The sequence below is a fragment of the Novosphingobium sp. TCA1 genome (assembly GCF_009811895.1).
In the GTDB taxonomy this organism is placed as follows: domain Bacteria; phylum Pseudomonadota; class Alphaproteobacteria; order Sphingomonadales; family Sphingomonadaceae; genus Novosphingobium; species Novosphingobium panipatense_A.
Genome location: NZ_BLJH01000027.1, coordinates 1 through 53,529 on the forward strand (window position 1 = coordinate 1; position 53,529 = coordinate 53,529).

The 53,529-nt window shown below is 65.8% G+C and carries 41 protein-coding genes; 20 read left to right on the forward strand and 21 right to left on the reverse strand.

All coding sequences use genetic code 11. The annotated features are described in order from the left end of the window. Nucleotides 1–116 precede the first annotated feature (116 nt). The 4 genes from NTCA1_RS22430 (at nt 117) to egtD (ending at nt 4,323) form a co-directional block, all read left to right on the forward strand. Nucleotides 117–953: an alpha/beta fold hydrolase gene (locus NTCA1_RS22430; protein ID WP_159831896.1), complete on the forward strand. Its 837-nt coding sequence runs from the start codon at nt 117–119 to the stop codon at nt 951–953. A gap of 211 nt (nt 954–1,164) precedes the next feature. Next, a complete protein-coding gene (locus NTCA1_RS22435) occupies nt 1,165–1,863 on the forward strand; it encodes a YoaK family protein (RefSeq protein WP_159831897.1) in 699 nt (232 codons plus the stop codon). A 140-nt stretch (nt 1,864–2,003) separates the two neighbouring features. Further along, a complete protein-coding gene (egtB, locus tag NTCA1_RS22440) occupies nt 2,004–3,320 on the forward strand; it encodes an ergothioneine biosynthesis protein EgtB (protein WP_159831898.1) in 1,317 nt (438 codons plus the stop codon). Nucleotide 3,321: 1 nt separating this feature from the next. Further along, entirely contained in the window at nt 3,322–4,323 is a 1,002-nt protein-coding gene (gene egtD, locus NTCA1_RS22445) for an L-histidine N(alpha)-methyltransferase (RefSeq protein ID WP_086493759.1), read from the forward strand. A gap of 391 nt (nt 4,324–4,714) precedes the next feature. On the opposite strand, the gene NTCA1_RS22450 is transcribed toward egtD, so the two are convergent. Continuing rightward, the gene (locus tag NTCA1_RS22450) at nt 4,715–6,055 is read right to left on the reverse strand and encodes an ATP-binding protein (RefSeq protein ID WP_086493760.1); all 1,341 of its coding nucleotides are present in this window, start codon (nt 6,053–6,055) and stop codon (nt 4,715–4,717) included. After that, entirely contained in the window at nt 6,055–6,759 is a 705-nt protein-coding gene (locus NTCA1_RS22455) for a response regulator transcription factor (protein ID WP_236549523.1), read from the reverse strand. Before NTCA1_RS22455 ends, NTCA1_RS22450 begins: the two co-directional genes overlap by 1 nt. Before the next feature lie 184 nt (nt 6,760–6,943). Here NTCA1_RS22455 and NTCA1_RS22460 point away from each other — a divergent pair, with 184 nt between their 5' ends. The 5 genes from NTCA1_RS22460 (at nt 6,944) to NTCA1_RS22480 (ending at nt 10,723) form a co-directional block, all read left to right on the forward strand. After that, nucleotides 6,944–8,248, forward strand: a complete 1,305-nt coding sequence (locus tag NTCA1_RS22460) for a glycosyltransferase family 1 protein (protein WP_159831899.1) — start codon at nt 6,944–6,946, stop codon at nt 8,246–8,248. A 7-nt stretch (nt 8,249–8,255) separates the two neighbouring features. After that, a complete protein-coding gene (locus tag NTCA1_RS22465) occupies nt 8,256–8,888 on the forward strand; it encodes a DedA family protein (protein ID WP_159831900.1) in 633 nt (210 codons plus the stop codon). Between the two features lie 49 nt (nt 8,889–8,937). After that, nucleotides 8,938–9,630 carry a hypothetical protein gene (locus NTCA1_RS22470; RefSeq protein ID WP_159831901.1) on the forward strand — a complete coding sequence of 231 codons (693 nt, stop codon included), beginning with the start codon at nt 8,938–8,940 and terminating at the stop codon, nt 9,628–9,630. A 164-nt stretch (nt 9,631–9,794) separates the two neighbouring features. Further along, entirely contained in the window at nt 9,795–10,112 is a 318-nt protein-coding gene (locus NTCA1_RS22475; RefSeq protein ID WP_159831902.1) for a hypothetical protein, read from the forward strand. A gap of 44 nt (nt 10,113–10,156) precedes the next feature. Further along, nucleotides 10,157–10,723, forward strand: coding sequence for a DedA family protein (locus tag NTCA1_RS22480; protein ID WP_159831903.1), 567 nt, complete (start codon nt 10,157–10,159; stop codon nt 10,721–10,723). 122 nt (nt 10,724–10,845) lie between these two features. On the opposite strand, the gene NTCA1_RS22485 is transcribed toward NTCA1_RS22480, so the two are convergent. The 3 genes from NTCA1_RS22485 to NTCA1_RS22495 all read right to left on the reverse strand — a co-directional run bounded on the left by NTCA1_RS22485 (nt 10,846) and on the right by NTCA1_RS22495 (nt 15,033). After that, a complete protein-coding gene (locus NTCA1_RS22485; protein ID WP_159831904.1) occupies nt 10,846–13,200 on the reverse strand; it encodes an adenosylcobalamin-dependent ribonucleoside-diphosphate reductase in 2,355 nt (784 codons plus the stop codon). A gap of 372 nt (nt 13,201–13,572) precedes the next feature. Next, a complete protein-coding gene (locus NTCA1_RS22490; RefSeq protein ID WP_159831905.1) occupies nt 13,573–14,142 on the reverse strand; it encodes a TetR/AcrR family transcriptional regulator in 570 nt (189 codons plus the stop codon). A gap of 141 nt (nt 14,143–14,283) precedes the next feature. Beyond that, nucleotides 14,284–15,033, reverse strand: a complete 750-nt coding sequence (locus tag NTCA1_RS22495; protein WP_086493769.1) for a siderophore-interacting protein — start codon at nt 15,031–15,033, stop codon at nt 14,284–14,286. 175 nt (nt 15,034–15,208) lie between these two features. On the opposite strand from NTCA1_RS22495, the gene NTCA1_RS22500 reads away from it, so the two are divergent. The 4 genes from NTCA1_RS22500 to NTCA1_RS22515 all read left to right on the forward strand — a co-directional run bounded on the left by NTCA1_RS22500 (nt 15,209) and on the right by NTCA1_RS22515 (nt 17,930). Then, nucleotides 15,209–15,586, forward strand: a complete 378-nt coding sequence (locus NTCA1_RS22500; RefSeq protein WP_159831906.1) for a DUF1622 domain-containing protein — start codon at nt 15,209–15,211, stop codon at nt 15,584–15,586. A gap of 6 nt (nt 15,587–15,592) precedes the next feature. Continuing rightward, nucleotides 15,593–15,985 (forward strand): YidH family protein, encoded by a 393-nt coding sequence (locus NTCA1_RS22505; RefSeq protein WP_086493771.1) that lies wholly within the window; start codon nt 15,593–15,595, stop codon nt 15,983–15,985. Between the two features lie 50 nt (nt 15,986–16,035). Beyond that, nucleotides 16,036–16,926, forward strand: coding sequence for a hypothetical protein (locus NTCA1_RS22510; protein WP_159831907.1), 891 nt, complete (start codon nt 16,036–16,038; stop codon nt 16,924–16,926). Between the two features lie 161 nt (nt 16,927–17,087). Beyond that, nucleotides 17,088–17,930, forward strand: coding sequence for an outer membrane beta-barrel protein (locus NTCA1_RS22515; protein WP_159831908.1), 843 nt, complete (start codon nt 17,088–17,090; stop codon nt 17,928–17,930). An 8-nt stretch (nt 17,931–17,938) separates the two neighbouring features. On the opposite strand, the gene NTCA1_RS22520 is transcribed toward NTCA1_RS22515, so the two are convergent. From NTCA1_RS22520 to NTCA1_RS22535, 4 genes are all read right to left on the reverse strand, one after another. Then, on the reverse strand, nt 17,939–18,268 hold the full coding sequence (locus tag NTCA1_RS22520; protein ID WP_159831909.1) for an SMR family transporter: 330 nt from the start codon (nt 18,266–18,268) through the stop codon (nt 17,939–17,941). 241 nt (nt 18,269–18,509) lie between these two features. Then, complete coding sequence (locus NTCA1_RS22525) at nt 18,510–19,097, reverse strand: hypothetical protein (protein ID WP_159831910.1); 588 nt, start codon at nt 19,095–19,097, stop codon at nt 18,510–18,512. Then, a complete protein-coding gene (locus NTCA1_RS22530) occupies nt 19,094–19,906 on the reverse strand; it encodes a DUF2092 domain-containing protein (RefSeq protein ID WP_201282570.1) in 813 nt (270 codons plus the stop codon). The genes NTCA1_RS22525 and NTCA1_RS22530 overlap by 4 nt, the downstream gene beginning before the upstream one ends. A 116-nt stretch (nt 19,907–20,022) precedes the next feature. Continuing rightward, entirely contained in the window at nt 20,023–20,868 is an 846-nt protein-coding gene (locus NTCA1_RS22535) for a hypothetical protein (protein WP_159831911.1), read from the reverse strand. A gap of 404 nt (nt 20,869–21,272) precedes the next feature. Between NTCA1_RS22535 and NTCA1_RS22540 the strand changes: the two genes are divergently transcribed. Further along, complete coding sequence (locus NTCA1_RS22540; protein ID WP_159831912.1) at nt 21,273–23,594, forward strand: arylsulfatase; 2,322 nt, start codon at nt 21,273–21,275, stop codon at nt 23,592–23,594. A gap of 112 nt (nt 23,595–23,706) precedes the next feature. On the opposite strand, the gene NTCA1_RS22545 is transcribed toward NTCA1_RS22540, so the two are convergent. The 8 genes from NTCA1_RS22545 to NTCA1_RS22580 all read right to left on the reverse strand — a co-directional run bounded on the left by NTCA1_RS22545 (nt 23,707) and on the right by NTCA1_RS22580 (nt 41,425). Continuing rightward, entirely contained in the window at nt 23,707–24,900 is a 1,194-nt protein-coding gene (locus tag NTCA1_RS22545; protein ID WP_159831913.1) for a BamA/TamA family outer membrane protein, read from the reverse strand. A gap of 109 nt (nt 24,901–25,009) precedes the next feature. After that, complete coding sequence (locus NTCA1_RS22550; protein ID WP_159831914.1) at nt 25,010–26,758, reverse strand: ShlB/FhaC/HecB family hemolysin secretion/activation protein; 1,749 nt, start codon at nt 26,756–26,758, stop codon at nt 25,010–25,012. After that, on the reverse strand, nt 26,758–37,317 hold the full coding sequence (locus NTCA1_RS22555; protein ID WP_159831915.1) for a YDG domain-containing protein: 10,560 nt from the start codon (nt 37,315–37,317) through the stop codon (nt 26,758–26,760). Before NTCA1_RS22555 ends, NTCA1_RS22550 begins: the two co-directional genes overlap by 1 nt. A 118-nt stretch (nt 37,318–37,435) precedes the next feature. After that, on the reverse strand, nt 37,436–38,323 hold the full coding sequence (locus NTCA1_RS22560; RefSeq protein ID WP_159831916.1) for a copper resistance protein B: 888 nt from the start codon (nt 38,321–38,323) through the stop codon (nt 37,436–37,438). Further along, the gene (locus NTCA1_RS22565) at nt 38,323–40,095 is read right to left on the reverse strand and encodes a copper resistance system multicopper oxidase (protein ID WP_159831917.1); all 1,773 of its coding nucleotides are present in this window, start codon (nt 40,093–40,095) and stop codon (nt 38,323–38,325) included. The genes NTCA1_RS22560 and NTCA1_RS22565 overlap by 1 nt, the downstream gene beginning before the upstream one ends. A gap of 25 nt (nt 40,096–40,120) precedes the next feature. Next, nucleotides 40,121–40,678: an RNA polymerase sigma factor gene (locus tag NTCA1_RS22570; protein ID WP_159831918.1), complete on the reverse strand. Its 558-nt coding sequence runs from the start codon at nt 40,676–40,678 to the stop codon at nt 40,121–40,123. A gap of 6 nt (nt 40,679–40,684) precedes the next feature. Further along, entirely contained in the window at nt 40,685–41,122 is a 438-nt protein-coding gene (locus NTCA1_RS22575) for a periplasmic heavy metal sensor (RefSeq protein WP_086493670.1), read from the reverse strand. 3 nt (nt 41,123–41,125) lie between these two features. After that, a complete protein-coding gene (locus NTCA1_RS22580) occupies nt 41,126–41,425 on the reverse strand; it encodes a hypothetical protein (RefSeq protein ID WP_086493669.1) in 300 nt (99 codons plus the stop codon). Nucleotides 41,426–41,626: 201 nt separating this feature from the next. Between NTCA1_RS22580 and NTCA1_RS22585 the strand changes: the two genes are divergently transcribed. Further along, nucleotides 41,627–42,016 carry a copper resistance protein CopC gene (locus NTCA1_RS22585; protein WP_159831919.1) on the forward strand — a complete coding sequence of 130 codons (390 nt, stop codon included), beginning with the start codon at nt 41,627–41,629 and terminating at the stop codon, nt 42,014–42,016. 113 nt (nt 42,017–42,129) lie between these two features. After that, nucleotides 42,130–43,284, forward strand: coding sequence for a MarR family transcriptional regulator (locus tag NTCA1_RS22590; RefSeq protein WP_159831920.1), 1,155 nt, complete (start codon nt 42,130–42,132; stop codon nt 43,282–43,284). 1,226 nt (nt 43,285–44,510) lie between these two features. Here NTCA1_RS22590 and NTCA1_RS22595 read toward each other — a convergent pair. From NTCA1_RS22595 to NTCA1_RS22610, 4 genes are all read right to left on the reverse strand, one after another. Then, nucleotides 44,511–45,878, reverse strand: a complete 1,368-nt coding sequence (locus tag NTCA1_RS22595; protein ID WP_159831921.1) for a replication initiator protein A — start codon at nt 45,876–45,878, stop codon at nt 44,511–44,513. Between the two features lie 410 nt (nt 45,879–46,288). After that, nucleotides 46,289–47,380, reverse strand: coding sequence for a ParB/RepB/Spo0J family partition protein (locus NTCA1_RS22600; protein WP_159831922.1), 1,092 nt, complete (start codon nt 47,378–47,380; stop codon nt 46,289–46,291). A gap of 94 nt (nt 47,381–47,474) precedes the next feature. After that, complete coding sequence (locus tag NTCA1_RS22605) at nt 47,475–48,668, reverse strand: AAA family ATPase (protein ID WP_086493664.1); 1,194 nt, start codon at nt 48,666–48,668, stop codon at nt 47,475–47,477. Between the two features lie 187 nt (nt 48,669–48,855). Next, nucleotides 48,856–49,977 carry a GGDEF domain-containing protein gene (locus NTCA1_RS22610; protein WP_236549524.1) on the reverse strand — a complete coding sequence of 374 codons (1,122 nt, stop codon included), beginning with the start codon at nt 49,975–49,977 and terminating at the stop codon, nt 48,856–48,858. Between the two features lie 298 nt (nt 49,978–50,275). Here NTCA1_RS22610 and NTCA1_RS22615 point away from each other — a divergent pair, with 298 nt between their 5' ends. The 4 genes from NTCA1_RS22615 to NTCA1_RS22630 all read left to right on the forward strand — a co-directional run bounded on the left by NTCA1_RS22615 (nt 50,276) and on the right by NTCA1_RS22630 (nt 53,481). Then, nucleotides 50,276–50,563 carry a hypothetical protein gene (locus NTCA1_RS22615; RefSeq protein ID WP_133085362.1) on the forward strand — a complete coding sequence of 96 codons (288 nt, stop codon included), beginning with the start codon at nt 50,276–50,278 and terminating at the stop codon, nt 50,561–50,563. Nucleotides 50,564–50,572: 9 nt separating this feature from the next. Then, nucleotides 50,573–52,297 carry a ShlB/FhaC/HecB family hemolysin secretion/activation protein gene (locus NTCA1_RS22620; protein ID WP_159831923.1) on the forward strand — a complete coding sequence of 575 codons (1,725 nt, stop codon included), beginning with the start codon at nt 50,573–50,575 and terminating at the stop codon, nt 52,295–52,297. A gap of 59 nt (nt 52,298–52,356) precedes the next feature. Continuing rightward, complete coding sequence (locus NTCA1_RS22625; RefSeq protein ID WP_086493661.1) at nt 52,357–52,917, forward strand: 2OG-Fe(II) oxygenase; 561 nt, start codon at nt 52,357–52,359, stop codon at nt 52,915–52,917. 141 nt (nt 52,918–53,058) lie between these two features. Beyond that, nucleotides 53,059–53,481, forward strand: coding sequence for a ParB/RepB/Spo0J family partition protein (locus NTCA1_RS22630; RefSeq protein ID WP_236549525.1), 423 nt, complete (start codon nt 53,059–53,061; stop codon nt 53,479–53,481). The last annotated feature ends 48 nt before the right edge of the window (nt 53,482–53,529 follow it).

Here is a 53,529-nt window from a genome sequence, read left to right on the forward strand (position 1 = left end):
TACGGTATCGGCATCAATTACGCCAAGACCATGTTTGGCGCATCCGAGGGCGGTCACTGAGTTCAGTCGAAGCCTCCAAAGAATACCAACCCAACTCTCGATCAAGGATCAGCATCATGGCATATGTAACCACCAAGGACGGCGTCGAAATCTTCTACAAGGACTGGGGCCCGAAGGATGCCCAGCCCATCGTCTTCCACCATGGCTGGCCGCTCTCGTCGGACGACTGGGACGCGCAGATGCTGTTCTTCCTTTCCAAGGGCTACCGCGTCGTCGCCCATGACCGCCGCGGCCACGGCCGTTCGGAACAGGTCAGCGACGGCCATGACATGGATCACTACGCAGCCGATGCCTCGGCGGTGATGGAACATCTCGACCTCAGGAACGCGGTCCATATCGGCCACTCGACCGGCGGCGGCCAGGTTGCCGCCTATGTCGCCCGCTACGGCATCCCCCAGGGCCGCGTCGCCAAGGCCGTGCTGGTCAGCGCCGTGCCGCCGATCATGATCTCGACCGATCGCTACCCGGACGGCCTTTCAGTGGAAGTGTTCGACGGTTTTCGCGCCGCTCTGGCCGCCAATCGCGCCCAGTTCTTCCGCGACGTCGCCGCCGGGCCGTTCTACGGCTACAACCGCGAGGGTGCCGAAGTCTCCGTGCCGGTGATCGACAACTGGTGGCGCCAGGGCATGATGGGCAGCGCCAAGGCGCACTACGAAGGCATCAAGGCCTTCTCCGAAACCGACCAGACCGACGATCTCAAGGCGATCACCGTGCCCACGCTGGTCCTGCACGGCGATGACGATCAGGTCGTGCCCTACAAGCACGCCGGCGTGCTCCAGGCGGAGATCCTGCCGAATGCCACCCTCAAGATCTACGAGGGCTATCCCCACGGCATGCTGACCACCCACGCCGATGTCCTCAATCCCGACCTGCTCGCCTTCGTGCAGGCCTGACCCATACCCGCTTTCGCCGCGCTCCTCACCCGATACGAGCGCGGCGAAAGCCACGGGCCTCGCACAAAAGGCCCACCAGCGCCGATGCCCGGCGCCGCTTTTCCCAAGACCCAGCCCTGTCCTGAACCCGGTTCGGGATTTCCCAGATCAAGCTGGCCGCGCCGGGTTGCCCCGCCGCGCGGATCGGCCTTCCCGAATACCGGAGTTCGACATGACGCCCCCCACCTCTTCCGCCCGCTCCACCCTGCCGCAATTGCTGCTGCTGCTCTCCGCCACGACCGGCCTGGTCGATGCCGCCTCGGTACTCGGCCTCGGCAAGGTCTTCACCGCCAACATGACCGGAAACGTCGTGTTCCTGGGCTTCGCGGCAGCGGGAACACCCGGTTTCAAGGTGCTTCCCGCCGTGCTGGCGCTGCTGGCCTTCATGGTCGGCGCCTGGGGCGCGGGCGGCCTGGCCCGGCGCCATGTCGATCGCCCGCTGCGCCGCTGGCTGATCTGGGCTGCGGTGATCGAGGCCGGATTGCTGTGGATCGCCGCCGCCATCTCCACCCGGATCGACGTCGCCGCGCAGGCCCCCGAGCTGGCGGTGCTTTCGGTCATCGTCCTGACCGGCTTCGCCATGGGCCTGCGCAATGCCACGGTCCGCTCGCTGAAAGTGCCCGACCTCACCACCACCGTGCTGACCCTGACCATCACCGGCATCGCCGCCGACATGACCGGCCGGGTTTCGCCCAACTTCGCGCGCCGCCTGGGCGCCGTGCTCTCGATCTTCCTCGGCGCCGCGCTGGGAGCCACCCTGCTGCTCCATGTCGGACTCGCCGTGCCGCTGATCCTGGCCGGAGCCATGGTGCTGGGCGCAACCCTGCTGTTTGCTCGCGATCCCGCCTCCGCCGCACCACATCGGGTCTGAGAGGCGTTTTCTGGAAATTCCGCCCCGGACGGAACCTCCCGGCCTCCCGAGCACTACCTAGCCATGCCTCCTCGGTTTTGCAGCAATTCTGCAGGCGAGGAGGTTCCGGCGTGCCCACGCGGGCAGCGGAAGGAGAGCGCATGAAGCCCCAGTCGATCCCTGCGGACCTGCACCCCGCCCCTCATGCCACCCCTCACGCCCCCCCTGACGCCCTCGGCATCGCCGAGCGGTTCCGGCGCACCCGCCGCCTCAGCCGCGAACTGGTGCAGAACCTCAACGAGGCCGACGCCGCCGTCCAGTCCATGCCCGATGCCTCGCCCGCAAAGTGGCATCTCGCGCATACGACATGGTTCTTCGAGACGTTCCTGCTGCGCGATCACACCCCCGGCTACCGCCTCCACGACGCTCGCTGGCCCTTCCTATTCAACAGCTATTACGAGGCCGAAGGCCCCCGCCTCGCCCGGCCCGAACGAGGGCTGCTGACCCGCCCCACTCTCGCGGAAGTGCTGGCCTATCGCGACCATGTGGACGCCGCCATGCTGGAGGCCCTGCCCGCGCTGCTCGAACATCACGGCGAACTGGTGGAACTGGGCATCCAGCACGAGCAGCAGCATCAGGAACTGCTGCTTACCGATATCAAGCACTTGTTCTCCCGCAATCCGCTGGGGCCTGCCTATGCGCCCGCCCCCGAGGCACCGCGCACAAGCCCCGGCCCCTTGCGCTGGATCGAGGGCGCGCAGGGGCCGGTGGAGATCGGCGCCGAGTCCGAGGCCAGGGCCGATGCCCGCTTTGCCTTCGACAACGAACTGCCGCGCCATCCCACATGGCTGGCGCCCCATGCCCTGGCCAGCCGCCCGGTGACGAACGGCGAATGGATCGAATTCCTGGCCGACGGCGGATACCGCACAGCCTCGCTCTGGCTGTCCGACGGTTGGGACTGGATACAGCGCGAAAGCGTGGCGGCACCGCTCTATTGGCACGGTGAGGAGCAGTTCACGCTCTCCGGTTGGCGCGAGGTCGATCGCGACGCGCCGGTGACGCATATCTCGTTCTACGAGGCCGACGCTTTCGCAACCTGGGCAGGCGCCCGCCTGCCGACCGAGCAGGAATGGGAAAGCGCCGCCTTCGCGCATGATGCACTGGGCGGCATGCAACTGGACCGCGCCGACCCCGTACAACCCCGCGCCGAACAGGAAGCCGCCGTTTCGGGCGGGTTCACCTCGCTCTACGGCAATGTCTGGGAATGGACCGGCTCGGCCTATCGCCCCTGGCCCGGCTACCGCCCGGCGGCGGGCGCGGTGGGCGAATACAACGGCAAGTTCATGTCCGGCCAGTTCGTGCTCAAGGGCGGCAGCTGCGCCACCCCGCGCGGACATGCCCGCGCATCCTACCGCAATTTCTTCCATCCCCATCAACGCTGGCAGTTCACCGGCCTTCGCCTCGCAAGGAGCCTCTGACATGTATTTCACGGCCCCCCGGATCGACGAAAATCCGCCTGCCGCAAATGCCCTCCGGGCGGATCCCGCGTTCCGGGCCGACGTGCTGCAAGGGCTGGCGCAGCCCCGCAAGGCGATTCCGGCGCGCTGGTTCTACGACATGCGCGGATCGCAGCTTTTCGAGGCGATCACCCAGGTGCCCGAATACTACCCCACCCGCACCGAAACGGCTTTGCTGAAGGCGCATTCCGGCGAAGTGGCCGAAAGGGTCGGGGCCGATGCGACGGTGGTGGAATTCGGCTCGGGCAGCTCGATCAAGACCCGGATCCTGCTGGGCGCCATGCCGCGCGCCACTTACGTGCCGATCGACATCTGCGGCGAGTTCCTGGAGGAAGCCTGCACGGCGCTCCAGCGGCTGTTCCCGGCCTTGCGCATCATGCCGGTCGAAGCGAACTTCATGAACCCGGTACAATTGCCGCTTCGACCTGACGAAGCCCCGCGCGCCATGCTGGGCTTCTTCCCCGGCTCGACGATCGGCAACCTCACCCCCGAGGCCGCCGTGGACCTGCTGCGTTCCATGCGCGAAACGCTGGGCGAAAGCGCGCACCTGCTAATCGGGATCGACCGGGTCAAGGAACCGCGCCGCCTCGTCTCCGCCTACGACGATGCGCAAGGGGTGACGGCGCTGTTCAACCTCAACCTGCTCCAGCGCATCAACCGCGAACTGGGCGGCTCGATCCCCGTGGGCGAATTCCGCCATGTCGCCCGCTGGAACCCCACGGCGAGCCGGATCGAGATGCACCTCGAAGCGCGCCGCGCGATCCGCTTCGAAGTGGACGGCCATGCTTTCCGCATGGAAGGCGGGGAGACCATCCACACCGAAAACTGCCACAAGTACCGCCCCGGCGAGATGCGCCTGTTGCTCGCTGCCGGCGGTTGGCGCGAACTGGAGCACTGGACCGACCCGCAAGGCGATTTCTCGCTGATCCTGGCGCAGGCGGACGGGGCGCAGCGGGAACCGTAAGGGTTTCGCGCGGCCCCTTCCGCTCCTTTCATACTTTCCTTCGCCCTGCCCACCCCACTCATGCTGAGCTTGTCGAAGCATGGAGGGCAGGGCGCCACGCCTCGGGGCCTTCGACAGGCTCAGGCTGAGCGGGATTGAGAGGGCTGAGCAGGGCGGAAGGACTGGGCAGGGCGGAAGGAAGGACTGGCCGGGGCGGGAGCCGCAAGGGCCAATCACGGCCACCCCTCCCGCTCCCCTCATACTTTCCCTCGCCCCGCCCACCCCGCTCATGCTGAGCTTGTCGAAGCATGTAGGCATGGCGCCACGCCTCGGGGCCTTCGACAAGCTCAGGCTGAGCGGGGTTGAGAAGGTAGGATTGAGAGGCGCGATTGAGAGGACAGGTCCTCCCCCATCACGCCTCCGGCGCAGGGTGGAAACGCATGCGGAACAGCGCCCCGCGCGGGGTGTTGGCGCCGGCTTCCAGAACTCCGCCGCTGCGCGCCATGAGTTCGCTGGCGATGGCGAGCCCCAGGCCCGAGCTGCGCTTCAGGTCGCGCCGGGCCGAGGCGAAGCGGGCGAAGAGTTCCTCGCCGCTTTCCATCGGCGGCAGGCCCGGCCCGTCATCGGCAACGCGGATCTCGGCGGCGGGATCGACGGTCACGCTGACATGGGTGCCCGCCGGGGTATGCTTCATCGCATTCTCCAGCAGGGAATCGAGCGCCCGCGCGGCCAGGTGGTGCGATGCGAAGACGGGCACGCGCTCGGCGCCGAGGATCTCGATATCCTGCCCGCGCGCGATGAACAGCGGGGCGATGGCGGCCACCCGCTCCTCGGCCACGGCGCGCAAGTCCGCCACTTCGCCGGGATCGCAGGCCATGGCGTCCACTTCGGCCAGCAGGAGCAGGCGCTCGACGATGGCTTCCAGCGCATCGATCTGGCGTTGCAGGCGCGGCTGCGCTTCCGCCGATCCTTCCTGCGCCACCAGCAGGCGCAGGATCGACAGCGGCGTGCGCAATTCGTGCGCCGCATCGGCCGCGAAGTCCCGCTCGATACGATAGGCCTGTTCCACCCGGTCCAGCGCGGCATTGATCGCGGCCAGCAGCGGCAGGACTTCCTCCGGCATTCCGCCGGTATCGACGCGCTGCTGTAGCTGGTAGGGCGAAACCTGCCCCACCTCGCGCGAGGCGCGCTTGAGCGGCGCCAGCGACTGGCGCACGATATAGGCGTCAACCGCCAGCAGGCCGATCAGGAAAACTGCCAGAAGCCCCCCGCCCACCAGCGCGATATCCGTGCGCAGATCGTCGAAGATGACGTCGGGATGGTCGAGGTTCTGGACGATCACCAGCCAGCTCCCCGGCTCGCCGACCAGCGGCATGGAGACGCCCGAATAGATCCGCGGCCCGCGCACTCGCTTGAAATAGGCCGCGCCCTTACGGGTGGGCACCGAAAGCGAAGGGTCCGACCGCAAGTTCTCGATAGCGACGCGGCGGCCCTGATCCTCGATCCAGAAGCTGAAGCTGGAACCGCCGCCGCGCAGTGCCGAGGCGGACTCTTCCGAGATCGACCATCCCCCCGCGCGGCGATGGAGGCCGCCCTGCATCTTGCCCGCATATTCGTTCAGGATCTGGCGCTGCAGCCGGTCCCCGGTGCTGTCGATCAGCAGCATCGCCCCCCAGGCCGCCAGCACCGCCGTCACCAGCGTGGCCGCGGCATGGAGCAGCAGGATCCGCCGCAGGATCGAATGGCTGGCCATCAGGGCGCGGCGCGCAGGAGGTAGCCGAGCCCGCGCACGGTGACGATCTCCACCCCGGCGCCCAGCGACTGGAGCCTTCGGCGCAGGCGATGCACGCTGACTTCCGCCGCATTGGAGGAAAATTCCTCGCCCAGCCCGAAGAACACGGATTCGATCTGCGTCTTGCGCACCACCTTGTCGCGGTGGCGCATCAGCAGATCCAGCAATTGCACCTCGCGCGGGGCCAGGACGATGCTGGCATCGTCCACCCGCACCGTCTGCGTGGCGATATCGTAGCGCAGCCGCCCGCAGGCGATCTCGCCGCCGTTCTCGCCCATGGCGCGGCGCAGCAGGGCGGCGACGCGGGCGATCAGCTCCTCGGCGGCGAAAGGCTTGGGTAGATAGTCGTCGGCCCCGGCGTTTAGCCCGGCCACCCGGTCGGCAATGGCCGAGCGCGCGGTGAGCACCAGCACCGGCAGGAAATACCCTGCGGCGCGCAGCGAGCGCAGCAGTTCGATACCATCCTGATCGGGCAGGCCAAGGTCGAGCAGCAGCGCCGAATGATTGCCCGCCTCCACCAGGATGCGCGCTTCCTCGGCCGTGGCGACGATGTCGTTGCCGAAGCCCGCCTCGCGCAAATGGGTGCCGATCAGTTCGGCCAGATCGGGATTGTCCTCGACGATCAGCAGGCGCATCGGACGCAGGGAGCCGTTTTCATGCCCCATCTATCGCGGCGATGCCGGCCCGGCGCAACCTTACCTTCCTTGCCCTCTTTCCCAGCCCGGCACGGCATCCCAAAGAGGCGCCTGCTTGTAAGGTTGCCGTAAGCGAAGCCGGAATAGCGCGGGTCCCGAGCACCATGCGGGCCCCTGCCCGGATGATCGAAGCCCGCAAGATCGAATTCTGGACATGAAGCCGCTAGCCGAAACCGCGCGCGCCCCGCGCCGCAACGACGCGTCACCCGCGCCCCTTTCCTCCCGTCGGCCCCGCGTCGCGCTGTTCTCCGGCAACTACAATTACGTGCGAGACGGCGCGAACCAGGCGCTCAACCGCCTTGTCGGCTATCTCGAACGGCGCGGCTGCACGGTGCGGGTCTATTCGCCCACCTCCCCCACGCCCGCCTTCGCCCCGGAAGGCACGCTGGTCTCGGTCCCCTCGGTGGCGATCCCCGGGCGCGGAGACTACCGCTTCGGCCTGGGCCTGCCCCGCAGCATCCGCGCCGATCTGACGGACTTCGCACCGGAAATCGTGCATGTCTCCGCCCCGGACTGGACCGGAACCGCCGCCCAGCGCATGGCCCGCCGGATCGGCATTCCGGTCGTCACCAGCCTGCACACCCGCTTCGAGAAATATGCCGCCTTCTACGGCGCCAGCCTCGTCCGCCCCGCGATGGAGCGCCATCTTGCGCGCTTCTACCGCAATTCCGACCGCATCCTGGTGCCAACCCCCGCCATAGCCGAGGAATTTGCCGAGGCCGGACTGGCCGATCGCACCCGGCTCTGGGGACGCGGCGTGGACCGCGCCCAGTTCACCCCGCTGGCGCGCGACCCGGCCTGGCGCCGCGCCCTGGGCATTGCCGACGGCGAAGTGGCCGTGCTCCATTTCGGCCGCCTCGTGCGCGAAAAGGGCCTCGCCGCTTTCGCCTCGCTCTGCCGCCGCCTGATCGCGGAAGGCCTGCCGATCCGTCCGCTGGTGGTGGGAGACGGCCCCGAGCGGCAATGGCTGGAACAGAAGCTGCCGCAGGCACGCTTCGCCGGGCATCTCATGGGCGCTGACCTCGGCCGCGCCGTCGCCAGCGCCGACCTGTTCCTCAATCCCAGCACCACCGAGGCTTTCGGCAACGTGACGCTGGAAGCCATGGCCTCGGGCCTGCCCACCGTCTGCATCGACGTGCCGAGCGGGCGCAACCTGCTGCACGGCGGGTCCGGCCTGCTCTTCGCCCCGGGCGACGAGGACGGCGCCATGGCGGCCCTGCGCCTGCTGGTGCAGGACCACCGGCGCCGCGCCCGCATGGGCACTTTCGCGCGCGAGGCGAGCAAGGCCTACGACTGGGACGGCGCCTCCCATCAGGTTCTCGAATGCTACATGGACGTGCTCGGGCGCAGCCTGACGCCCTCGGCACAGGTTCAGACGCCGGAACAGAGGGCGGAGCAGCAGGTCCCAGAGCAGCAGACCCCACAGCAGCAGACCGGCGCGATCCGGCGCGCGGCCTGAGCCTTTCATGGACGGCGTGATCTCTCAGGTCGGCGCATTCGTATCGACCCACGGCATCTGGGCCGGACCGGTCGTCGGACTGCTCTGCTTCGGGGAATCGCTGGCCATCGTCGGTCTCTTCGTGCCCGCCACGGCGGTCATGCTGGCGATCGGCGGACTGATCGGTGCCGACGCGCTGGACGCCTGGCCGATCTTCCTATGGGCCGTGGCCGGATCAATCCTGGGCGACTGGGCCTCCTATGCCTTCGGCAACCGCATCGGCCCGCGTGTCTATCGCCGCTGGCCGCTCAATCGCCACCGCCCGGCCGTGGCGCGGACCCGCCTGTTCTTCCGCAAGTACGGTTTCGCGGCGATCTTCATGGGCCGCTTCCTCGGCCCGATCCGCGCGACGGTGCCGCTGGTGGCGGGCGTGCTCGCCATGCCCCGCAGGCCCTTCCAGGTCGCCAATATCGCCTCGGCCTGCCTCTGGGTGCCGCTGATGTTCGCACCGGGCTATCTCGCCGCCGGACCGCTCGGCGCGGCGCTGGCGATCGACGAGGGGAAACTGGTGCTCGGCGGCCTGTTTCTCGCCGCCGCGGCGATGGGCGCGACCTTGCTGGGATCGCGCCTGCTCGGGCGGCGCAGGCGCCTGAAAACATGAAGACGGACAACAATGGGGTGATCGAATGGGCATGAAGAGGATCGAGGCGATGGGTAGCAAGACACCGATGCGGCGCGGGGGCCTGCTTGCGAGCGGCGCGGCGGCGTTGCTGGCGGGATGCGGCGCGCCGCCCAAGGTCGCCGTGGCGCCTCCGCCGCCGCCGCCCGTGGTGGTGATCCCGCCCCGCCCCCTGCCCCCGCTGGGCGCCTCGCCCACCATGGCCATCCCGGCGCGGCTCGCAGACGGTACGCGCCCCACCGTCAATAGCGGGGTTTCGGCGGCGCAGGCGCTCTGGAACCTGCGTTCGGCCTATAACGTGGCCGCGCTGAACTGCACCGGCGATCAGGGCGCGCCGATCCTGGCAGGCTATACCGAGTTCCAGAAGAAGTACGCCAGGACGCTGACCGCCACGAACAAGGCGCTCGACAAGGAATATCGCGCCCGCTTCGGCGCGAAAGCCATTCGCGAGCGTGAGGCCTACCAGACCCAGGTCTACAACTTCTTCGCCCTGCCCCCAGTCGTGCCGTCGCTCTGCCGCGCCGCGCTGGAATTGACAGGCGCGCTCCAGGCCGTGCCCGCCGCGCAGCTCGAAGGCTTCGCGGCGGCATCCGGCCTTGCCGGGGCGGAAGCGCCGTTCCGCGCCTTTTTCGACAGCTACGAGCAATATCAGAGCGATCTTGCGGCCTGGGAATCCCAGTACGGCGCCAGTTTCGCCGCCGCCGAAGAGGCACCGCGCAGCTGAGCGGCCCGGCAATCGATTGGTGGATTAATATTTCTGCAATGCAAAAATACTGTGAAAAAGACCCTGTAAGGATGCTGTAAGCGCGTCTAGAATAGATCCTGCATATCGGCCCGAAGCCTCCATGGCGCGGGACGATCTGCGGGGGCATTCTGGGAACGAACGGCGTGACGGACCACGATCTCATTTCTTCGGCATGCGTGCCGGCACCTGAAGGTTTTTTCGTTTCCACCCGCGCCGGCTTCGGCCGCGAACCGGCAGTGGCGGCGGAAATGGACCAGGTGCTGGCCTGGCGCATCGATACCTTCAAGATACGCGGGGACGCGGTTCCGCTCTCCACGGTCACGCCTGTGACCATCAACGGCAGCCTCGATTCCGCCGAATACGCGCTGCTGCGCCCCGACGGCACGGTCGAGTATCCCGATGGCTCCTCGATCGCCGTCGGCGGCAGCACACGCCTGCGCCTGGTGGACGACAAGCTCTGAAGATCACACCAGGAACCGGCGCAAGTACGCGCCGTTCCTGAGGGATGTCGCTGGAAACCCTGATCGCCCAATTCGGCCTTCCCGCCATCGCCCTGGGCGCAGCGGTGGAAGGCGAAACGGTGGTCCTGACCGGCGGCCTGATCGCGCACCAGGGGCTGCTGCCGCTCTACGGTGTGATGGCCGCCGCAGCCCTCGGCTCCTTCGTCTCGGACCAGTTCTTCTTCCTGCTCGGCCGCCGCTTCCGCACGCACAGGCTGGTGCGCAAGGTGACCGAGAGGCCCACGTTCGCCCGGGTGCTGGCCATGCTGGAGCGGTACCCCACAGGCTTCATCCTGGCTTTCCGCTTCCTCTATGGACTGCGGACGATCAGCCCGATCGCCATCGGCACGTCCGCGATCCCGGCGCGGCGCTTCATCCTGCTCAATGCGCTGGCGGCGCTGCTCTGGGGCATGGTGATCGGCGGGATCGGCTATAGTTTCGGCGAAGCGGTCGAACTCGCGTTCGGCCACTTGCGCCGCTTGGGACACCTCGCCCTGGCCGTGACTGCGCTGGTCGGCGCGGCCACGGCCGTGGCGCTGCTGGTGCGAAGCCGCCTGAACCGCCCCTCCTGAGCACCCCACATCACATCCGCTCATCCTGAGCCTGTCGAAGGATCACAGCGCGGCGCCAGCGCCCTTCGACAGGCTCAGGGCGAGCGGAGGGGGGTGTCAGGCCCGATGGAGGGTTGAAACTCTCAGCCGCACTTGCTGAAGCCGCATTGCCGGCAAGTGAGGCAGCCTTCCATCATGATCGCCGCCTCCTCGCCGCAATTCGGGCAGGTTTCTCCGCCGGGAACCGGGGCGGAAGCGGCAATTCCCTTTACCGGCTCCCCCACGGGCGCCTGCGCATGTTCGCGCAGGATGCGGCCGATCAGAGCGATCAGGCTGGGCGCGTAGCGGCCCTTGGTATCGTGTTCGAGCGCCACGAAAGCCCCGCCCTTGGCCGAGTGGACCCGCTCCAGTTCCTCGAAGATGAACACCGCGTCGCCGCGCCTGCAGACCGCCGAAAGCGTGCGCGTCAGGGCGGCCATGGTCTCGAAATTCTCCGCCGAACTGGTGTTGATGAAGATCTCGAAGGGAATGCGGCGGCCGTCCGGGGCGAGGTAGTCGTTGATGGTGAGGTAGTAGTTCTCCCCGTCCACCGGCCACTTGATCTTGATCGTGCGCCCCGGAAGCGTCTCCGGCCGCCGCGGCACCGGCGTTTCCGCCGGAAACGCGGGCACTTCCGCCCGAGGTGCCTGCTCCGCCGTCTTCGCCGTTTCCGCAACCGGCTCGGACAGCACCGATCCGCGCACGCCGCTGGGGCGGTAGGTGGTGCAACCCTTCATGCCCTTTTCCCAGGCCATGAGGTAGACCGCGCGGAAAGCCTCGTAAGTCATGTCCGCCGGGCAGTTGATCGTCTTGGAGATCGCCGCATCCACCCATTTCTGCGCGGCGGCGGCCACGGCGATGTGGTCTTCCACCGTGAGTTCCAGCGCCGTCACCATATGGGGCGGCAGCGGCGCGGCCGGGTCGAAACCGGGCAGGCGGCTGTAGAGATACCAGCCGTAGTCCTCGACCGTGAAGCTCTCGGTCCGCTGCTCGGTAGCGGTCTGCTCGACCACGACGGCGCGGTTGTAGCGCCAGGAAAAGCTCGGCTCGATGCCCGAACTGACATTGCCGTAGAAGATGCTGGTCGTGCCGGTGGGCGCGATGGTGAGCAGCACGCCGTTGCGGATGCCGTGCTTGGCCACGTCCTTGCGGATATCGGCGGGCAGCCGGTCCAGCATCGGCGCGCGCGCGAACTTTTCCCGGTCATAGGCCGGAAACGGCCCGCGTTCCCGGGCCAGCTCGATCGAGGCGCGATAGGCCTCGGCCGCCATGGCCGCGCAGATCTCCTCTACCTGGGGCACGCTCTCCTCGCCGTAGCGCAGGCCAAGCTGCTGGAGCAGGTTGCCGAGGCCGGTGAAGCCCAGCCCCACGCGGCGCTTGGCCTGGGCCTCCAGCCGCTGGTCCTCGGTAGGGAAAGGCGAGGTTTCCAGCACGTTGTCGAGGAACCGCACGCCGACCTGCACTATCTTCTTCAGCCGCTCCCAGTCCACGCGCGCCTGCGCCGTGAAGGGATCGAGCACCATGTTCGCAAGGTTGACATGCCCCAGGTCGCAGTCACCGTTGGGCGGCAGGGGTTGCTCGCCGCACGGGTTGGTGGCGGAGATCGTCTCGCAATAGGAAAGGTTGTTGAGCCGGTTGACCCGGTCCACGAAGACGACGCCCGGCTCGGCATATTCGTAGGTTGTGCGGGTGATCAGGTCGAACAGTTCCACCGCGCGCATGCGGCGATAGACGTACCAGGGCTTCCCGTCGCGCTCGGTGACGGCGACGTGGCTGCCGTCGGCGCGGGGCACGGAAAAGCCCAGGTCCCAGTCCGCATCGGCCGCCAGCGCGGCCATGAAATCGTCGGTGATCGCCACCGAGACATTGAAGTTCTTCAACACGTCCTTGCGGGTCTTGGCCTCGATGAAGGCGATCACGTCCGGGTGCCAGACCGGCAGCATCGCCATCATCGCCCCGCGCCGCGAACCGCTGCTGCGGATGGTCACGCACATGCCGTCCCACATGACCATGAAGGGGATAACGCCCGACGAAACCGAGGCGGTGCGCGCCACGAGCGCGCCGTCCGGCCGGATCGTGCCGAAGTCCATGCCGATGCCGCCGCCCTGCTGCTGCGTGAAGGCGGCCACTTTCAGGGCCTCCATGATGCCCACGCCGGGCAGATCGGGTTCGGTATCCATGGAATCCTGGATCGTCGGGCTGACGAAGCAGTTGATCCAGGTCACCCGCTTGCCGGTGCCCGCGCCCGCGAAGATGCGCCCGCCCGGCACCCAGTCGCGCGCTTCCAGCGCCGCCAGCGCCTCCGCCGCATGGGCGGGATCGTCCTTGGCATAGACGCCCGCCACGACGCGGCGAAAAGTATCCGAAGGGCTCTGCTCGTCGGCGTGGCGATACTTCTCCTTCCAGACGTGCAGGGTGACGGGCTGGTCGAGAGGGCCGGACGAAGTCGAGGTCGACATGATCTTTCCTTGTTGAGGTCGGGGTTGAGGTCGGGGTTGAGAGCGGGTGGACGCCGGGCGCGCGCCGTCACTGGCCATCACCGGGGTAACGACCGCGCCCTGATTTAGTTTTTCGGGATTTGGTTGTCGGGAGAGGCCGCCGCGTCAGGCGGAAGGCGGACGGGCGTTTTCGGCCCCGAAATTCGGGGTTCGACCATCCGGCCCATGAACGTTCAGGGCGCGAGTCTTCACGGCGCGAAACGGCGCCTGGTCAGCGATCATGACGGCAATCTCCATCGGCGGACGATGGCTTCGTCCCCCGATGGATTCAGGATACTCATGGGTTTTTCAAATACAACCCCGAGAGGAAATTTTCGCAGGTGTTCCAGCCCGTCACCGGGTCAACAGGGGCGGAAGTGCCAGCCGCACGAGGTCACCGGCGCTCGGCGCGGCCACGAATGTCAGGGCCGGGGCGAAGGCGATCTCGAACAGCAGGGCGCCCAGCACTTCGGGTTCGGCATCGGCTTCGGGGAAACGCGCCAGGAGCCAGGCCCCCAGCTTGTGCCATTGCCCGCGCACGATCTCTTCCTGGCGGCGCAGCGAATCCTTTCCGCGCGCCACCCGCGCATGTTCGAGAATGGTCAGCGACCAGCCGCCGAACTGAGATCGCTCGTCCGCCCATTCCGCCAGAATATCGACGATTTCCGGGAGATTTGAGGCCATTTCCAGCCGCGCCAGCAAGTCGCGCAGGTTCTCGCCGGTTTCCGCTTCCAGCACGGCCAGGAAGATCGCTTCCTTGCCCGGAAAGTTCGAATAGACCGCCCCCTTGCTATAGCCCGCCGCTTCGGCGATGCGGTCGAGAGAGGTGATCGCATAGCCATCCCGCCGGAACAGCTCGCGCGCCGATTTCAGCAGCCGAAGGCGCGTGAGCGCCTGGCTTTCACTCCGCGTCAGACGCGTCATAGAACCTGCTTCTCCTGTCGGTCCGCCTCGTCCGGGCGGCCTTTTGCTTGTCTATCCGGTGCAGGGGCAAAGGCCCCTGAACCGAATACTTATTGGTATTTCAATTATCGCTCCGGCCCGTTCGGAGCGGCGAAGATCCCGTCAGCTCTCGAACTTCTCCGTGGTATCCGCCGCACCCTTGACCCAATAACCGCTCGCTTTCAGCCACTGCGGTACATGGCCGAGTTCCTCCAGCACATAACTGCGCAGGACCCGTGTGACCCCGCCTTCGGCGGCGATGAAGATGAAGCCGTCGCCCGAAGGCGGCACGAACCGGCGCAGCGCCGCCAGCAGCGGCTCCGCCTCGCCCGCCTGGGCAGCAGCGCGGTGGACCCAGATCGCCTCGTGGTTCGCCTCGGTCTGGAAGGTCTGTTCCTCGTCTGCGCCGGTCACCGCCACGATGCTCGTCACCGGCGTTCCCGGCGCGAGTTCCTCGATCCGGCGCCCGATCGCGGGCAGCGCGGTCTCGTCTCCCACCAGCAGCCACCAGTCGAAGTCCTGCGGCACCACCAGCGAGCCGCGCGGTCCGCCGATCCGCGCCTCGTCCCCGACTTTCACGCCACTTGCCCAGGCCGTGACCGGCCCGGCTTCATGGAGGGCGAAATCCACCGTGAGTTCGTTGGTCTCGGCATCGTAGCGGCGCGGCGTATAGTCGCGCATCGCGGTGCCTTCCCCTTCGCCTTCTGACGCGAAGACCTTGATATGGTCATCGGGGGCCAGGCTGGTGAAACCGGAGAGTTCCTCGCCGCCCAACGTAAGGCGCAGCATGTTTGGCGTGACGTGCTCCACGGCCTTCACCACCAGCGACCGGCGCTGGAGTTCGTGACGGACGCGGTTGATCTGATGCTTCATGCAGTCTCCTGGGAAAAAGGTCCTTCCCTCTGCGATTGAGATACTCACGGGTATCCCTGACTTCAAGCTCGGATCTCCGGGGCATACGTTATCGTTGCCGGGGATTCTCCCGATGGGCAAAGCCACCCCTGACGGAACATCTTCCTGCGGTCCCGGACGAGGAAGGACCCGGCCCATGGAAGACGCACTTCACACCTTTGCGGAATATATCGCGCTCGGCGTCAACCTGTTGGGGATGCTGGCCATTGCCATCGGCTCCATCCAGGGCGCGATCGGCCTGACCCGGCTGCTGCTCTTCAACGGCAACGAGGAGGAGCTGGGACCGGTCTGGCTTTCGCTGGGCCGCTGGCTAGTGGCAGGACTTTCGTTCCAGCTTGCCGCCGACATCGTCGAGACGACGATCGCGCCCAGTTGGGACGACATCGGCAAGCTGGCGGCGATCGCCCTGCTGCGCACCATGCTCAACTATTTCCTCGACCGCGACATGGAGGGTGTGCGCGAACGCGCCGAGCGCCGCGCCGAGGCCCGGCACTCGGGCGCGGCGCGAGGTTGAACGGCCATGCCAGACCGTGAACTGCCAGCCCTGAAGCCCATCCTGCCCTCGGACCTCGGCGCGGTGCGCACGATCCTGGCGGCGGATCGCACGCTGATGGCCTGGATCCGCACTTCGCTGTCGATGCTGAGTTTCGGCTTCACCATCTACAAGTTCCTCCAGGCCCTGGCCGACCATGGGCAGATCGCCAAGACCGACAGTCCGCAGCATGTCGGCATGTTCCTGGCGGCAGCGGGGACCGGGGCCATGCTGCTGGGCTCCGTCAGCTACTGGGTGACCTTGCGCGACATCGCCCGCGCGCAGCCGTTCCGCCTCTGGCGCTCGCTGCTGCTGGTCGCCTTCGTGATGTCGGCGGCGGGCGTGATGCTGTTCGTCGCCATCGCCAAGCGCCTCGTGTGACCATCTGACCGCCTGCCCATCGTCATTTTCCGCATAGGGAGCCCGTACCCATGGAACCGTCCAGCCCGCTCTCCGCCGTTCCGATCCTCATTCTGGGCCTGATCCTGCTGGCCGTCGTGATCGGCCTGACCTGGGCCGGAATGCAGTACGGAATCTCCGCAATGGAAAAGCGCCGCGCCGCCGCGAAACGGGCGGGTTCGTCAGAAGCGGATGATACCGACGACGACGTCAACGGCGCCATCGTCCCCGCCATGCTGGGCCTGCTGGCCCTGCTGCTGGGCTTCACGTTCGCGCTGGCGGTGGACCGTTTCGAAACCCGGCGCGGACTGGTGCTGGAAGAGGCCAATGCCATCGGCACCGCCTATCTCCAGACCCAGGTGCTGCCCCAGCCCCACCGCGAGCGCCTGAGCGCGCTGCTGGTCCGCTATACCGACAACCGCATCGCGCTGGCTGCCGGCCCCCTGACCGAGGAACGGCGCAGCCTGCTGGCGGAGAACGACCGTACCGTCAACGACATCTGGGCGGCGACGCTGGCCGGGTTCGACAGCATCAAGAACCTGGATATGTCCAGCACCTTCGTGTCCTCGATCAACGCGGTGATCGACCTCGATACCTCGCGCAAGACCGGCCGCATGGCCCATGTGCCCGAGGAAGTGTTCTGGGTGCTGATCGTCTACGTGCTCGTGGTGGCGGTGATCATCGGCTACATCATCCGCACGCGCTCCAGCTTCTATCTCGCCTGCGTGATGCATGTCCTGGTGGTCATGTCGCTCATGCTGATCATGGACATAGACCGGCCCGCATCCGGCGGCATCCGGGAATCGCAGTTCCCGATGAAGCTGCTCAGCCAGTCCATGCATGCCGAGCCGCGCTCCGCCTACGATCGCTGGCGCACCCTGCCAGCACCGGCACCGTCACCAGCCCCTGCGGTATTGGATTAGGAAGGCGGAGTAGGGGTTTCCCCGAGGTAGTCCCAGGGGCGTCCCCGATACGCGCGGATCGGCCCCCGCCATATTCTGACGCCAGGCCGATCGGCCCTTATCATTCTGAAATGCCTCGCCCCTTACCATTCTTGAAATGCCTCGCATTGAAGGAGCAGACCATGGAAGCCCGGATTTCCCATGCGGTTCCAACCCGGATCGCCCTGCTGGCGGCAGCATCGGCGACCTTCGGTCTTTGCGCGCCTGCTTCCGCCCAGACGCTGGACAACAAGTACTGGATCAGCGCCATGGCCTTCTACCCGCGCATCGATACCGACGTGCGCGTGGCCACCGCCGCCCAGGCCGATATCGGCACCGACATCGATTTCGAGAAGGACCTCGCGCTCGACCATGACGAGATCCTGCCCTCGTTCTCGGGCGGTGCGCGGTTCGGCCGAGTGATCGTGGGGGCGGACTTCTACAAGCTCGACCGCAAGGGCCAGATCGGCCTCGCGCGCGACATTTCCTTCGACGGCGTGGTCTATCCCGCCACCGCCCAGGTACGCAGCGGCTTCGAAAGCGAGATCTACCGCCTCACCGTAGGCTATGCCTTCGTGCAGAATTCCTCGGTGGAACTGGGCGCGGCGATCGGTGCCCACGTCACCCGCTTCGACATGTCGATCAGCGGCCAGGGCAGTGTCGGCGGGCAGGTCGGGCAGACCGAAGTGCGCCGCCGCGACGCGCTGGCGCCGCTTCCCACGATCGGCGCCTTCGTCACCTACAAGGTCGCGCCGCGCGTGGAACTGAACGGGCGGTTCGACTGGCTTTCGCTGAAGATCGACGACTACGACGGCCGCCTGCTCAACGCCCAGGTCGGCGCCAACTATGCCGTGGCGAAGAACCTCGCGCTGGGCGTGGCCTACCGCTACGTGGACTACCGCCTGGGCATCGACAAGGAGCGCTGGAACGGCCGCGTGCGCTACAAGCTCCATGGCCCGGCCGTGCTGCTTCAGGCTTCGTTCTGAGTGCGAACTCAGTGCGCGGATGAGGCGGAAAAGACGTTCATGACGACGACGCCCGCAACGATCAGCGCCATGCCCAGCATGGCGGGCAGATCGAGCTTCTGGCCCTGAAATATCCAGGCCGCCGCCGCAATCAGGACGATGCCCGAACCCGACCAGATCGCATATGCAATGCCGGTGGGAATGGTCTTGAGCGTCAGCGACAGGCAATAGAATGCGACGATATAGGCCAGGGCCGTGACGGCGCTGGGAAGCAGCTTCGAAAAGCCGTCCGACTGCTTCATGAAACTGGTGCCGATCACTTCAGCGACGATGGCGGCGGCAAGCAGCAGATAATTCACGCGCGTTCCTCTTTTTCGATCGGAACGCACGCCTTCACGAAGCGTCGCCCCGACATGGTCAGGTTGACGCCGTGGCTGGGAAGAACCCTCTCGGGGGCGCAGGAGACACCACCCTGCAACTCTATTCTCGGCCCGGCTGCTCTAGCAGGATGCAAGAGGGCCGTCACGCTGCCTTCAACTCGCACAGCCAAAAAGGGCGGCGCAGAAGACCTGCGCCGCCCTTTTTCCCTTGGCTCTTCGCTCAGCGCGGCGGGTTGACCACCACGTATTGCACGGATGATCCCGAGTACTGCGGCTGATACCAGGTATTGCCGCATTGCGAGTAGCTGATGCCGTTGACCACGGTGGTCGTGCAGCTGGGCGGAACGCTCCTGACGATCGACCCGACCACCGCGGCGGTGGTGGCGGCGACTGCCATCGTCGCCACCGGGTGCCAGTGATCGTCCCAATCGTCCCAGTCGTCGTGGTAGCCGCCGTGATAGTCACCGTGGACGTTCACATCGACGTTGCGGTTGACGTTCCGGTTCACGTTGCGGTTGCGATCGACGTTGTGGTTCACGTTGGTCGAGGCACTGGCGCGGACGGGCGGGCGTCCGCTCGCGGTACGGGTCGCGGCAGGACGCGCGGCAGCGGCATGGGCGCCGCCGCCTGCGGGTGGGCGCGCGTGCTGACCTCCACCGGAGGGACGGCGCTGCGGGGCCATGGCCGCTTCGCCGCTCACATCTCGGGCCTCCAGCGGCAGGCCCAAGGCATGGGCCGGGGCGATCTCCACCGCCGCCAGGGCAAGTCCGGCGACGAGCGCCAGCGGCGTGCGAACGATTCCGTTCATTGTGCTTCTCCCTTGCCCGATGCGGCTGCGGTGCCGTCTATATCCGCCATGGTGATGCGATGGGCGCCGGCGGGCGGCGTGAATGTCAGATCGGCCGGACCGGGCTTCACTTGCGTATCCCAGTGCAGCACCGCGACATATTGCGGCATGGCCGGATCGTCCTTGTTGGTGATCACCATCTTGCAGGGCAGCGGGCGGGCGCCGTCCTCGATCCAGATCTGCCAGTCCACTTTCTCCTGCCGGAAGGCATAGTGCATGCACTTGCGCTCGCCGATGGTCTCGGGGCGGACCACCATGGCCTCCTGCACGCGCGAGCGCAGGGTCTGGTCGGTGCCCCAGGTGAACAGGTCCGCCAGCGGAAGCTCGATGTCGTATTCCCGCTTGGCCTTGTCGATCGTCAGCCCGATCGAGGAAGCCGCCTCGAAACTGGCGTAATAGCCGACGCGCGGGGCGAAGATCGTGAAAGTCTTGCCGTCGTAATACATCTCGCGGCTCTGGCGGTCGGAATCGGTGACGATCTTGAAGGCGTCGGGCCGCCGGGCGAGAATGTCGAAAGTGCCGCCGAACTGGATCTTCTGGCCGGTCAGCAGCACCTGCTCGGTGGTCGCCTCGCCGGTCACGCGGAAGCTGCCCAGCGTCAGCAGGAAGGCGCTCATGCCGTCCATCGCCTTCATGGCGGCGGGGTCGATCGGGCTTGAGGCGTCTGCCGCGGTCGCAGCGCTCTGCGCCTGGGCCGCGATCGGCACTGCCACGGCCAAAAGCGCCGCGCCTGCCGCCAGAGCCGATCCGACAAAACCGGAACGTGCCATATGGTTTCTCCTGTGAGGTCGCCGGACCTCCCGGCCGTCCCGACTATCGGCCCCTGCGGGAGACAACCCCATCGGGGTTTGTTCCGAGTTCGCCCGGAATTGATCCGCTATTCATCCTATTCCGGGAACAGCAGCGTCATCACGAAACGGGCGCCCCATTCGGGCCCGTTGCGCGCACGTTCGGGATAGTAGCGCGCGCCCACGCCCAGGCTCACCGGCTGCTTGCCGAACTTCACGACATGGCTGACCGACAGGTTCACCGGCACCACCCAGTCCTTGTTCTTCCAGTCGTAGCTGGTCTCGGTATTGAGCGCGAAGCTGGTGGAATCGGGCAGGGTCTTGGTGATGAAGGGCTGCATGAAGGTCTGGCTCACGCTGTTTGCGGAAGACTTGCCTGCGAAGGACCAGATGTGATTGGCGAGGAAGCCGTAAGTGAGGCCCCGGTTTTGCTTGAGCAGCACCGCCGTAGGCCCTGCGCCGAACTTGTCGGCCGTGAAGGTGGACTTGCCGGTGGGCCAGAGGATCGCCGGCCCCACGCCCCAGACGATGCCGTTCTTCGCCGCCTTGGGAGAGAGGAAGAAGCTCTGGAGCGTATCGCCCAGCCCCGTGTCGCCGCCCGCCCCACGCACCGTTTCCTCCTGGCTGATCACCGGCAGGATGGTGCGGGTGATCAGGTTCCAGTCCTTCGATAATCCGAGCGGGATCACGGGCTGGATGTTCAGGGTATAGCGGTCTCCGCCCGCCGGGCCGTAGCAGCAATCGTAGTTGGATTGCAGCGGCACCGAGATCAGGCTGGACACCGGATTGGCGAGCTGGTCGGCCAGGGCCTGCCCGTCCGACGCGGCGCTTGCCCCTGTGCCTGACGGTGGCTCGGCTTCCTGCGCGCGCGCCGGTTCGCTCATCGCGCCTGCCGAGAGCAGCGCGGCCGGAAGCACGAAATGCTTCATCGCCGGGATCCTCATTGCCTCATTCTCCCTTTGCGTCTCCACAAAGGCTCCCGCGCATGAGCGGCCATGGCTATCGGCTATTTCCGCGGCTTCGCATGGGGAGAAACCCGCAGGGCCAGGATGGGATGCCCATCTGAAAAATGCCCGCATGGGCATTTTTGAATGCGGCACCGGCCCACGCCCCCACCCGGCCTCCCATCTAGGATACACTGAATGGGAGGTCGGGTGGGGGCGTGGGCCGGTGCCGCAAAATCCGCCTGCGGCGGATTTTCAAACATGTCAGGGAATCGCCCCGGCCTTCCTCGGGAGAGTCCCGATGGCTTCGATCCGACGATCCGGTACCCCAAGAAGCGTGACGTGCCGCAGGAGCCGCCGAACCGTCCTTGGCGCGTCACGCCCCCACGCAAAGGAGACCGGCCGTGTCCCAGAAGGAATTCAAAGGCGTCATCAAGCTCGATATCAGGGATTCGAAAGCGGATTGGGAACCGTTCCTGCCGCCCGTCGCGCCGAAGGACGCGCCCAATGTCCTGATCGTGCTCTACGACGATACCGGACAGGCCGCGTGGCAGCCCTATGGCGGCGCCATCAACATGCCGACGCTCCAGAAGCTGGCCGATCGCGGGCTTACCTATACGCAGTGGCACACCACGGCGCTGTGCTCGCCGACGCGCTCGTGCTTCCTGACCGGGCGCAACCACCACCTCAACGGCATGTCCTGCATCACCGAGGCCTCCAATGGCTTTCCGGGCTGGAGCGGCCGCGTGCCTGAAAACTGCATGTCGATCGGCCAGGTTCTCCAGGCCAACGGCTACAGCACCTTCTGGCTGGGCAAGGACCACAACGTGCCCGAACAGGACATCTGCTCGGGCGGGCCGAAGTCGGAATGGCCGCTCCAGAAGGGCTTCGACCGCTATTACGGCTTCCTCGGCGGCGAGACCAACAACTGGTATCCCGATCTGGTCGAGGACAACAAGTTCATCGACCAGCCCTATCTGCCCGAGGACGGCTATCACCTGTCGAAGGACCTGGTGGACCAGTCCATGCAGATGATCCGCGACCAGAAGGCCAGCAACCCGTCCAAGCCCTGGTTCATGTGGCTCTGCCCCGGCGCCAACCACGCACCGCACCACGCGCCCAAGGAATATGCCGACAAGTACAAGGGCAAGTTCGACGACGGCTACGACGCCTATCGCAAGTGGGTGGTGCCCCGGATGATCGAGAAGGGCCTGCTGCCCGCCGACACCAGGCTGGAAGACTTCAACCCCGTCCGCGAGGATCAGGCCAACCCCGGCGACTACGTCCGCCCCTGGGAGGAACTGAGCGCCGAGGAGAAGAAGCTCTTTTCGCGCATGGCCGAAGTCTATGCCGGCATGTCCGAATATACCGACGTGCAGGTCGGACGCCTGATCGACTACCTGGAACAGAGCGGCCAGCTGGACAATACCATCGTCCTCTACTGCTCCGACAACGGCGCTTCCGGCGAAGGCGGGCCGAACGGTTCGGTCAACGAGAACAAGTTCTTCAACAACTATCCCGATTCGATCGAAGAGAACCTCAAGTATCTCGACGTGCTGGGCGGGCCGGAAACCTACAACCACTATCCCACCGGTTGGGCGGCGGCATTCTCGGCGCCGTACAAGATGTTCAAGCGCTATTCGGAATATGCGGGCGGCACCGCCTGCCCGATGATCATTTCCTGGCCCAAGGGCATCAAGGCCAAGGGCGAAGTGCGCAACCAATACCACCACGCGGTGGATCTGGTTCCGACCCTGCTGGAATGCATCGGCATCGAGATGCCGGAAACCTTCCACGGGGTGAAGCAGCATCCGCTTTCCGGCGTGTCGATGAAGTACAGCTTCGAAGCCGACGGCGCCACGCGGAAGAAGCGCCAGTACTACGCCATGCTCGGCACGCGCGGCATCTGGGAAGACGGTTGGAAGGCCGCCGCGATCCATGCCCCGCTGACCGGCAAGGGCCACTTCGACCAGGACGACTGGGAACTCTACCATGTCGACAAGGACCGCTCGGAATCGATCGACCTGGCCAAGGAGCATCCCGAAAAGCTGGAGGCCCTGATCAAGGCCTGGTTCGAGGAAGCGGACGCCAACAACGTGCTCCCGCTCGACGATCGCAGCGCCGCCGAAGTGCTGGGCACCGAACGCCCCTCCACCGAAGCGCCGCGTGAGCGCTACGTCTACTATCCCGGCACTTCGCCGGTGCCGGAAGGCGTGGCCGTCAACGTGCGCGGGCGCAGCTACAAGATCATCGCCGATGTCGAGATCACCGACAGCACCGAAGGCGTGATCTTCGCCCATGGCTCACGCTTCGGCGGGCACTCGCTGTTCATCAAGGACGGCAAGCTGCATTACGTCTACAACTTCCTCGGCATTAAGCCGGAGCAGAAGTTCACGTCCGACAAGCTCGTCCCCGGCAAGTATTCGCTGGGCATGGAGTTCATCCGCGAGAAGTCAGGCGAATACGGCGAATCGCTGGGCAAGACCACGCTCTACGTCAACGAGCAGGCGGTCGACTCCGGCGACATGAAAACCCAGCTGGGCAAGTTCACGCTGTCCGGCGACGGCCTGTGCATCGGGCGCGACAGCGGCGATGCGGTCAGCGAGGACTACAGCTCGCCCGGCGAGTTCAAGAACGGCACGATCTTCGGTGTCGGGGTCTCGGTCGAGAAGGAGCAGTATCTCGACCTCGAAAAGCTGGCCGCGGCGGCCATGGCGGTGGACTGACCGCTCTCGCAGCCGATAGGTCCGAAGGTGGATGGGAGCGCAGCGCGCTCCCATCCATTTTTTTGTGGGGGTGTGAGCCGGTGCCGCTTCGAAAATGCCCATCCGGGCATTTTCAATCCAGATTGAACGCCCAGGCGTGGCCGAACTGGAGATAGAACACCGCGCCCGAAGGGCCGTAGGCCACGTCGATCCCCGCATCGAGGCCGAGCTTGCGGGCGATGCGATAGCGAAAGCCCGCGCCGCCTGCGATCTTCGCGCCGGAATCGTCGAAGATCCGCGCCCCGCCGGCATCGGTGAAACCCAGCCCCGCAAAGCCCAGCAGCGCCCAGCGCGGGCTGATCTGGCGCGTCACTTCCACTTCGGTGCTGACCGCCGTCTCGCCCTGGTATCGCCGGGCCTCGACGCCGCGCAAGTTGATCGAGGAGGCGAAGTAGACCGGATAGTGTCCCCGGATCGCGTCCACTTCCACTTTGGCCCCCAGCCGCCACGCGGGCGAGAGTTTCTGGAAACCGTAGCCGTGGACGTCGTAGATCTGGAAATCGCGGTCGCTGCCGAAAGCGCCGTCGTTGAACTTGGCCTCGGCGTAAACGTTGTAGCCCTGGGTAGGTGTCATGGCATTGTCGCGGTTGTCGAAATGGACGCCGAAGCCGAGCGCCCCGGTCTTCAGCTTGCGCTCGAAATCGGAAAACCGCTCGGGCAGATCCTCGATATCGAGGTCTATGCGCGAATGCAGCTTGCGGAAGTCGAACAGCGGACCGAGCGAGAAGCGCGGGTCGGCCAGATGCAGCCGCACCGAAGCCAGCGCGCCGTAATCGTACTTGTTGGTATATTCGAGACCGGAAGGCAGGATTTCCGGGTAGGCCTTGAGCGTCACCTTGCCCCGGCCGACGCCGAACTTGTAGCTCACCCGGTCTCCGAAGGCCGAACCGGACTGGAAATAGCCGTAGCCGTAGGACCCGTTGCCGGTCTTGACCGCACCCAGCATGCGCCGGGTGACGCGTTTGGGATTGTCCTTGGGCACGGTGATGAACTGCGCGACCACACCGAAACCGCCGTCCACCGCCGGTTCGGTGATGATCACCGGCATCGGGAAGAAGCCGCCCTTGGCCATGAAGTTCGAGAAATCGAGCTTGCCGTCAGTCTCGTCGAAGAATGCGCGGTGGAACTTCGATTCCTTCTTCACCGGCTCGGCGGGCGCAGGCGGTCCTGCGGCCTCAGGAAGCGGGGCTGCCTCCTGCGCCAGCACGCAAGGTGCGGCGAGCCATCCCGCTATCGCGATTGAAAACCCGCATGGCCTGTATCGCATGGCCTATCACTCCAGCCGGGAACGGAAAATCCTTGGCAAGGATCGTCAATTCCGCCGGGGCGAGCCATCGGTAGAAGCCTGTAGAAACGCGCCTGAATTCAGAAAACTCTCAGAACCCAACCGTTGCCGTTACCGCCAGCCGGGTATCGCGATCCCGCGCGAAAGGCGCTTTCTGGAGCTGGTGGCCAAGGTCCACCTCGAGATCGAGATAGCGGCCGAGCGTGTAGTGGACTTTGCCGCCCACGCTCACCAGTTCGGCGTTCTTGGGCGAATCCGGCAGGCGGCGGCGTTGCCAGACCTTGCCGTAGTCCACGAAGAGGCCAAGCTGCATCTGGTCCTGGAACGTGCCGCTGCCCGAAATGACGGAGAAGGACGGCGCGTTCAGTTCGGTCTTGAGCAGGAAGCCTTCGCTGCCCAGCGCGGTATTGGGATCGTAGCCGCGCACGCTGCCGAGGCCGCCTGCCGCAAGCTGTTCGCTGTAGGGCAGGTTACTGGTGGCGATCTGCGCCATGCCGCGCAGCACCCAGCTCATGCGCCCGGGCAGCCAGGTCGTGCGGGTCACCGATATCCGGTCGTAGGCGTAAGTGGACTTGGCGTAAGGCACCAGTTGCTGGAGGTCGGCATCGTGGTTGTGCGCGGTCACGCCGCCGGGGGAGAACACCATCTGGTTCTCGATCACCGTCTGGCCCAGCCTGTCGTCCAGCGAGGCCGTGAAGACGATCGGCAGCTGGAACACTTCCACCGCCGTATCCAGCACGCGGAAGCCGAGGAATTCCAGATTGCTGTCCGCCCGCTTGTAATCGATGCCGAGCTGGATGCTCGTCTTCAGCGCGCCCCTGCCGCGCAAGTCATGGACGAAGCGCGCGCTGACCTGCCCGGAGTGGCCCTTGCTGTCGAACAGCTCCGCGATCCTGGGCTTTTGGGTCGCATAGGCGCCGAAGATCAACAGCTTGTCGGCGGGCGAGATCGGAATGACGTCGCTGGCCGAGTGCGAGGTGTAGCGGCCCTCGAAACTGCGGGTGAACTGGTAGGACAGGATCTGGCCGGTGCCCAGCACATTGCCCCAGTTGAAGCCGACGAACCATTCGTCACGGCCGAGCGTGGCCACGCCCTGGTTGTCGTAGCCGCCGTAGACGCGCAGCGGCAGCCGGTCATGCGCTTCCAGCACGAGGTCGGTGGTGCCGGTTCCCTGTCCGGGGCGCAGCACGCCGTCCACGGTGAGGAAGGAATTGCGGTTGTAGTCGTCCAGCGCCTCACGCAGACGCGGCAGGGTCAGCACCTCGCCCGGCTCCAGATCGCTCATGCCGCGGATCAGCCGTGTGGAGAAATGGCGATTTCCGGTAACCTCGATCGCGCCCACGCGGTATTCGGTAACCACCACCTGCACGACGCCGCTCTGCACGTTCTGGGGCGGCACGCTGACATCGACGAAAGGATGCTCGCCCGCGCGGTAGGTATCCTGCACGGTGCGCACCAGCGCGTCGAGGTCTGCGCGGGTGAGCGGACGGCCGAGATAGGGCCGCACGGCAGCGTCGAAGGCCGGGCCGGAAAGCAGCGGCAGCCCGCGCACGGCGATACCCTGCCCCAGGCTTTCAGGCGCAATCCCCGCCGGTTGCACCGCGCCGGGACCGTTGACGAAAACCAGCCCGCGCAGCACCGGAACCAGCGTCGTACCGTCCGCCGGCAGTGGCGCGGCCTGCGGTGGGACCGGAACCTGCGGAGCGCCGGGAGTGGGCGGCGTCTGCGGCAGGCGTCGCTCAAAGTCCTGCGCGACCGCTAGGGTAGGCAAGGCCAGCGCGAGAAGTGCAGACGCCGTAAGGGCCGGGACGACCCGGCTGCGCGATTTCTTCGATTGCATCATTGTCCCCCAGGTGCCCCGAGACCGATCGCCGGAGCAGGCGCTTCGTAGCGGATGCGCACTTCCATGCTGCCGCCGCCGCGCGCGAGAATCTGCTCGCTGGAATTGAGCACGGTGCTGCGCTTGCGGATCAGCCAGCCGTCCGCCGTCCGCTCCGTCCCGCCCGGATCGAGAATGCTCGGCATAGCGGCCAGGGCGTTGGTGTGGCCCTGATAGCGCGGGAAGATGCTGGGATAGACGATGTAGAAGCGCGGGAAGGCCCCCGCCGCGAACCGGGCGAAGTCGGGCGGATCGGGGAAGCACGAGGAGGCCGAATTGCAGCCGAACGGCGGGCGGATGGTCCCCGGCCCTTCGGCCAGTTCCGGCAGGTTGTAGTTCGACAGCAGCGTCCCGGCATCGGCCGTATAATCCGCAAGCGAAAGCAGCGCCGTCACCTGATGCCGACCGGGCGAGGCATCGGCGTAAGTGCCGAAGCCCTGCGTGATCGTCGCCCCCTCCCCGGCCGCGAAGCCGGTGATCGTGTAGAAGCTGGGCACGAGCTGGGCATCGGTATTGCCGTCCCAGGCCTTGGTGGGATTGCCGGTGATCGCCACCGAGAGGTTGGCCCGGGTGATCGTGCCGTCCCCCGAGGCGCTTGTCGGCAGGACGTAGTTGGAGAGCAGCGTCCCGGCATTGGCGGCGAAGTCCGCCTCCGCCAGCGCCGCGCTCACCGCGTGGCTGCCCGCATTGACGCCGTCGTAGTACCCGCGCGTCTGCGTCACGCCCGCGCCCTCTCCCGCCACGAAGCCGGTGAGCGCGTAGTTTCCGCGCGCCAGCACGGCATCGGCGGTGCCGTCATACGCCCTGCTCGGATTGCCGACGATCGCCGCCGTCAGCACCGCACGCTCGATCGCTCCGGCGCCCGAGGCGCTGGTGGGCAGCACATAGTTGGGCAGCAGCGTGCTGCCGGTCGCCGTGAAGTCCCCGCCCGAAAGCAGCGCGGTAACGATCCGCGCGCCGGCATTTATGCTGTCGTAACGGCCCTGCGTCTGCGTCACAGTGGCCCCGTCGCTGCCGACGAAGCCGGTGAGCACATAGTTGCCGGGCATGAGGCCGATCGCCGTGGTGCCGTCATAAGTGCGCGTGGGATTGCCGACAATGGCGGCGGTGAGCACCGCCTGCGCGATGGTGCCCTGCCCGGACGCCGCGGTCGGCAGGATATAGTTCGACAGCAGGGTATTGGCCTCGGCTGTGAAGTCCGCCGCGTCGAGGCCGGTGGTGACGGTCCAGATGCCCGCATTGACGCTCGCATAGCTGCCCGAGGTCTGCGTCACCGCCGCGCCCTCTCCGGGGGCGAAGCCGGTCAGGGCGTAGTTCGCCCCGGTCAGCGCGGCGGCATCGGTACCGTCGTAGGTCTTGGTGGGATTGCCCACGATGGCGGCGGAGAGCAGTGCCGGCGTGATCCGGCCCGGACCGAAGACCCGCGTGGGCAGAAGGTAGTTAGAGAGGATGGTCGAGCCGACCGGCGTGAAATCACCCGGTGTCAGGTCTGCGGTGATCAGATGGGCGCCCACGTCCTTGCCGCCGTAAGTACCGCGCGTCTGCGTGACGATGGCACCGTCGCTGCCGAGAAAACCGACCAGTTCGTAATTGGCGGGCGTCAGAAAGGCCACCGTCGTGCCGTCGTAGACTTTCGTCGGAAAGCCGACGATGGCACCGTCCACGGCGCGCCCATCGAGGGGGCGAGGGTTGATCGTCCCCGCCCCGCTGGCACTGGCCGGAAGCACGTAGTTGAGCAGCGAGGTGCCGCCGTCCGCCACGAAGTCGAAACTGCCGAGCACGGCAGTGACGGTGCGCGCGCCCGCATTGGCGCTGTCGTAGCTACCGACTGTCTCGATGACGGTGGCGCCCTGCCCGGCGACGAAGCCGGAAAGCGCGTAGTTGGCGCTCGTCAGCGTGGCGGCGGTCGTGGCGTCGTAAGTCTTGGTGGGATTGCCGATGATGGTCGCGGTCAGCACCGCGCGCTCGATCAGGCCGATGCCGCTGGCGCTTGTCGGCAGGATGTAGTTGTCCAGCAGGGTGCTGCCGGTCGGCGCGAAATCGGCGGCGCCCAGAACCGTGTCGATCTGGCGGAAGCCCGCGTTGGGCGAGGCGTAAGTGCCGCTCGTCTGGAGCACCGTGGCCCCCTCGCCCGGCGCGAAGCCGATGAAGCTGTAGTTGCCGGGCGCAAGCACGGCGAGCGTGGTGGCGTCATATGTCTTCGTCGGAATGCCGATGATCGAGACGCCCAGCGCCGCCCGCTGGATCAGCCCCGCGCCCGAAGCGCTGGTGGGCAGCACGTAGTTGTCCAGAAGCGTTCCGGCCCATGCGGTAAAATCGCTCGCGGCAAGATTGGTCGTGACCGTGCGGCTGCCCGCATTGGGGCTGTCATATGTGCCGATGCTGCGGCTGACCGTGGCGCTTTCGCTGCCGATGAAGCCGCTCAGGGCATAGTTCAGCGTGTTGAGGCGGGCGGCGGCATTGCCGTCGTAGGTCTTGGTGGGATTGCCCACGATCGCCGCGCTCAGCACTGCGCGATCGATGGTGCCGAGGCCTGCCGCCTCGGTCGGCAGGATATAGTTCGCCAGCAGCGTGCCGGGATCAGCGATAAAGTCCCCCGCGAGCAGATTGGCCGTCACCAGCCTGCTGCCCGCATTCGCGCTGGCATAGGCGCCCAGCGTCTGGGTGACGGTGGCGCCCTGTCCGGTGACGAAGCCGGACAGCAGATAGTTGCCCGGCGTGAGCGTGGCCGTGGTCGTGCCGTCGTAAGTCCTGGTGGGATTGCCGACGATGACCGCCGAGAGCGCGGCGCGGTCGATCGTGCCCGCACCCGTGGCACTGGCGGGAAGCACATAGTTCGACAGCAATGTGCCGGAATTGGCGGTGAAGTCCCCTGCGCCCAGGTTGACGGTGACCGTGCGCGGCCCGGCGTCGGCCAGATCGTAGGCGCCCACCGTCTGTCCCACGCTGGCGCCTTCGCCCGTGACGAAACCGGCAAGCGCGTAGTTCGCCGCGGTCAGGGCGGCGACCGTGTTGCCGTCGTAAGTCTTGGTCGGATTGCCGATCACCGTGGCGGTCAGGGTGGCGCGGTCGATCGTGCCCATTCCCGCGGCGCTGGTCGGCAGGACGTAATTGTCCAGCAGCGTGCCCGCGCCCGCTGTAAAGTCGCCCGAGGAAAGCAGCGCGGTGACCAGCCAGTCCCCCGCATTGGCGGAGGCGTAAGTACCAGCCGTCTGGGTGACGGTGGCACTCTCGCTGCCGATGAAGCCGGTCAGCTGGTAATTGGCGCTGGTCAGCGCGGCCAGATCGGTGCCGTCGTAAGTCCTGGTGGGATCGCCCACAATCACTGCCGACAGCGTGGCGGGAGTGATCGTGCCGTCTCCCACGGCACTGGTGGGCAGGGTATAGTTCGACAGCAGCGTGCCGGCGGTAGCCGTGAAATCGCCCGCGGCGAGGAGGGCGGTAACCGTGCTGACCCCCGCATTGGCGCTGCCGTAAGTCCCGGAGGTCTGGGAAACGGTGGCGCCTTCGCCGGTCATGAACCCGCTTAGCTGGTAATTGCCCGGTGCCAGCGTGGCCGTGGTGGTGCCGTCGTAGACTTTCGTCGGATTGTCGATGACGATCGCGGTCAGCGCGGCGGGCGTGATCTGGCCGATCGGCTGCGCGGTCACATCGCTGACGATGCTGTAGTTGCCCGCATCCCCGCCCGAGAGCGCAAGGCCCGTCAGCGTCACATTGATGCCGATCGCCACGTTCGGATCGGCATAGGCGCCGAGGATAGAGGAGGTATTCACGCTCACGTCATCGCCCGCGACCACGCCGCTCAGGCTATAGGCGGAGGCCAGCGTCGGCAGCGCCAGCGTGGCGTCGTAGACCTTGGTGACCCCGGCAAGCTGGATCAGCGCCTGGGTGATGTCGGCGGAAAGGCCGGTCGGCTGCTCCAGCACATAGTTGCCGAAAGGATTGTTGGTCAGCACATAGCCCGAGGCCGTAACCGCAATATCGGTGCCGACATTGCGGGTGGCGAAAGTGCCGCTCGCCCCGGTGGAATCGAGCGCGACGGTATCACCGGAAACGACGTTGTTCAGCACCGCGCCGAAGCTGTTCAGAGTGGCGGCGGTATTGCCGTCGTAGACCTTGTCCTCTGCGAAGACGCCGGAGACCGTCAGCAGGCGCGGATCGATCGTGCCCAGCCCCACGGCGCTGGTGGGCAGGACATAGTTGCTCAGCAGGGTGCTGCCGGTCGCCGTGAAATCCCCGGAGGAAAGCAGCGCGGTAACGTTCTGGCTGCCCTGGTTGACGGTATCGTAAGTGCCCGAGCTCTGCCCCACCGTGGCCCCCTCTCCCGTCACGAAGCCGGAGATCTGGTAATTGGCGTCGGTCAGGGCAGCGAGGTCGTTGCCGTCGTAAGTCTTGGTGGGATTGCCCACGATCGTCGCGGTGAGCTGTGCCTGGGTGATCGTGCCGATCGCACCGGTAATGCTCGGGGGAAGCACATAATTGCCCGCGCTGGCCCCGGACAGGCCCAGGTTGTTGACCGTCACCGGCTTGGCCGTGCCGACATTGGCGCTGTCGTCATACTGGCCCGAGACGGCGGAGGTCTCCGCGATCACGCTGTCCCCGCCCAGCACGCCGGTGAAGGCATAGCCGCTCGAGGCGGTGGGGAGCGTGGTGGTGCCGTCGTAGACTTTGGTGACCGAGGCCAGGGAAATCTGGAGCCGGTCGATCGTGGCGGACAGGCCCAGGGGCTGGACCAGCGTATAGTTGCCCGCATCGGTGCCGGTCACGCCGTAGTCGGTCGTCCGCACGCTCCAGGTTCCGGCATTGGCGGTGGGATTGCCCGCGCCGTCCACGAAAGTGCCGGTCGTCGCCAGCTGGGTAAGGGAAACGTCGTCCGTTCCCAACACACCGCTAAGAGCGGTGCCGCTATTGTTGATCTGGGCAACCGCGCTCTGGTCGTAAGTCTTGCCCTGTGCCACTGCGCCGATCACGTCGAGAGTGGCCGGGGTGATCGTGCCGATCGCGGCATCGGTGACGCTGGAGGCGATCGTGTAGTTGCCCGCATCGGCGCCGCCGATCGCCAGCCCGGTCAGCGATACCAGCTTGCCGGTGCCGACGTTCTTGGTGTCGTAGGAACCGGCGATGCCGGCCGCCTCGACATTCACCGTATCCCCCGCGACGACGCCGGAGAGCGTATAGGCGCTGCCCACCGTGGGCAGGCCGGTGGTGGCATCGTAAACCCTGGTGACGGAGGCGAGCTGGATGGTCGCCTCGGTAATGTCCGCAGCGAGGCCGACGGGCTGGAGCACGATATAGTTGGCCGCATCGGTGCCCGCGGCACTGTAGCCGGTGGCGGTCACGGGAATGTCGGTGCCCACGTTCTTCGTGGCGAACTGCCCGCTGGCGCTGCCGGACACCAGCGTCACGACATCGCTGCCGAGCACGCCCGAAAGGGAGCCCGCGCTGCTGTCCAGCTGCGCCAGCGTGGTGCCGTCGTAGACTTTGTCCAGCGCGCTCACGCCCACCACCTGCAGCGTGGCCTGGGTGATCGTGCCCGCCCCGGTCGCGCTGACGGGCAGCAGGTAGTTGGCCAGATCGGTGCCTGCCCCGGCCGTGAAATCGCCCGCGCCGAGGGCAGCCGTGACCACGCGCGAACCGACGTTCTTGCTGTCGTAAGTGCCCGAGGCCTGCGTCACTTGCGCGGATTCGCCGGAGACGAAGCCGCTCAATCCGTAGTTTGCCGGGGTCAGGAACGCGGCACTCGTGGCATCGTAGACCTTGGTGGGATTGCCCGTGATCACGGCGAAAAGCTGGGCCTGGGTGATCGTGCCCGGCCCGGAAATGCTGGTCGGCAGGACGTAGTTGGACAGCAGCGTTCCGGCATTGGCTGCGAAGTCCGAGACCACCAGATTGGCGGTCACCGTGCGCGCGCCCACGTTCGGGCTGTCGTAAGCGGCCCCGGCGGACTGGCGGATCGTGCCGCCCTCGCCCGCGATGAAGCCGGACAATGCATAGTTGGCGGCGGTGAGCGAGACCTGGGTGGTGCCGTCATATGTCTTGGTGGGATTGCCAAGGATGCTGCCGGTCAGGGCCAGCGGATTGATGTCCGCCGTCAGCCCGGAAGGCTGCGAAAGCGTGTAATTGCCCGCCTGCGCCCCGGAAATGGCGAAGCCGCCGACATTGACGCGAAGGTCGGTGCCGACGTTGGACTGGAGGAAGCTGGCCGAGGAACCGCCCCCGTTCAGCGCCACGTCGTCTCCCGCCAGCACGCCCGAAAGCGTCGCCGAACCGGAAAGCGTGGCGGCCGTGGTGCCGTCATAGAACTTGTCCAGCGCGGTCAGGTTGGCGATCGTCAAACCGCGCGGGGTGATATTGGCCACCAGTCCGCTGGGCTGGAACAGCTGGTAATTGCCCACGTCCGCCCCGGTCACCGAATAGCCCGATGCCGTCACCGCAATGCCGTTTCCGACATTGGCACTCGCGAAGATCCCGGTCGAGGCCGAGGGATCCAGCGTCACGTCGTCCCCGGTGACGAGGCCGTAGAGCGTGGCGGTGCCCGCCAGCTGCGCCAGCGTGGTCTGGTCGTAGACCTTGTTCTGCGCGCTTACGCCAAGGACATTGAGGGGCGCGGGCGTGATCGTGCCCGGCCCGGCGGCCTCCACCGGAAGGACATAGTTGGTGAGCAGGGTGTTCGCCCCGGCGACGAATTCCGAGGCGGAAGGCAGCGCCACCAGGATCGAGCGGCTGCCCGCGTTGCGGCTGTCGTAGTCGCCCACGCGGGAGACCACCGTCATGCTCTCGCCGCTGACAAGGCCCGATATCTCGAAATAACTGGAATTGAGGCCTACGCGTGTCGTGCCGTTGTAGACCCGCGTGGGATTGCCCACGATGCTGGCGGTCAGGGGCGCGCGCAGGATCGTGCCGATGCCGGTGGCCTCGGTCGGCAGGGTATAGTTGTCGAGATTGGTATTGGCGAAAGGATCGAAGTCGCCGGGCGCAAGCTGGACGGTCACGGCCTGCGGCCCCGCATTGGCGCTGCCATATTCACCCACGGTCTGGGTGATCGTGGCCCCCTCGCCGGTGATGAAGCCGCTCAGCGTGTAGTCCGAGGGGACCAGCGTGGCCACCGTCGTGCCGTCGTAGACCTTGGTGGGATTGGCGGTGATGTCCACCACGATCACGCCGGGGCCGAGATTGCGCCTTATGATCGTGCCGAGGCCGGTGACCGGCGAGGGAATGATGTAGTTCGACAGCAGGGTGCCGGGATCGGCCGTGAAGTTGCCGGCGTCCAAATTGGCGGAAACCGTCCAGATCCCGGCATTGGCGGAAGCGTAAGTGCCTTGCGTCTGGGTGACGGTTGCGCCTTCGCCGCTCACCCAGCCGTCCACCTGGAAGTTCGACGGGCCGAGCGAGGCGGAAGCATTGCCGTCGTAAGTCTTGGTGGGATTGCCGATGATGGTGATGCTCAGCGGCGCGGGGGTGATCTCGCCCTGGATCGTGCCGATGGTGGGCAGGGTGTAGTTGGACAGCAGCGTATTCGGCCCGGCCACGTAGTCCGAGGGACTCAGCGAGACGTCGATGTCCCAGATGCCGACGTTCTTCGAGGCATAGTTGAGCGCCGAAGCCTGGGTCAGCAAGATCGATTCCCCGGCAACGATATTGCCGAGCGCCACCTGCCCGGACGTGACGATGGCCGAGGTCGTGCCGTCGTAGACTTTGGTCGGCATGCCGCTGCCGGTCACTGTCAGCGGGCGCGGAGTGATTGCGGCGGTGAGGGTGGAGGAAAAGCTGAAGTCGTAATTGCCCGCATCCGGCCCGGCCAAAGTAAGGCCGCTGATCGTCACGGGAATGCCGTTCGCGACGTTCTTGGAAGCGAAGACGATCTGTGCGCCCGGCGCCGCAACGGGCACGATCAGATCGCCGGCGAAAAGCCCGCTCACCTGAATCCCGTCGGTATTGACGGTGCCGACGACGGTGCCGTCGTAGACCTTGTCGTTGGCGGTAATGCCGGTGACCACCAGGGGCGCACGGGTGATGTTGGCGGCCAGTCCGCTGGGCTGCCCCACCACATAATTGCCCGCGTCCGCACCGCTCAGGACCACGCCGGTGGCCGTCACGGCAATCGCGTTGCCCACGTTCTTGGTGGCGAACAGGCCGGTGGCGCCGGAAAAGTCCAGCGTCACATCGTCGCCGCCGACGATCCCGAAGATCGAAGCCCGGGAGGTGTCGAGCACGGCGGCGGTGGTGCTGTCGTAGACCTTGTCGTCGGCCACGAGGCCGCTGATGATCAGGGATGCCGGATCGATCTGCCCTGCGCCAAGGCCGGTGGTGGGCAGGATATAGTTGGCAAGGTCCGTCCCCGCCCCGGCCGTGAAGTTCGGTGCGGCGAAAGTGGCGTTTACGTCCTGCGCCCCCGCATCGGGCGCGGCATAGGCGGCAGTGGCGGCGCCACCGACCGTGATCGTCTCCCCGGCGGCGACGCCGGTAAGCTCGAAGTTGGCGGAGGTCAGCGATACCGCCGTCGTGCCGTTGTAGGTCTTGGTCGGCGTGCCGACGATCGCCGCCGTCAGCGCCATGCGGTTGATCGCGCCGACCGTATCGGTGACGCTGGGTGTCGTCACCGTATAGCCGAAGACCGGAATCCCGCCCTTGTTCGCGGTGAAGTTGCTGGCGGTCACGGCAATGCCGCTGCCTGCGTTCTTGTCGGCATAGGCGCCGTCGAGCGCCCAGTCGTCACCGTTGATCAGGCCGGTGACTGTGGTGTTGCTGTCGTCCAGCGTGGCCAGGGTTGTGCCGTCGTAGTCCTTCACCACCGGCCCCAGCGTGAAGCTCACGCTCGGCGCGACGCGGTAGTAGCGCCCGTTTCCGGCTGCCGGAGGCGCGGTGATATTGCCGTAATCGTAGGCGTAGTAATCCGGCGTGAGGCCGCCGTCACTGTCGCCTGCCGGATCGTTCGAGGCGACGAACCAGTTGCCGCCGCTCGACGAAACCGCCCCCGCCCCTGCCGCATTGACGAAAATGCCGGTTTCCAGTCCAAGGGCGCCGCTGGCGCTTATCGACCCGCCCGCACCAATGGTCAGCGTGCCCGGCAGGACGGCGGAGAGCTGGCTGGCAGAGACCGCCGCCGTGACCAAAACGTCGCGCTGGGCATTGATCGTCAGCGCGCCGCCGCCCGAGATGGGCTGGCCGATGATGACGTCGCGCACGGCATCCAGCGTCAATCCGCCACTGCCGGTCCAGATGATCGGCGCGGCCACGGTGATGTCGCCGAAGCCGCCGGTTCCGCCTGCCGTCGTCTGTTGCAGCACGTCGGTCCCGGCATCGAGCGAGCCGGTGATCGTCGCGGCGGCGGCGGCATCGATCAGGATATCGTCGGGATCGACCAGCCACTGCCCGCCCGGGCCCGCCGCGATGGTAGCGGCGCCCAGATCGAAGCGGCGCCCGGACGTCTCGATGCGTCCCCCGCCTCCCGGCCCTCCGGCAAGGATCCGCGCGCCGTCCGCGATCGTGGTTTCCTGCGCGATGTCGGCGCCGCTGGCATAGCCGGACGTGCCGATCAGCACTTCGCCGCCTTTTGTTCCGGTGGCGCGGATCTCCGCCCCCGTCGCCAAATGGACCTGCTGCCCGTTGACGCCGACCAGCCCGCCGCTGCCGTCCGCCCGGCTTGCCGCCAGGGTTCCGCCCACTTCCACCGTGCCCGAGGGCGCCGTCAGCCACAGTTGCCCGTCGATCGTGGCGGTTCCGGTGGCCTGGATCAGACCGTCGCGATTGCCCGCCAACGCGAAGACATTGCCGTTCGCCGCCTTGAGCGCGGCCGCCGCCGCCTCGATCCGGCCGGTCTGGGTCACGTCTCCGCGACCGGATTCGCCATAGGAAACGTAGATACCGTCCGCCTTGCCGTCGGTCGTCGCCAGCAATACCTCGTCCGCCGCCGCCAGCGTCACCCGCCCGCGCGGCGCGCTGATCAGGCCGCTATTGGTCACCAAGCGCGCGATCAGAACGACGCTGCCCTCGCCGCCCGCCTCACCTGCACTGATCGTGCCGAGGTTCTCGATTCCCCCCGCCGACCCGCCGCTGGCGCGCACCGCGCCGCCCGCCATGAAAGCGCCCGGATCGATGGCCCGCGTGGAACCGACGAAACTGCCGCCGGTCAGAACCTTGCCGCCCGGCCCGACGATCATCCCCGCCGGGTTCATCAGATAGACAGACCCGCTGGCCGAAAGCGTACCGTCGATCCGCGAAAGCTGCCCGCCCAGCACCCGGTTGAGCGTCGCACCCGCCGCATTGTCGATCTGGACCTTGCGATCCGCGCCGATGGAAAAGTCGCCCCAGTCGATCACCGCGCGGTTCGAACCCTGGGTGATCGTCATCGTCGTGCCAGACACCGCTATCGCGCCGGTGCCGCCTACGAAGGTGCCGCCTGTCGGCAGGGAGCCCACGGTCTGCGCCCCGGCCGGCATGGCCATGAGCAGAGCGGGAACCAGAAGCGCCAGGCCGGTGGAGCCGAGCATCTTCGAACGAACGTGTGCAGATCGGTGCATAATACCTCGCTGCCCACCACCCGCGCTCTAGGTACGTTCCCCCTGTCTCAGGGGACATCCGGGATTTCCCCCATTGACGGCCGTAAATGTCAGAATTCGCCTAATTCGTCTCACGCGCTCAGAACATCGCGCGTATCCCGAACACCGCCGAAACATCCGAAGCCCCCTCTCCCGAGGCCCGTGCCAGACGCGCGGTTTCGCCCAGCTTGCGCTCCCAGTTCACACCCAGATAGGGCGCCAGCGAGCGGTTGCGTTCGTACCGCAGCCGCGCGCCGAGTTCGATCCGCTCGAACCCGGCGCCGACGGCCAGCTCCGGCACGTCCTGAAAGGCGAAGTCGACTTCGGCCTCGGGCTCCAGCACCAGCGACTGGGTGATGCGCTGCTGATATCCCGCCTTGCCGCGCGCGTGGAGGTCTCCCTTGTCGGAAACCAGCAACTGCCCGCCGATCTCGAACCAGTAAGGCGCCAGTCCCTCGATGCCGACAAGCGCATAACTGCGCTGCGGATCGGGCCGGAAGTCCTGGCGAACGCCCAGTTGGAGATTGAACCAGGGATCGAGCGCATGGCGCCAGTAGGCGCTGAGTTCGATGCGCTCGGCCCGTTCACCGAACGTCCCCTCGCCTTCGCTCGCCAGCACGATCCGGTCGATATCACCCCCGTACCAGGCCTGCCCTTCCCAACCGAACCCGTCGCCGTCCTTACCCGCGCGATATTCGAGCCGGTCGACCTGAAGCGCGAAAGTGTTGAAGTCCATTTCCTTCACCATCGCCGCACGCGCAGCGGCCATGCGTTCGGCGGGGAAGAAACGCGTGGCCGGAAAATCAGTCGGCACCGGCGGAGGCGGCGCATCGCCCGGCTGATCGCCAGCGTCGTCCGATACCGGGCTCTCCGACAAGGCATGGCCGGAATGGTCCATCTGCCCATGATCCATATCGCCATGATCCTGACCGGCAAGCGGGGAGGCCACCAACATGAGCGCCGCCGGGATCGCGAAACGACGCACCATCAACCCTCCCCCTCGCGGCGAATAGTGACGACGCGCATCATCCCAGCATGCATGTGCAGCAGCATGTGGCAGTGGAAGGCCCAATCGCCCTCGGCATCGGCGGTAAGGTCGAACGAGACTTTGCCGCCCGGCAGGACGTTGACGGTGTGCTTGCGCGCCCGGTGCCCCGGCTCGCCGCTCACCAGTTCGAAGAAATGCCCGTGCAGATGGATCGGATGCGGCATCATCGTGTCATTGACGAGATTGACCCGCACCCGTTCGCCCAGACGGAAAGGGATCGGATCCGGGTTTTCCGACATTGCCTTACCGTCCATCGACCACATGTACCGCTCCATATTGGCGGTCAGATGCACATCGACCTGCCTGCTCGGCACGCGCGGATCGGGATTGGTTTTGCGTGCACGCAAATCCGCATAAGTCAGCACGCGGTGATCGACCGCCTCCAGCCCGGTCGGCCGATCGGCAAGCCGGTCCACCGGCATGGGCGAAAGCGTCGCGACGCCCGGCCCCATCTTCACCCCCAGCGCAACCGAGGGATCGCGCATCGACATCGAGTGACCGGACATCGAGGTCTCGGCGGGCTTGCTGAGATCGATTGCACCGTCTTCGCCCATCTCCATGCCGGCCATGTCCATACCCATGTCGCGCATGGTAAGGACGGGCCGCGCGCGCAGCCCGGGCGTCTCCGCAACCAGGCCGGGACGCTGTGCCAGGGTCGCGCGAACCTGACCGGAACGGTCGATGGCCTCGGCAATCACACCGTAGCTTTCGGCGGCGCCGGGCTCGACGATGAAGTCGTAAGTCTCGGCAATGGCGATCTGCACTTCGTCGGTTTCGACCGGCTGCACCGGATTGCCGTCCGCCGCCACCACGGTCAGGGGCAGGCCCGGCACGCGGAAGTTGAAATTGGTCATCGAGGAGGCGTTGATGACCCGCAGCCGCACTTTTTCGCCGGGCCGGAACAGGCCGGTCCAGTTCTCGGCCTGGCCATGGCCATTGATCAGAAAGCTGTAAGTCGCCCCGGTCACGTCGGAGATGTCGGTCGCATCCATGCGCATCTGCGCCCAGGCAAGACGGTCGGCCAGCGACTGGTCCTTGCCCGCCAACAGCCCGGAAAGCGTTTGGCGCTGCCGGTTGAAGTAGCCGCCCTGCATCTTCAACCGCCGCATCTGCTCGTGCGGATGGATCGGGCTCCAGTCCGAAAGCACCAGCACATGCTCGCGGTCGCAAGCGATCGGATCGGCATCGGCGGGATCGATCACGATCGGGCCGAACAGCCCCTCGGCCTCCTGCATGCCGGAGTGCGAGTGATACCAGAACGTGCCGGAGTGGGTGAGCGGGAACTCGTAGACGAACGTCTCGCCCGGATCGATACCTGGGAAACTGACACCTGGAACGCCGTCCATCTGGAACGGCACCAGCAGCCCGTGCCAATGGATGGAACTCTGGACTTTCAAATGGTTGGTCACGGCGATCCGCACCGTCTGGCCTTCACGAAGGCGCAGCAGCGGCGCGGGCAGCGTACCGTTGACGGTGACCGCGTGACCCGAGCGCCCGCCAGTCGCGAAATGGCTTTCACCGATCTGGAGCGCGATGGAATTTCCGCTGAGAACGCCCGATGCGTTGCTTGCATGACGGATACCGGAGGTTCCGCTGCGCGCCCAAACCGGAACCGCACCTGCCAGGCCGAGACTTCCGGCCAGCGCGCCGCCAAGGGCCAGGAAACGCCTGCGTTCCAGCAGGCTGCGATCGAACGTATCGTGCGGCGTCATGTCGGTGAATACGCCCTGGCCGCCGCTATCCCTCGGCCAGATGCGACAATTTTTGCCGGGCGCGGTAGATCCGCGTTTCCACTGCCTTGCGGCTGATACCCAGGATCGCCGCCGCCTCTTCCTGCGACAGCCCTTCCAGCGCGCAGAGCAGCAGCGGCTCCTTCAGGGCATCGGGCAGCGCAGCGATAGTCGCATGAATGCGCGAAACTTCATGGCGAGAGGCCAGCGCCTGTTCGGGATCGTGCCCGGCGTCGGCGACATGGGCGGCGTGCTCCAGCGGCAGCGCGAAAGCGAAGAAGCGCCGCACTTTGCGCCGCCGCGCCCAGTCATGGCACTTGTTGAGCGCAATGCGCAGGATCCAGGCGCGCAGCGGCCGCGCCGGATCGTAGCGGTGCAGCGCCAGAAATGCGGCCACGAAGCTTTCCTGCGTCACGTCCAGCGCGTCCGCCTCATTGCCCAGATGCCCGCGCGCCATGCGGAACACGGCATCGCGGTGGGCATCCATCAATGCAGTGAAGCCCGCCTGCCGCCCGGCAAGCGCCGCCGCGACCGCCGCGGCCTCGTCAAGTTCCGGCCCGGCCATGCCGGGTCAGTCCTGCGGCTTGGTCAGGGCCTCGGCCACGGCCTTGTCGAAGCGGCCGGTCTGATCGGGACGCAGCACCGCGCGCATCGCGAAGACATGGCGAAGCGTCGCCTTCTGCAACTCGCCCATGGCGACATGGGAGCGGTCCACCGCCCGTTCGACATCGCTGCCATAGGCGTGTTCATGCTCGATGGCGCGGGCGAGATCGGCATTGGCAGCGCGCAGTTCGCTTTCGAGTTGCCCCCGGCGGGCAGCAAAACCGCGTTCCAGCGCCTCGATCCGCTGCTTCTGCGCGGGGTCGAGGCCAAGTTCGCGGTGCAGCACGGCATGGATGCGGCTTTCCTCCGGCTCCTCCGCGCGCAGTTTCTGGCCGAGCCAGACCGCGCCCAGAGCCACCAGAAAGGCCGCGAAAGCAACCAGAACGTAGCGAGAGGCCTGCCGCACCGATCAGATCGCCAGCAGGTGCGAAGGCGCCGAAGCCGGCGTTCCCGCAAGCGCGCCGAGCAGCGGCTCGCCGTGGCTGTGGGCGCGGTCTTGCGCATGTCCGCTGCCGGACAATGGCTGCGACAGGCCGCCCCAGAGCCCGACCACCGCGGCCACGCCGCAGGCAAGGGCCAGACCGCGCCGCGCCAGCACACGCTCGCGGCCCGCCGCCAAACCCGCCATGACCGCGCCGTCGATCGCGTCCAGTTTGCCGGGCAGCGGTTCTCCGCGCAGCAGCGCGAACATCTCGTCCACTTCGTTCATCGGCCCGTTCCCGTCCGCCTGTCCATTAGCCTGTCCACTGGCCTCTTCACGCACCTTACGCGCAGATGCGCCGAATCCCTCACGGTGGGGACAGAAATATTTTCCGGCCCGGCTCAAGGGATGCCCTGCCGCGCCTGCGTATGGATTCCTGCAAGTCCGGGCAAGCTGGTTCGCCCGGTCAACTGAATTCGGAGCCTCTTCATGCGTTTCAGCGTTCCCGTCGTCCCCATCCTGGCCGCGGTTCTTGCAGCAGGTGCCCTGCCCTCGGCGGCACTCGCCCGCCCCGCGCTGGTGAAAGCCGTTCCCGCCGCCGATGCCGCCGTGACCCGGCCAGCCACTTTGACCCTGACTTTTTCGGAGGAACTGGCTCCGGTTTCGGGCATCGACCTCGTCATGACCGCGATGCCGGGCATGGCCGATCACAAACCGATGCCGATCAAGGGCTTCACGGCAAAGACCAGCGGCAAGGTCCTGACCGTCGCCCTGCCCCGCCCGCTGCCCGTCGGAACCTATCGCCTCTCGTGGCATGCTGTCGGGAACGCCGCCGATCAGGATCGCGCCGAAGGCAGTTACAGCTTCAAGGTGCACTGAGAGCGACCTTTTTCTCCCACCGATACCGCTGGAACTTTGCTAAAAGAGGGTGCATAGTTAAATCGACTTAGCTTTCCTTCGATCTTACAGCACTGTATTTTCAGGGGTATTTCATGCCGCAAGCGCCATCGAGCCGGTATCGGGCCACCCCTGACACGCTCTGCGCATTGCTGCTCGGTCGTATCCAGGCGGGCATCGCAAGGGCCGCCGGGGCCTCCTTGAAGGTTCTGGCGGCACGTCTGATCCGCGAGAGCCTCGTGGCCGCGCTCCGGCAGGAAGGGCATGAATTCACCCCGGAGCGATTTTTCGTCTGGTACGCCGGGCTCGACACGCTTTCGGATCGGCCGCAATCGACTCTACGCTCTCCCCGGGCGCTGTGCCAGACCCTATTGACCGAACTGCGCCACAGTCCCTGGGTCGTGCTGGCCGATACCGCCGAAGCCCTCGAGAAAGCGTTCCTGGCCCCTTCCGACTTCAATCGAGGTGAGGACCATGAGGAAGCCAATCTGGCGGTCCAGGACGCGCGCGAGCTACTGGATTCGCTGGGACGCGAGGACGATGCGCTGCCGTTCGGCGCCATCGCAAGGCTGTTCGCAGCTGCCGCCCGATCGCCCCGCTTCGCCCGCCGTGAACGCGACCTCACGCTGCTGGGCGGCCGCGCAATCGAGAAACAGGCCGCCGAAAACGAGCGATGGGCCCTCGATGTGCTGGCCGGGGGCTATCTGGTGCATCACGGCCTGCCGGTAGCCCTGCCCCTGCCCGGTCTCGTGACATTGCCGCTGGCCCCGATCGACTACAGCGATGTCGAAGGCGCCGAGGATGATGCCGCCATCGCTGCCCTTCACGAAACGCTCTGGCGGATTGACCAGTGGCTGGGCGAGGCTGAACGAGACTGGGCCGCGATCACCGGGCGCCTGAAGGACCGGCGTAGCAGCGGGCGGGCCGATGCGCTGGCGTCTCTTCTTGCCGGGTTCGGTCCCCTGCGCGGAACCCAGATCGAACGCATGCTCGGCGTTTCGCGTCCGGGCGTGGCGGTGATCGTGACGGCGCTGGAGCAATCCGGTCTCACCACGTCGGAGGGGTCGCGCAATGCCGCACGCCTTCATGTCTACGCGCCCCATCAGACTGCGAGCAGCTACGATGAGGAGGACGTTCCTGATGCCCTGCCGTCAAGGACAGGTCCCTCGTCGGAAGCCCTGGCGGAGTACGAGGCGGCGATGGACGCAATCGACGCTCTGCTGAAGCGCTCGTCGTCCGATCGGAACTGATCGGGGTCTTCGCCGACCGCGTGATCCCCAAGGCATACCGCGCGGGTCGAACGGGCCGAAGCGGGCCAAAATGGGGCCGCTGGCCCGTCATTTCGGCTGAAACGGGCAAAATCGGCGGAAAATCGCGGTTTTCCAGTGTCCTGAAATCGGGCCTCGTAGAGCGCGAAAACTGGTAAGGGATAGGGTCCAGGCCCGGAACCGCCTCCGATGCGCTCTACGGGCTTCTGAGGGCAAATTCGGACGCCGAGAATCGGGTATGCCGTCATGTGAGCGCCGGGTTTGCACAATTACGCTGCCAGGCTGGCGGAAAATGATTCAAATCGCCGCACCCTGTTCTCACGCAGCCGAGCTTGCCCGATCATGGGCGTGCAAGGCACTCCATCGATGCAAGATCTGTCCCCTCTCCCTTTTTCACAAGCGAAGCGAAACTTCGCGCGCAGCGGTTAGAATACACGTTAGAGAGATTCAGTTAGAAAAGTTAGCCGCGCGCCGGTCCGGCGCCAGACCTGTGACTCCCACGATTCGCAAATTGGCGGCATTCCCGAAGTGTCGTTGCTACGTTCCCGAAGTGTCGTCGTGGCTGTTCCTGAAGGATCGAGGCTGTGTTCCCGAAGGGTCGATGGACTGTTCCTGAAGGGTCGAAACATGCGATCAGGGCGTTTCCGGTGTGTCGAAGGTCCGTTTTTCACCCGTTTATTTGAATCACTTTCCAGAGGGGCTCGGGCGGAAAGGTTCAATAAACAAGTTCAAGCCGCGAGCTTCGACACCGCTCGCTTTCGCTTTGCCGTCAGACGCGACACTTCGGGAACGGCTTCCGGCAAGGCCGATTTTCTCCGCGCAATCCGGCCGGGTTACGGGGCACCCGTTAGCTGTGACGAAGGTTCGTAGGGCACGGTGGGTTTGCACAGGTCGCGGCGAACTTCCGGTGATCGGCGGCCCGGCAGTCGAGAACGAGGGAGCGGGTTACCGGACGACGGGCAGGTTCGGAATCCGATGGTGGAAGGGGGGAGCGGTCACGGCGTCGTTTCGCTGTCCGGCCTTTCCCGGTGAGCGCGGCGGCCCCTGCCCGCCATAGCGAGACTTTCTCGGGGGCGGTCTGTGCCTTGCTGGGCACTTCCTTGGGCGTGCGCAAAGAGAAGGCCCCGAAGCGGCGGTGCGCTTCGGGGCCTTTCTTTAACTGGTCTTTCCTGCTCGGTGCGGGAAGCCGGGCCGATTCCTGGTATGCCTCAGTCGCGCAAGTTGCGGCCGTGCTTTTCATGGTGACGCTTTACCCAACCGATGAACGCGCGCTGCCAGTCGGCGGGGGTGCGTTCCGGCGAGGCCGAGACCCAGCGTTCGAACTCGGCATGAAGGGCGTGGAGATCCCAGCCTGGGCAAGTGCGGCGCAGATAGTCGATGGTCTCGTCGGTCATGAAGCCACGCGTGGCCGCTTCCGAAAGGCCGATCACGGTGCGGCGGATCAGCTGGCTGGCATCGACAACGGGTTCGTCGCTGCGGGTATTGGCATCCGCGCGCGCCGATCCGGCACTGGATTTCCTCTCGGGTTTCCCCAGGGAAACAGCGGTATTCGAGGCTTCGGGGGATGCAGGAACCTTGCGCGCGCGAGGCGTCGTGCTGCGGCGGGCAGGCTTTGCGGGAGCGGGTGTCTCGCTTGCAGGCAAAGGTGCGCGCGGCGAGGAGAAGGCCTGTTCCACCACATCCTCCATCTCATCCTCGTTGGCGGCAGGTCCGGCGGGCAGGCCTTTTTCGGCACCGCCCTTCCCGTCCACGCGGCGCATGCGGATCATCGGCTCGCCGTCCCTCGCGGTTTCCAGCGAGAGCGCATAGCCGGGGAGGTCATCCTTCTCGACGAGCTTGAGCATCTCGAACTTGAAGCGGCGATATTGCCCCTCAGCGCCGGATTTCTCGAAAAGCACGGGCATGGAGATGGCGAAGCCCCCCTCGCCCGCGCCGCCGGCATGCTTGCGCGCGACCTTGTAGAGCCAGCGCTCGCGGCCGCCGGTAATGTTGAAATAGGCGCGGTCGATGGAGAGCACGCCGCCTTTCATCATCACGCCTTCCCAGAACCAGTTCGACAGTTCGATGGTCATGCCGCGCGACCTTTCGGTACGTTCATCGACCAGCTGGTTCCAGCCATCGAGCCAGGAGAACGTGGCTTCGCGGCGGTTTTCGGCGCGGATATTGGTCTTGATGGTGGTGGCGACCAGACGATCGAGAGCCTGGCTGAGCAGTTCATAGGCGCGCCCGGTAGTGGGGCGGCCGATCGCGCGCAGCAGGTCATAAGGCATGAGATGAAGCTTGCGCGGCACGTCGTTGACGCCGCGCCGGGCCATGTCGGCCAGCATGCTGGCGCAGTAGATCAGGATGTCGGCGTCCCAGATCGTCGCCATGCCGTAGTCGGGGTTGGCGGAGACGTGTACCCAGAGCTTGCCGTCGGGGCTGGTGTAGTCGATCGGCTTGGCGCGCTTGGACTTGGCGAGGCTGAAGAAAGGCCGCTCCATCATCTCGCGCTGGTCGCGCATCGGCAGGTCCGCAATATACGGAAGGAACAGGTCGAACTGTTCCGAGGCCGTCTCTTTTCTTGGGCGACTCATTTTCTCATTCCGTATTCAACGCGGGTGAACTGACAGGACCGGACACGGCGCTTCGCTGTTTCCCCGGGGAAACAAGAATCGACGGATTCGGGTGATTCTTGCCATCATGGCGGGCCGCCGAAGGCTGGGCAAATGGCGGATGCGCTTGGTTGTGCAGAACTTGTGCGTGGTTTTGACCCCGCCGCGCAGGTCATTCCGCGGTTGGAGGAGCGGGAAGGACGCTCTGCTGCTCTCCCGTGTTTCCCCGGGGAAACAATATCGCGGGGAAACCGGCATCGGGAAGGGCGCGGAAACGAAAAATGCAGGGGGATCACCCCCTGCATCTCGTGTGGTCCCTTGAGGGATCGTAACGGGAACCGGAGAAAGACGCTGCCACCGCTCAAGGGGCGGGCAGGCCTTTCTCCGAAGGTTCACGTCTGCAGGCCCCGGCCTTCGCCGTCGAGCTCGATCAGCAGATTGCGTACGGCGGTGAGCACTTCCTCCCGGCTCGCGCCGGAACCGGCATGGAGCCGCAAGGTTACGCCCTGGCGGTTGCTCGACTGCACCGAGGCCATGGGCCGGCCATGGCGCGATATCACGCTCATCGGTTCCGGTTTTGCGCGTTCGGCATCGGGCGCCGCCAGCAGGGCCTTGAGCACATCGGTTGCGGGGATCGACGGGCGCCCGTCGGCACGGCGATTGGCCTGCTCGCGCGTCAGGCGGGTCGCTTCCTTGCGCACCGCTGCCGACTTGTCGCGGTCATCGAGCAATTGCGCCAGCGGATAGGCGGGCTTGAGCTGGACGTCGGCCGGGGAAGCGAAAGCGGAAAGCACGGCATCCGGGATCGCGGCGACCTTGAGCATCTTCGACAGCCAGCCCTTGGAGAGCTTGAGCCGCTCGGCCATGCGGGTCATGTGGTTGCCGTAGTGATCGCGCAGCGCCTGGGCATAGTTGCGCGCGCGCTCCAGGTCCGACACGTCCTTGCGGGCGCGGTTCTCCAGATCGGCAAGGCGGAAGGCGGCCTCGTCGTCGAGCTGGGCGACTTGCGCCACGAACTGCATGTCCGGGTAGGAATGCGCGCGCAGCCAGGAGATCGACCAGTGACGGCGGGTACCGGCGATGACTTCGTAGTCATGGTCGGGATCGCCTTCCACCCGGCGCACGACCGCAGGCACTTTCTGGCCGCCCTCGGCAATGATCGAATCGATCAGTTCCTGGCAGGACTCTTCCGAGAGGTGCGCATAGGAGCGCGCATTGCCGGGCCAGATCCGCACGCGACCCGGATCGAGCAGAAGCTGTGTGACCTGCCGAACTTCGCCCGAGGCGACGCGGGCGAGGGCGCTTTCACGGCCTAGCAGGGTGGTGCCGCGCGTGCGCTCCACGCGGGCCTTCGGCTCGGGCAGGGGGCTGGGCGGCACGCCTTCTTCGGCGGCGGTTTCAACCGGCGCTGCGGCATCGTCCTGCAGGGGGAGATCGTCGTCGGAGAGCAGGGCGGCGAGATAGTCTGATTGCTTGCGGGCCATGGCTTACCTCGAAGATGGATAGCGAGAATCGGACAGGAACATATGACGAACAAAATCCATGTAGGAAAATTGTTTTTCGTTTTTCGGGAACATGTTAGCCATTGACCAGCAAGTCCTCGTCCACGCGCTGCGAGCGGCCCCATCCGGTGCGCACCAGCTGTTCGATCTGGCCCATGGCCTCATCGAGATTGGCTTTGCAGCGCTTGTGCGTGCGCGGCGTGCCGATCGGTTTTTCCAGTTCGTATACCGTCATCATGCGCAAGGCGGCATGGCTGATCTCGGCGCTTTCCAGGATGGGAACCGGCAGGAGGGCCGGGCCGAAAGTCTGCTCCATGATGGTGCGGACCATTTCGTGGCTGGGGTCGTTGCCGTCGAACTTCGAACAGATCAGGCGCACGAAGGAATAGTCCACCGAGATCCCGGCGCCGACGAGCTGTTCGAGCACCTGGTCCATCATCGAGAGGAACTGCACGGTGGAGCAGAAGTCCGGCGTGGTCGCCGCCAGCGGCACGAGCAGGGCATTGGCCGCCTGCATCACGGCAAGGCTGATCGTGCCGAGCGCCGGCGGCGGATCGAGGATGACCACGTCGTAATCGCGCGCAAGGTCCATCAGACCCTGCTTGAGCTTGCGGAATCGCGCCGCGAGCACCGACTGGCCGTCGGCACCGGCGGCGGCCAGTTCATACTCGACGTCGAAGAGTTCGAGGTTCGAGGGGATCAGGTCCACGTTCGGCCAGGGCGTACGCTTGACCGCATAGAGCAGGTCGGCCTGGGTCGGGTCGATCGAAAGATAAGGATAGAGCGTTTCTTCCCGCGTGATGTTGAAGTGCGGGTTGAAGCCGAACAGGGTGGTGGTGGTGGCCTGGCTGTCGCAATCGACCACCAGCACGCGGTAACCCTGAACCGCGAAGTAGTGCGCAAGGTGCGTGGTGACCGTGGACTTGCCGACGCCGCCCTTGAAGTTCTGCACCGCGATCAGCGCGGGAACGTCCAGCGGCGCGCGGGCAGGCGAAGCGCCGAGCACTTCGCGCATGTGCAGCATTTCCTCGACCGTATAACCCAGGCGGCGGCCGTTGCCCGCAGCAGGAGGCGGGGGCAGGCGCCCGTCGTCCTCGGCCATGCGGATGCGATTCGTGGAACAGCCAAGCAGGGTGGCGGCCTCGGCAATGCCGAAGCGGACATTGAGGCCCTTGCGGCTTTCAGGCAGGAAGGCCTTGCGCCGCAGCCGTTCGATCATCTTCTCGCCCGCCTGGGCCATTTCCGAGATACGGTCGACTTGTGAATGCATGTCACGCCTGCAAAACTATTTTGAACGATTTTGCAGATATATGCGTGAATGGATATTCAGTCGAGGCCAAAGATGTGAACCTGGATCATGACCTGTGGGTTGTTCGGGGATTGCTTCTGGAGGCGCCCTTCCGAGGCTGAAGTACTTGGCCAGACGAATCGCCGGAAGAAATGATTCAACCGGGCCGCTACCAGTCCGTTCCGTTGACGACCTTCTGGCCGTTTTCCGTTCTCCCGCGCTTGGCGAGGTAGAGCCGGGCGTCGGCTTCGTCGAGCAGGACCGCCAGGTCCTGACGGCCGTTTCCGGTAACGACCGTGCCGATCGACGCCGTGATCGAGAGGGTCAGGTCGGCCAGGTGAAAAGGCTGGCCGATCGCGGCCACCAGTCGCTGTGCCAGAAATTCCGCCTCCTCGCTGCGATGCAGGCCGTATTGGAGCACGGCAAATTCGTCGCCGCCAAGCCGCGCGACGATGTCGCCGCTGCGAATCGCTCCGCGCAGCCGATCGGCCACCAGGGCCAGCAGCATGTCGCCGACGCTGTGGCCGTGGTCGTCGTTGACCGGCTTGAAGCCGTTGAGATCGAGATAATGCACCGCGATCAGCCCAGAAGAGGAGATCAGCCGCGCGTTTTCATCGAAGTATTCGCGCAGGGCCAGGCGGTTGGGCAGGGCGGTCAGGCTGTCGCTGCGGGCCAGCGAGACCGAGAGCAGGCGCTTGCCGATCTCGGCCTTCACGATCTCGAAGCGCATTTTCAGGGCCTGCATTCCGCCGACCAGATAGGCCGCCGTGATCAGCGCCAGCCCTGTATATAAAGGTGTGCCGCGCAGGGCGGCCATGACAATCACCGGTCCCGCCGCGCCCAGCAGCGAGAGGTTGGCAATGGCAGGCCGCCTTCCGACCCCGGTTACCACTCCCGCGCAGAAGCCCATGATCGTGCAGATCGTCAGCATGTGCGCTTCGGGATCGGGAAGGGCGAAGACGCGCGCGCCGAATGCGCCGAGCAGGACCGCGAAGCCGACGTAGGGCACGGCGAATGCCAGTTCCAGACGCCGCGCTTCGGGCTTGGCGATCACGCCCGTCAGCGCCCTTTGCCTAAAGCGGCGCGCCACTTCGATGCGGAAGATCCAGGTCAGCAGGGCTGCGGCGCCGATCAGCAGGATCGCGCGGTCCTGTTCGGCCTGGTAGATCAGCATGAAGCAGACGAGGAAGATCACCAACATGTAGAGCGCCTGCGCGATCGTCTCATAGAGACTGCGCACGAGTTCGACATAGGCCCTTTCGGCCAGGCTCTCTCCGGGTGACGATGTCACGACCTTCTCCCAACTCTCCCGCGACTTCACCGGCTTCGGCGGTGCGGACTTTCTTCTCTCCAGATAAAGTCGTTTAGGCGGCCTGGAGTTGCCAAATTGCCAATGACGACACGCATCGTGCCCCTGTTTAGCGTGCGCCGCGAGACTAATTTATAGCCGAACCGGCCTATATCCCTTTTTCTGGGAAATCGCGGACGCGTCCCGATCTATCCGGGCTTTCGCCACTTTCCTGCGCCGCTTTGCGTAGCTTTCCGAGAGCGGGAGGGGGGGGCGGTTCAATGCGTTGAGTGGTGATTAATTGCAGCAAAAACAGCGCGTTGATCGAATTTACATAACCCTGCGCACCATGATTTCGGTTACCTCGCGGGAAATCGTCAAGGTTACCGATTTCTTGCGCGGCACCCGCTTTTTCGTGCGGTGGAAGGGCCTTTGCGTGGTGCCGCGCGAAACAGGCGCTGGCTCTGTTCGGCTGCTACCCGGTGGTTTCCACCCGAAGCCGCCGCTCCGGCTCCAGTTCGGGATGCTGCCGGAGTCCATGTCCTTCATCCTGCGTGGAAAGCTTAATTGCACAACTTCCATCAGGTGATCGCGAACCATGAGGGCTTCGGCATTTCCTTTTCGGCTTTCCCGCGTTCCGCGTCAGGTCGGCGCCACGCGGCGGCTAGGTGCGTTGTTTGCCGCGCTGCTGCTTCAAGCCGTGCCTTTCGCGGCGAACGCGCAGGTCGCCGCGCCTTCGCCGCTGGCGCCTATCATCGATCGGGACCGTATCGACCGGCAGGACCCCGATGTTCCGCGCGTACCGGCCCCGGCCCAAGTGCCACAGGCCCAGGCGCCGACCGTGGCGCCGCCCGCTGCGCCGTCGGGCGGCGCAGGCGTGGCGCTCACCGCCTTGCGCTATGAGGGCGCAACGCTGCCTAAAGCGCTGCTTGACAAGGCGACCGCGCCGTTCATCGGTGCGCCGCTCAACCGGGACAATCTGCAGAAGATCGCCAATGCCGTCAGCGCCGCTTATGCGAGCAGCGATGTGGCCTTTTTTGCGGTCTCGATCCCGCAGCAAGTGCCGACCGGGGGCGTCCTGACGGTGCGCGTGCTCGAAGGGCGCATCGTCCGCTACACGCTGGAGGGCAAGACCCGCAGCACGCCGGCCCGCCTGATCGATGCGCAAGTGAAACGCCTGATGCGCGAAACGCCGACGCACAAATCGACCATCGAGCGCACGATCTCGTTGCTGCGCGACATCCCCGGGCAGACCGTGCAGGCCGGGCTGAAGCAGACGGAGAAACCCGGCGAACTGGCGCTGGAGCTCAAGGTGGAGCGCAAGCAGGTCGACATCACGATGAACGTCAACAACAACGGCATCGTCAATGTCACGACCGGCGTGCAGACCCAGTTGTCGGTCGCGGTCAACGGAGTACTGCGCGAAGGCGATACCACGCGCTTTTCCGGCAACCTGCCGTTCAACCCTGATCGTTATCAGTTCTACGCGCTCAGCCATGCGACCCCGATCGGCTCGAACGGTACGACTTTGGGCATGAGCGGCGCCTATGTGCGCACCAAGACCAGGGACCTCGGTATCATCGGTGAGGCGAAGCAGGCCGGGATCGCCGTGTCGCACCCGCTGATCCGGTCCTACCGCCGCAATCTCTCGCTCAGTCTTTCGCTCGACGGGACGAATAGCGACAACTACTTCCTCGATACTGCTTTCGGAGGCTTCAAGACCCGCGCCGTTCGTCTCGGAACGGTCTGGTCGTCGATCGACAAGACCGGCGGCTATGCCGTGTCCACCAGCCTCAGCCAAGGCTTGAATGCCTTGGGCGCGCAGCCGATCGAGGGCTATTCGCAGGCCTCCTTCCGCAAGGCCAATGTCCAGATCACCGCGATCAAGGAAGTGACCAAGGCGATTTCGGTGAAGGCCACCTTGCGCGGGCAATATAGCGCAGACAGGCTGCCGACCACCGAACGCTTCGCGCTGGGCGGGGAGGGGGCAGGCATGGCCTACCGCGTCGGGATCATCACCGCAGACAAGGCGGCAGCGGGCAGCGTGGAATTGTCCTGGCGTGTCGCGGGCAAGCCAGCAGGCGGTTCGCGCGGTTTGACGGTGTTCGCCTATACCGACGGAGCCCTGTCTCACAGTTACGAAAGACCCGCGTACCGACTGGGGGCTCAGGACTTTTCCCTGGCGACGGCGGGGGGCGGGGTCCGCGTGACGCCGGTAAAGGGCTGGACTGCGACGGCACAAGTTGCAGTACCTGTCAAGTCTCCATCTCAGTATTACAGCAAGAAAGCGCGGTTCTTCTTCAGTTTGAACAGAACGATCTGATTGCGCTTTTGCGTGTACGCAAAACGGCCCGCAAAGGGCTTCCAAATACGGGGCCAACGATGAAGAATGTTTGGGAAGTCTGGACGAGCGCATTCACCGACGCGGAGTGTGATGCCATCGTGAAACGTGCCGAAAGCTATAGCGAGCAGGACGCGACAATCGGGTTCTCGGGAAATCTGCGCAGCGATCTCGGCTATCGTACTTCCACCGTCCGCTGGCTGGACGCCGCGCGTGAGAAAGACATCGTCTCTCGCATCATGGATTTCGTGCGACCGTCCAATCGCACCAACTTCGGTGTCGAGATCGACGCGCCTTACGAACTCCAGTTCACCGAGTACCGGGCAACCAACAAGGGGCACTATGATTGGCATCAGGATGTCTGGCTGGAATCGCCAAGGCCTTATGCCCGCAAGCTCTCGGTCGTCGTCCAATTGTCTCAGGCGCAGGATTACAAGGGCGGGGAGTTCGAATTCTTTGGTCTCGCCAATCCCGGCGAAACATTTCTGCCGCGCGGCAGCTTGCTGATCTTTCCCTCGTTCCTTCAGCACCGCGTGCTGCCGGTGCTGGACGGAACACGCCGCAGCCTTGTCACTTGGGTCGAGGGGCCGAATTGGCGCTGATCTATCGGCAGTGCCGGGAGATAATCAGCAAACCGGATCAGAATGGCGCCATTAACCTGCCAGAACGAACATAGTTTAACGCGGCGCCTGCGCGAAGGATGGATATGGTGAGGCTTCAGGTTTCACATTGAGGAGAGCGAAATGGCCGGGTTTGTAAGGGACATTCTGACGACGCTGTCCTACGAACCCGGTCCTGCGGAGGCTGTCGGGGTGGATGGCGAAGCGCTGTCCCGGCTCGATCAGCGGCTTGCCGGTTTCGCACAGGGCGGCAGCCGGGGCCGAACCGCCATTTCCATCCGTCCGTCCGATTGCAGCGTGTGGGACGGCAATCCCAGGGACGTTCCGGGGCTGTCGGCGGAAAGTTGCCGGTCGCTCATCGAATCGATCGCGCAGGAAGACGGCAACCGTATTCCCGTTCTGGTCCGGCACAATCCGCCGGGCGCCGAGCAGCCTTATCAGCTGCTGGTCGGCAGTCGTCGGCGCTTCTCGGTCGATTGGCTGAACAACAACGGCCGCCCGGAGATCCGGTTGACCGCACTCGTCGTGGACCTTAGGCCGTGTTGACAAAAGGGATTCCCAAGCGGGCCGGGTTCTGATTCAAGACTGCTTTTT

What these genes read in the sequence shown, in the direction of transcription:
- NTCA1_RS22465 (WP_159831900.1), top strand. Translation starts at nt 8,256, where the DNA reads ATGGACGGCGTGATCTCTCAGGTCGGCGCATTCGTATCGACCCACGGC.
- NTCA1_RS22435 (WP_159831897.1), top strand. Translation starts at nt 1,165, where the DNA reads ATGACGCCCCCCACCTCTTCCGCCCGCTCCACCCTGCCGCAATTGCTG.
- NTCA1_RS22480 (WP_159831903.1), top strand. Translation starts at nt 10,157, where the DNA reads ATGTCGCTGGAAACCCTGATCGCCCAATTCGGCCTTCCCGCCATCGCC.
- NTCA1_RS22460 (WP_159831899.1), top strand. Translation starts at nt 6,944, where the DNA reads ATGAAGCCGCTAGCCGAAACCGCGCGCGCCCCGCGCCGCAACGACGCG.
- NTCA1_RS22560 (WP_159831916.1), bottom strand. Translation starts at nt 38,323, where the DNA reads ATGGTGCGTCGTTTCGCGATCCCGGCGGCGCTCATGTTGGTGGCCTCC.
- NTCA1_RS22470 (WP_159831901.1), top strand. Translation starts at nt 8,938, where the DNA reads ATGGGTAGCAAGACACCGATGCGGCGCGGGGGCCTGCTTGCGAGCGGC.
- NTCA1_RS22535 (WP_159831911.1), bottom strand. Translation starts at nt 20,868, where the DNA reads ATGAGGATCCCGGCGATGAAGCATTTCGTGCTTCCGGCCGCGCTGCTC.
- NTCA1_RS22455 (WP_236549523.1), bottom strand. Translation starts at nt 6,759, where the DNA reads ATGGGGCATGAAAACGGCTCCCTGCGTCCGATGCGCCTGCTGATCGTC.
- NTCA1_RS22555 (WP_159831915.1), bottom strand. Translation starts at nt 37,317, where the DNA reads ATGCACCGATCTGCACACGTTCGTTCGAAGATGCTCGGCTCCACCGGC.
- NTCA1_RS22490 (WP_159831905.1), bottom strand. Translation starts at nt 14,142, where the DNA reads ATGACGCGTCTGACGCGGAGTGAAAGCCAGGCGCTCACGCGCCTTCGG.
- NTCA1_RS22515 (WP_159831908.1), top strand. Translation starts at nt 17,088, where the DNA reads ATGGAAGCCCGGATTTCCCATGCGGTTCCAACCCGGATCGCCCTGCTG.
- NTCA1_RS22570 (WP_159831918.1), bottom strand. Translation starts at nt 40,678, where the DNA reads ATGGCCGGGCCGGAACTTGACGAGGCCGCGGCGGTCGCGGCGGCGCTT.
- NTCA1_RS22620 (WP_159831923.1), top strand. Translation starts at nt 50,573, where the DNA reads ATGAGGGCTTCGGCATTTCCTTTTCGGCTTTCCCGCGTTCCGCGTCAG.
- NTCA1_RS22450 (WP_086493760.1), bottom strand. Translation starts at nt 6,055, where the DNA reads ATGGCCAGCCATTCGATCCTGCGGCGGATCCTGCTGCTCCATGCCGCG.
- NTCA1_RS22495 (WP_086493769.1), bottom strand. Translation starts at nt 15,033, where the DNA reads ATGAAGCATCAGATCAACCGCGTCCGTCACGAACTCCAGCGCCGGTCG.
- NTCA1_RS22485 (WP_159831904.1), bottom strand. Translation starts at nt 13,200, where the DNA reads ATGTCGACCTCGACTTCGTCCGGCCCTCTCGACCAGCCCGTCACCCTG.
- NTCA1_RS22565 (WP_159831917.1), bottom strand. Translation starts at nt 40,095, where the DNA reads ATGACGCCGCACGATACGTTCGATCGCAGCCTGCTGGAACGCAGGCGT.
- NTCA1_RS22545 (WP_159831913.1), bottom strand. Translation starts at nt 24,900, where the DNA reads ATGCGATACAGGCCATGCGGGTTTTCAATCGCGATAGCGGGATGGCTC.
- NTCA1_RS22625 (WP_086493661.1), top strand. Translation starts at nt 52,357, where the DNA reads ATGAAGAATGTTTGGGAAGTCTGGACGAGCGCATTCACCGACGCGGAG.
- NTCA1_RS22585 (WP_159831919.1), top strand. Translation starts at nt 41,627, where the DNA reads ATGCGTTTCAGCGTTCCCGTCGTCCCCATCCTGGCCGCGGTTCTTGCA.
- NTCA1_RS22605 (WP_086493664.1), bottom strand. Translation starts at nt 48,668, where the DNA reads ATGCATTCACAAGTCGACCGTATCTCGGAAATGGCCCAGGCGGGCGAG.
- NTCA1_RS22600 (WP_159831922.1), bottom strand. Translation starts at nt 47,380, where the DNA reads ATGGCCCGCAAGCAATCAGACTATCTCGCCGCCCTGCTCTCCGACGAC.
- NTCA1_RS22505 (WP_086493771.1), top strand. Translation starts at nt 15,593, where the DNA reads ATGCCAGACCGTGAACTGCCAGCCCTGAAGCCCATCCTGCCCTCGGAC.
- NTCA1_RS22500 (WP_159831906.1), top strand. Translation starts at nt 15,209, where the DNA reads ATGGAAGACGCACTTCACACCTTTGCGGAATATATCGCGCTCGGCGTC.
- egtD (WP_086493759.1), top strand. Translation starts at nt 3,322, where the DNA reads ATGTATTTCACGGCCCCCCGGATCGACGAAAATCCGCCTGCCGCAAAT.
- NTCA1_RS22595 (WP_159831921.1), bottom strand. Translation starts at nt 45,878, where the DNA reads ATGAGTCGCCCAAGAAAAGAGACGGCCTCGGAACAGTTCGACCTGTTC.
- NTCA1_RS22430 (WP_159831896.1), top strand. Translation starts at nt 117, where the DNA reads ATGGCATATGTAACCACCAAGGACGGCGTCGAAATCTTCTACAAGGAC.
- NTCA1_RS22550 (WP_159831914.1), bottom strand. Translation starts at nt 26,758, where the DNA reads ATGCAATCGAAGAAATCGCGCAGCCGGGTCGTCCCGGCCCTTACGGCG.
- NTCA1_RS22525 (WP_159831910.1), bottom strand. Translation starts at nt 19,097, where the DNA reads ATGAACGGAATCGTTCGCACGCCGCTGGCGCTCGTCGCCGGACTTGCC.
- NTCA1_RS22510 (WP_159831907.1), top strand. Translation starts at nt 16,036, where the DNA reads ATGGAACCGTCCAGCCCGCTCTCCGCCGTTCCGATCCTCATTCTGGGC.
- NTCA1_RS22530 (WP_201282570.1), bottom strand. Translation starts at nt 19,906, where the DNA reads ATGGCACGTTCCGGTTTTGTCGGATCGGCTCTGGCGGCAGGCGCGGCG.
- NTCA1_RS22590 (WP_159831920.1), top strand. Translation starts at nt 42,130, where the DNA reads ATGCCGCAAGCGCCATCGAGCCGGTATCGGGCCACCCCTGACACGCTC.
- NTCA1_RS22580 (WP_086493669.1), bottom strand. Translation starts at nt 41,425, where the DNA reads ATGAACGAAGTGGACGAGATGTTCGCGCTGCTGCGCGGAGAACCGCTG.
- NTCA1_RS22630 (WP_236549525.1), top strand. Translation starts at nt 53,059, where the DNA reads ATGGCCGGGTTTGTAAGGGACATTCTGACGACGCTGTCCTACGAACCC.
- egtB (WP_159831898.1), top strand. Translation starts at nt 2,004, where the DNA reads ATGAAGCCCCAGTCGATCCCTGCGGACCTGCACCCCGCCCCTCATGCC.